We start from the raw sequence: 57,265 nt of genomic DNA on the forward strand, positions 1-57,265 counted from the left end.
GACCATCTGGCGGGCATCAGCGAAGGGCCGGCCCCTGCGGCCGGTCGGAGCAGGCAGCAAGTCAGCGATCAGCGACCATTGAGCATCCGTGAGCAGTTGGAATCTCGACATGCTCCCAGGCTCTCAGCCAGCGAACCACATCATTGTCAGACACGCCCTAGTGGTCGAGACAGGCCGTTCCCGCCTGCGCACCGAGTACACCGTGCTGGTCCCGGCAGATACCGCAGCGGAGCGATTCATCGTCGATGGGGGCAGTGCCGAGATCGGTGTGTCCGAGCCGTTCGTGGTGCTGAGCCGGATTCCCGAGCTGTTGCGGTCGGCGGATGTCGCTCGCAGCATCGCGGCAGCCGATGGCAGCGGTATCCGTATCGTCCGCGTCGACGAACTCAAGCCGCATCAATGGGCGGCGGCCCGACTCAACACCCAGTACGACCACTCGGTGATCTCCCGCTTCCGGGATCGACTCGCCGCGGATCCAGCGGCGTGGGAGACTCTCGTCGCCTACATCGAGGAGGGCGCGCATGTTCCACGGGCCGCGGCTCGGCTCATGGTGCACGAGAACACCGTGCGGTATCGCTTGAACAAGCTCGAGCCGATTCTCGGTACGCCGCTCACCGACCCGCTGACCATCGCCGACATCGTCCTGGCCCTCGGGGCGGGGACGTCACCGACCCGGTGACCATGCCCCGCACGACCCGCCCGGCCTCACCCGTCGAGCAGGTCGCGGACGTCGTCGGCGGTGAGCGCCTCGCTGAAGGCCGAACCGTTGTCCATGAGCGCGGTGAAGAGCTCGGCCTTCTTGCGCTGCAGGGCGAGCACCTTCTCCTCGATGGTGTTCTCCGAGACCATCCGGTACACCATGACGTTCTTCGTTTGTCCGATCCGGTGCGTGCGGTCGATTGCCTGGGCCTCCGCGGCCGGATTCCACCAGGGGTCGAGGAGGAACACGTAGTCGGCCTCGGTGAGGGTGAGCCCGAAGCCGCCGGCCTTGAGACTGATGAGGAACACCGGCGCTGATCCCTCCTTGAAGCCGGAGATCGCTCCGTCGCGGTCCCGGGTCGCGCCGTCGAGGTAGGCGTGGTCGATCCCGGCTTCGTCGAGGCGCGCCGCGACGCGGGCGAGGAACGAGGTGAACTGGCTGAACACGATGACCCGGTGGCCCTCCGCTACGACCTCGCCGAGGCTGTCGAGCAGGCCGTCGAGCTTGCTCGAGGGGATGTCGCCGTACTCCTCGGCATCGACGATCGCCGGGTCGAGCGCGAGCATGCGCAGCAGCGTGAGCGAGCGGAACACGATGAAGCGGTTGCGGTCCATGTCCTTGATGAGGCCGAGGAGCTTCTTGCGCTCGCGCTGGAGCACGGTGTCGTAGAGCTTCCGATGCTTGGGGGCGAGCTCGACGACGGTGGTGTGCTCCTGCTTCTCCGGCAGATCGGAGGCGACGAGCTCCTTGGTCCGGCGCAGCATGAACGGCCGGATCCGCTTGCGCAGCTGCACCATCCGCCCGGGCGCATTGCCGGAATCGATCGGTTTGATGTACTCCGCGTTGAAGCGCGCGAAGGACGGGAACAGACCGGGGGCGGCGATCGCGAGCAGCGACCACAGGTCCGCCAGCGAGTTCTCCATCGGGGTGCCGGTGATCGCGAGCCGGAACGGCGCCGGGACGTTCTTCGCCGCCTGGTGCACCCGCGAGGATCGGTTCTTGACGAACTGCGCCTCGTCGAGGATCAGGCCCGCCCACGGCAGCTCGGCGAACTCCTGTCCGTCGATCCGCAGGATCGCGTACGAAGTGATGACGAGGTCCGCGCCGCCGACCTCCTGCGCGATCGTCGTCTTCCGCTTCTTCGACGTCGCGCGGAGCACCCGGACATCGAGGTCGGGGACGAACCGTTCCGCCTCCGCCTTCCACGTCGACACCACCGAGGTGGGCGCGACGACGAGGAACGGTGCATCGCCGACGAGTTCCCCGCTCAGTGCGGTCTCGCTCAGCGCCGACCCGTCCAGCGCTGTCCCGCCCGACGCGCCTGCCTGCCGCCCGCCGGGGAGGACGATCTCCCCGGAGAGCGCGTCGTCGTCCGGCTCGTGGGATGCGTCAGCGGACCTGGCGAGGAGCTCTGCTCCGTCCGATCCCCCGGCCGAGCCCCCGTCCGATCCTCCGGCCGGCAGGGCGCTCAGGTGCGCGTCGCCGCCGAATCCGCGAGCGTGGGCGATGAAGGCGAGGGTCTGCAGGGTCTTGCCCAGGCCCATGTCGTCGGCGAGGATCCCGCCCAGGCGATGCCGGTGGAGGAACGCGAGCCAGCGGAATCCGGTCACCTGGTAGGCCCGGAGCTCGGCGTGGACGGCGGCGGGGACGGGCACCTCGGGCACGGTGTCCACGTCCATGAGGCCGGTGACGGCATCCCGCCACGCCATCGCCGCATCGACCTCGTCGGCGATGTCCTCGAACTCCGCGTACAGACCCGCCTGGTAGCGGGTGATGCGCGGCTGCTCCGGATCCCATTCCGGCAGGGCGTCGGCCTGGGCGAGCACCTCGCGCAGAGGGTCGAACTCCGGCCGGTCGAGGGAGAAGAAGGAGCCGTCGGGCAGCAGCAGCGTCTTCGCGCCGCTGGCGAGCGCCTCGAACAACCGACCGAAAGGGATCTGCTTGCCGTCGATGGTGACGAGGATGCCGAGGTCGAACCAGTCCGTGCGCGTGGATTCCGCAGTGGTGATCCGCACGTGCGGGGCGCCGGTGAGCTCGGTGTAGTCCGGCCGGTCGCCGGAGACCTCGACGCGGACGGTCTCGAGCTCCTCGATGCGGGGCAGGATCTGCTCGCTGAACTGCGCGGTGTCGATGCCGGTGAGCTCGGTCGAGCTCCAGCGCGCGGCATCCGGCCAGACCTCCCGCACCTGGCGCAGGGTCGCGGCCTCGAACTCCCGGTCGCGGCGACCGGTGCGCGCACCGCGGGAGCTGAACTCGTAGAAGTCGATGAGATCGAGGGTGCGGTCGGGGTCGTGGTACTCCCAGTCCCAGCTGAGGACCACCCGGTCGCCGGCCTCGAACTCGGCGTGGAGGTGGAGCTGGGGCGGCCGGTAGCGGGGCACCTCGATCGAGTCGTCGGCGGCGTCGATGGGGATCACCGAGCGGACGACGGGGACGGTCTGCTCATAGAACTCCGCGATGTCCTCCGGCGGCACGACGAGCGGATCCTGGCGTCCGAACAGCTCCCGGACGGGCGGGGCGAGGGGCTTGTCCGTCGGGGCGAGTGCGATGTCGACGCGCGGCAGGCGGCCCGAGGTGTCGAGGGAGGTGAGCGCGAAGCCGACGTTGCCGACCGGCAGCGGGGGGTGCGTGTCGGTGACCGGGACCGTGCGACCGTCGACGGCGACCGTGGGCACGACGTGGAGGTCGCCTGAGTGCTTAGCGAGGGTGAGCGTCACCGTCGCGCGCTCGCCGATGCGCACCTGGCCGACGATGCCCTGGCCGACGAACTCGATCCCGAGCTCCTGTGCCCGCGAGAACAGGTGCCACAGGAACGTGCTCGAGAAGCTCTTGAGCCGGATGTCCCGACCGCCGGTGTCGAAGCCGATGCTGCGGGCGGTGAATTGCGTGTGGAACTGCGCCATGAGGTCGGCCTGCTGGGCGTCGTAGTTCTTCTGCACCATCGGCTGGCCGAGCGTGCGCCATTGCAGGCTGCCCTTGATCCACGTGCCCCGCTTGCCCTTGGTGAGCGGGCGCATGACGAGCAGCAGGCGGGACCCGTCCTGGTAGTCGGCGAGCGTGGCCTGGCGCAGCTCCCGCGGGGCGTACCAGGACTGGGGCTCGTCGACGAGGAAGTCGAAACCGATCCCGAGCGGCAGGACGGGAGCCTGTTCGACGGCGGAGTAGTGGAACCGCTCGAGGACGGTCTTCCACTCCGGCACCTTCGGGCCGACCGGCACCGAGATCGCCGACGCCGCCATCTGCAGCGCGATCTGCGAGAGCGTGTACAGCAGCGCCGCACCGTGCTTGCAGGCGATGCCGACCGGGCAGGTGCAGCGCGAGGCGACCGGGCGGTAGTGGGTGATGCGGCGGTCGCGGTCGATCTCGCGCAGGTGGATGAGGACCTCGTACGGCAGGTCGGAGTTCCCGTGCACGGACCCGACGACCGTGTCCTCCTCCGGGCCCCAGTCCGCGTCCTCCACCCGATTCTGGAGCGAGTACTCCTTGCCCCGCGCGGCGGTGTCCGTGCCGAAGAGCGCGACGATGTCGGCCGGATGCACGTGGGGAGGGACGGGGGGCGAGTTCACGCTCTCATCGTTGCACGAGCCGCGGACACGGACAGCCGGATTGCATCATCCCTGGTCAGGCCTGTGGATAACCGAGCTGTGCGCATCGGATCCACCGGGCGGCTCAGGTGGGGCGGGGGCCGCCGACGTGCTGCGGGCAGCGAACGAGCCATGGGGATCGGAAGCACCAGATGCGCCGGGGGCACCGGGAGAGGAGGGACGCAGCGGCAGCCCGGTCTCGAATCGCGCGGTGAGCTGCTCCCGCAGGGCGCGGGCCCGGCGCTTCTCCTCCTCGGCTGCGGCCGCCTCGGGCCCGGGTCGCTGCGGCGAATCGGCATCGGTGATGCGCGCGGCGTGGAAGTCGCGGATCGCGGCGAGGGGGATCTCCGGACCCGAGGCGAACGCCGGCACCCCGGCGGCCGCCGCCTCGGCCCACGGGGACTCGGATTTCGCGAGCGCGACGAGCGCGCTGGCCGTCATGTCGCCGTAATGGGCGACGACGGCCTCGATCTCGCGCCGCCGGTCCTCGGCATCCGGCCCGGTGAGCCTGATCCTCCGCGGCAGGGTGGTGGAGAAGGCATGGTGCGCGGCGGGCACGGCGGGACCGTGCTCCCAGGCCTCGACCGGCTCGTCGAACAGGGGTTCCCCGCGCCAGGCCAGAGCCCATGCCTGGGCGTAGTGGACGAGGAGGACCGCTCTCGTCTTGTCGATGCCCGGGTGCACGGACTTGATGTGGGCGAGGACGGCCGGGGCAGTGGTGATGGACACGCCGCCGAGCGTACCGCAGCGCGGAACGGGCCTCAGCGGTCCTCCGGAATTCAGCGGACCCGGTCGCGCGAGACGCCGCGGGTCAGAGCGACACGAGCAGGAGCGCCGCCGTGAGGACCACGCCGGAGCCCAGCAGCGTCACCGTGGTGTAGCCGATGATGTCGCGCATCTTGAGGCCGGCGATCGCGAGGACCGGGAGCGCCCAGAACGGCTGGATCATGTTCGTCCACTGGTCGCCGTAGGACACCGCCATGATCGCGATCGCGGGATCGACCTGGAGCTGGGCCGCGGCGTCGAGCATGATCGGCCCCTGCACGGCGAACTGGCCGCCGCCGGAGGGGACGAAGAAGTTGACGAGGCCGGCGGCGAAGAAGGCGAGCATGCCGAAGGTCGTCGGGTTCGCGATCTGCACGAGCGCGGTGGAGAACACCTCGATGAGACCGGAGGCGGTCATGATGCCGAGGATCCCGGCGTAGAGCGGGAACTGGAGGAGGATCTCGCCGACGTTCGCCGCCGCCTGCTTGGTCAGGTGGATGATCTCGAACGGGTTGCGGACGAGCAGGAGGATGAGGGCGAGGAACGACCAGTTGACGATGTCGAGGGTGAGCGAGCCGCCCTGGGCGAAGTGGACTGCGAGGTAGGCGACGAGCGCCAGGCCCACCACCAGGGTGAGGATCCGGGAGTTGTCGATCCGGTCCGCCGGGGTGACGACCTCCTCCTCGGCGGGGTCGAACTCCTCGGAGCCCACGTGCTCCGGCAGACCGACGACCGGCGCGTCCTTCTTGGGCGCGATGAGTGCGAACAGGGCGCCGCACACCACGATGACGGCGAGAGCGGCGAGCATGTTCCAGGTGGAGAAGATCGTCTCCGAGACCGGGATCAGCTGCCCGCCGAGCGACTCGGCGAGGAAGGAGTCCTCGGTGGCCGCGGTGAGCGGGCCGGACCCCGAGTAGCCCATGTGCCAGACGACCATGCCGGAGTATCCGGCGGCGACGAGGAGCGGGAAGTGCACGCGCAGCCCGCGGGTCCGGGCCTGCACCGCGATCTCGCGGGCGAGCAGCGCGCCGACGACGAGCCCGAGACCCCAGGTGATGAGACTCGCGAGGGACGCGATGACGAACACGAAGACGTAGGCGAAGACCGCTGAGCGCGGCACGCGGGCCAGCGCGACGAGCAGCTTCCGCACCGGTCCGGTGTTCGCGAGCATGTGGCCGAAGAGCAGGATGAGCGACATCTGCGTCATGAACGCGAGCAGCCCGGCCAGCCCCTCGCCCCAGCCGGTGATGACGTCGACGGGTCCGGAATCGGTGAGGAGGAAGGCGAGGAGCGCGACGACGAGGGTGAGGATGATCGCGAAGACGAGCGCGGACGGGACCCAGCGTTCGAGGAAGTTGTTGAACGGGCGCATGAGGCCGCCGCTGCGGTTGCCGCCGCCGGTGTCATCCGGGCCTCGGCGGTTCGGGTCGGCGGTGCCCGCGGTGCCGGCGGGTCGGGCGGAGTCGGGGGAATGCTGCGAGTCGCTCATCGGTGCGTCCTTCGTCCTTGAAGAGTGCAGTCATGCCGGGGTTTCCGGTTTCGGCGTCCACCCTAATGGATGCAGGCATGCCCCGTGTCCGTTCCCCGGCATAGAGTGGGGGCAGATCGAGGACAGTTCGCCACAACGACGTGAGGAGGCATCCGTGAACGGAGCCGAAAGCCTGCTGCAGACGCTCGAGCACAACGGGGTGGAGGTGTGCTTCGCCAACCCTGGGACCTCGGAGATGCACTTCGTCGCAGCGCTCGACCGCAACCCCGGGGTCCGCGGGATCCTGGGCCTGTTCGAGGGCGCCGTCACCGGCGCGGCCGACGGCTACGGCCGGATGACCGACCGGCCCGCCGCCACCCTGCTCCACCTCGGCCCCGGCATGGCCAACGGCCTGTCGAGCATCCACAACGCCCGCCGCGCCCGCACTCCGATGGTCAACATCATCGGCGACCACGCCACCTACCACCGTGAGCTCAACGCGCCGCTGACCTCGGACATCGAGGGCACCGCCCGCCCGTTCAGCGACTGGGTCCGCACCTCGCCGTCGCCGAACACCATCGCCCAGGACGCCGCGGACGCGATCGGCGCGAGCCTGTCCGGCCGCATCGCCTCGCTCATCCTGCCGGCGGACACCGCCTGGAACGAGGCGGACCGCTACACCTCTCCTCCCACCGCCGTGCGCCTGCCGGAGGTCGAGCAGCAGCCCGGCGTCATCGACGCCGCCGCGCGGACGCTCAAGGAGAACGGGAAGCGCACCGCATTCCTGTTCGGCGGTCGCTCCGCCCGGGCAGACCGGTTCGCCGTGGCTGCGCGGATCGCCGAGGCGACCGGGGCCACGCTGCTCGTCGACACCTTCTCCCCGCGCACCGAGCGCGGGGCCGGGCGGCACGCAGCCATCCGCATCCCCTACCCCGTCGAGCCGGCGCAGGCGCTGCTCATGGACTTCGACGCGATCATCCTCATCGACACCCAGCCGCCGGTCGCGTTCTTCGCCTACCCGGACAAGGCGAGCGTCCTCACCGCCCCGGGCACCACCTTCCACCAGGTGGCCAAGCCGGAATCCGACTCCCTCGCCGCGCTCGAGGCGCTCCGCTCCGCGGTCATCGGCGACGCCCCGGCGCCGGCCCCGGCCGTCGAGCTAGATCTGCCCGGGCTGCCGTCGGGCTCCATCACCCTCGAGAAGCTCGCCGCCTGGCTGGGCCAGGCGATCCCGGAGAACGGCATCGTCCTCGACGAGTCGATCACCACCGGCCGGGACTTCTACCGGCAGACCACCGGTTCGCGTCCGCACGACTACTTCTCGCCCACCGGCGGTGCCATCGGCTGGTCCCTGCCGGTGTCGCTGGGCGCGGCCGTCGCCTGCCCGGACCGCAAGGTCATCGCGCTCGAGTCCGACGGCTCGGCGATGTACATGCCGCAGGCCCTGTGGACGATGGCGCGCGAAGGCCTCGACATCGTCACGGTCGTCTTCGCCAACCGGAAGTACCAGATCCTCCGCGACGAGATGCACAACGTCGGCGTCCACGACTTCGGCGTCAAGGCGAGCTCGCTGCTCGACCTCCACGACCCGGTCATCGACTTCGTCGCGCTCTCGCAGAGCATGGGTGTGCCGGCCACGCGCGTGGAGTCGATCGAGGACCTCGCCCGCACCTTCGACGGCGCACTCGCCGCCGACGGACCTCACCTCATCGAGGTCGTCCTCTGACCTGACAGCGGGGCATGACCGAGTCGAGCGGGAGTGCGAGCGGCCGCCCGGCGCGAACTCGGATCAGCTCCGCGCCGTCCACGGCAGTTCGAGGCAGTCGACCTGCCGGCCGGGCTCCACCGCCCGGGTCGGCAGGACGACGAGGCCGTCGGCCTGCGACAGCCCGCGGAGCATGTTCGACCCGGTCCGGTCGCACAGCTTCCACTGCTGCTCCGCACCGTCGGTGCGCGCCTCCGCTGCCCCCGCCCCTGCGGTGATCCGGCGGGCCGGGGTCAGGCGCTCGACCGTCGCCGCCGGTGCCCCTGCGGCCAGCTGCACCTGGGCCACGGGAGCCGGTGGCAGACCGAGGGCAGCACGGAGGAACGGCTCGACGACGACACGCATCGCCACCATCGCGGCGAGCGGATTGCCGGGCAGACCGACGTGCCAGATCGCAGCCCCGGGCAGCCGGGTGCACATCGTCGGGTGGCCCGGACGCATGTCGAGTTCCTCGAACACGACCTCCTGGGCCAGGTCCTCGACGACGCGTCGCACATGATCTGCCGCCGAGCGGCCGGTGCCGCCGGTGGTGAGCACGAGGTCCGCGGCCGGTGCGGCTTCCTCGGCATCTGCGTCGTCGTCGACTCCCGCGCCCGGTCCGCCGAGCGCCGATTCGAGGGCGCGCCGCGTCTCCGCCGGATCGTCGCCGATCCGCACCTGCGAAACGACATCCGCACCGAGCAGGTGGAGGTAGGCCGGCAGCTGGGGGCCGAAGGCATCGCGCACCTCGCCGACCGCCGGCAGCCCGGCGGCGCGCACCTCGTCCCCGGTCTGGATGAGCGCGACCCGCGGACGGCAGCGCACCGGCAGGACGTCGAGGCCGGCGACCGCCGCGTAGGCGATGTGGGCCGGCGAGAGCACGGTGCCGCCGGGCACGAGCACCTCCCCGGCGGCCGATTCCCGGCCCGCGCGGCGGATGTGCCGACCGGGCTCGAGCTCGGAGACCGGGCTGCCGGGCGCGAGGTCGAGGCGGGCACGCACTGTCCCGTCCTCCGCCGCATCGACGCCGTTCACCTGGGCGTACTCCCGGCGGATGATGACCGAGGCGCCCGGGGGCACCGGGGATCCGGTGAACACGCGCCGAGCCCGGCCCGGCAGGAGCGTCGCGCCGGCCGACCCGGCGAGCGCGGGGCACCCGTCCTCGAGGACCCACGGTGGGGGGCCGGCGACAGCGAAGCCGTCCATCGCCGAGGAGTCGAAGTGCGGGATCTGCATCGGGGCATGGACATCATGGGCGAGCACGGCGCCCGCGCAGTCGGCGAGCGGCCGGTCGGCGGCGGGCATGAGCGGAGCGATCCCGGCGGCCAGGCGCATCGCCTCGTCCCAGCGCGGAGCGGCGGTCATCGGCGTTCCTCCCCGGCCGGTTCCCCGACGGCGTCCTGGGGCTCTGCGGAGATTCGCTGCACTGCGGGAGCGCGGTGCCCTGCAGAGGCACAGCTCTCGGCCGACGAGTGGGGAACCGCATCCTCCCCGTGTGCCGGGGGAGCGTCCAGTCCGAACCGCCGGGCATCGTCCCAGGTGTCGACGTCGTCGGCGCTCCCGGCCGGCAGGTCGATACGGGCGATCTCGAGTCCGGAGAGGAGCCGGCGGACGGACATGCCGGCGGTGTCCTGAGCGGCCAGGGCCGCGCGGAGCGGTCCAACGCGATGGAGGGCGAGGAGGTGCTGCACCTGATCGTCGCCGCCGTCCGCGGCGCCACGACTCACCCCCACCCAGGCGTCGGGCGAGTGGGCGTCGTCCCGCGAAGAAAGGGCGCCGGTCGGGGAGGAACGGGTGCCGCCCGGCGAGGACGAGGCCCCGCCCCGCAGGCGGCTGCCCTCGCCGCTGTCAGCGTGCACAGAGCTGTCCTCGCCCGCGCTCGCCGCGTCCATGAGCGCACGGATGCCCGCCCCCACGCCCGGCATGTCGCAGGCGAGAGTGAGCACGAGACCGGCGGGCGCAGCATCCTCGGCCCGCGCCGCGTCCCCGGTGAGCGCCTCGACGCCGGCGGCGATCCCGGCGACCGGCCCTGCGAACGGCGGGTCCTCGCGGACGACGCGGATTCCAGAGTCCTCGCACCCGGAACCGGCGAGCACGTCCGCGGGGCCCACGACGACGATCCGCCGGGCTTCTACCCCGGCGTCGAGCAGAGCCGCGATCGTCACTCCGAGCAGCGTCGTCGATGTCGGCAGCGCCGTCGCCGGTCCGAAGGCGGCCGCAGCCGGACCCCCCACCCGCAGGTGGTATTTCGGTATCCCGCCCAGTCGGCGCGACCGGCCCCCGGCCAGCACCAGCGCGGCCATAGCGGCTCCTCCCACCGCGGCCTCACCCGCCGGAGAACGGCGGGAGCACATCCACGGTGTCGCCGGCGCCCACGGTGTGGCCCGGGCGCATCGCGACCCCGCCGACGAGCAGGCTGCTCTGGGCGAGGACATCGGCGAGCGCCGGCTCACCGTCCGGCGGGGTGGGATGGCGCTCGGCGAGCACGCGGACGAACGAGTCCCGGTCGAGCGGCACGGCAGCGGGCAGCTCCTCGAGAGCGAGCTCCTCCTGCGTGCAGGCGGCGGCCGCACGGGCCGCGGCGAAGTAGCGGACGGTGATCATCTCAGCAGTCATCTCAGCCCCCGATCTCGCTCATCGAGCGCTCGGGCTGGACGTAGTCCTCGCTGTCGAGGCCGGCGTGGTCCATGCCGTGGGCGCGGGGCTTGAGCCACATCGCCTGCCGCCAGGCGCGGCCGATCTCCGCATCCGTCCGGCCTGCGCGCAGCAGGGAGCGCAGATCGAACTCCTCGTGCGAGAACAGGCAGGAGCGGATGGTGCCCTCCGCGGTGATCCGGGTGCGGGTGCACGCCCCGCAGAACGGCTCCGTGACCGAGGCGATGATCCCCACCCGGCCCAGCCGCTCGCCGTCCGGTGCGCGCACGACGAACCGTTCGGCCGGAGCGCCGCCGCGCGGCTCCTCGTCGGGTTCGAGTCGGTACCGGGCGGCCAGGGCGGCGCGCACCTCGGCGGCGGTGACCATCGCCTCCCGCGTCCACCCGTGGTCGCCGTCGAGCGGCATCTGCTCGATGAAGCGGAGCTCGAGGTCGTGGGCGAGCGCGAAGTCGAGGAGGTCGCCGGCCTGGCCGTCGTTGACCCCGCGCATGAGGACGGCGTTGATCTTCACCGGGGTGAGGCCGGCGGCGACGGCCGCGGAGATCCCGTCGAGGACCTGCTGCAGGCGGTCGCGGCGGGCGAGCTGCCGGTAGGTCTCCGCGTCGATCGTGTCGAGCGAGACGTTGATGCGGCGCAGCCCGGCGGCGGCGAGGCCTGCCGCGCGTTCGGCCAGGCCGATCCCGTTCGTCGTGATCGACACCGGGAGCGCGGGGTGGCGGGCGTGGACGAGCCCGATGATGTCCTCGAGATCGCGGCGGATGAGCGGTTCCCCGCCGGTGAGGCGCAGCTCGCGGACGCCGAGGTCGCGGACGCCGATCGTCACGAGCCGGACGATCTCCTCGGGGGAGAGGAGGGCGGACTGCGGCATCCACTGCATGCCCTCGGCCGGCATGCAGTACGTGCAACGCAGATTGCACTTGTCGGTGAGCGAGATCCGCAGGTCCTCGCCCGAGCGCCCGAAGCTGTCGCGCAGCGGACCGGATTCCGGGGCGGCTCCGGCGCGCCGGGCGAGCTCCGCGCTGACCGTGCGCGCGGCCTGCTCGGGGAGGCTGGCCTGCTCGCGCAGGCGCGGGGTTCCCAGTCGTACCGACATGTCAGCGAGTCTACAGAGGGCGAGGCGGAAGCGCAGGGGGCCTCGGGCCTTGGCACCGAGGCGACCGCCGGCATCCGAGCTCCCGCCGGCATCCCCCGCCGCCAGCGTGCGGACCCGGTGTGTCGTCCGAGGACCTCGTCCCGTTCGCCATCACCACTAGTCTGGACGGCATGCAGCAGACGCCCCCGGAGAGTGCACACGATCCGAACGACGCCTGGGACTCCCCGCGCGGTCTCACCGCCCACTGCGAGGCAGTCCGCGCCGCGCTCGCCGCCCGCACCCCGCGCACGGAGACAGTGCCGCTCACGGCCGCCCTGCACCGCAGCCTGGCCCGGGACGCGGTCGCAAGCATCGCCCTGCCGCCCTTCGACAACTCCCAGATGGACGGGTTCGCCGCCGCCTCCGCCCACACCCCGGGCCGCCTCCCGGTCGCCGCGACCATCGCCGCAGGCCACGTCCCCGCGCCGCTGGCCGCCGGCACTGCCGTGCCGATCATGACCGGCGCCCCGGTGCCATCCGGGGCGGACACCGTCGTACCCGTCGAGGACACCGACGACGCCCGCTTCGACGTCACGGAGGTCGGACTGCCCGCCTCGGCTCCCGGCCGGTTCGTCCGCCCGGCCGGCAGCGACGTCGCCGCCGGGGACACCGTGCTCACCGCCGGCACCCGGCTGGGCGCTGCCGCGCTCGGCGTGCTCGCCGCTCTGGGCCGCACCGAGGTCGCTGTCCGCGCCCGGCCGCGGGTCCTCGTGTGCACCGGCGGTGACGAGGTCGTCCCGCCCGGGCAGCCGCTGCCCGCCGGTCGGATCTACGACGCGAACACCGCGCTGCTCCACGCCGTCCTCACCGGGTGCGGCGCGGAGGTCTGCGCCACCCGCCTCGTCGCGGACTCACCGGACGACTTCGCCGACTCCCTGCACGCCGACATCGCCGCCCACGACCCCGATCTCGTCGTCACCTCCGGCGGGATCAGCGCCGGCCGGTTCGAGGTGGTGCGCAGCGCGCTCGCCGCGGAGCCGGCCGTGCGGTTCGGGTCCGTCGCCATGCAGCCGGGCGGGCCGCAGGGCCTCGGCGTGCTGCGCGGCGGCATTCCGATCGTGTGCCTGCCCGGCAACCCGGTGAGCACCTGGGTGAGCGCCGTGCTGCTCCTCGGACCCGCCCTCGCCGAGGTGTGGGGCACCACCGGGTCGACCACCCGGCAGGCCCGGCTGGAGACCGCGGTGACCCCGCTCGCGGCCAAGACGCAGATCCGCCGCGGCATCCGCGTGCCCGCGGCGCCGGACCGCGTCGACGTGCTGCCCGGCACGAGCTCCCACCTGCTCGCCGAGGCCGCCCGCGCCGAGGTGCTCGTCCTCGTCCCGCCCGGTCCCGAGCCGCTGCCCGCCGGCACCGCGGTCGAGGTCGTCGACCTGTGATGGCGCCTACGATGGGGATCATGAGCACATCGAACAGGAGTACGGGTGCACACCTCGACTGATCCGCGCTTCGGGGCGGGACGCTCGGCGGCCGTCGTCGTCGCCTCGACGTCCGCCGCCGCGGGGCAGGCGGAGGACCGGACCGGCCCGCTCCTCGTCGACTGGCTGACCGGACGCGGCTACGACTGCCCGGCACCGCTCGTCGTCGCCGACGGGGAACCCGTGGCCCAAGCGCTCCGCGCCCTCCTCGAAGAGTGCCCGCCGACAGAGCGGCCGCGCATCGTCATCACCAGCGGCGGCACCGGACTCAACCCCGACGACCGGACACCGCAGCTCACCGAACCGTTCTTCGAATACCCCGTGCCGGGCATCATGCACGCCCTGTGGGGTGCGGGGCTCGCTCACACGCCCACAGCCGTCGTCAGTCGCGGAGTCGCAGGTGTACGGGATCGGACATTCATCGTCACCCTGCCCGGGTCCTCCGGCGGCGTGCGCGACGGGATCGCGGTGCTCGACCCGCTCCTGCCCCACATCCAGGCCCAGATCGAGGACATCCGCGATCACGGGAACCGGGCATGACCGAGCATCCGACCCAGCCATGTGCGCACCCTGCCGACCCGTCGGCGTCCGACCCGGCCCCGCCCGAGGCGACCGCGAGGCCCGGTGAGAACACCCCGGCCCCGTACGTCGCCGCCCGCATCACCACCGATCCCCTCGACCCGCGTGCGGCGCAAGCTGCGGTGACGACAGTGGAGACGGGTGCCGCCGTCGTGTTCTCCGGTGTCATCCGCAACCACGACGAGGGCCGCACCGACGTCGTCGCCCTCGACTACACAGCCCATCCGGACGCCGCAGCGATCATCGCCGAGGTCGTCGCCCGTGTCGCTACGGAGCATCCCGGGGTGCGCGTCGACGCCGCACACCGGATTGGTCCGCTGCACGTCGGCGAGGACGCGCTCGTCGTCGCCGTGGCCTCGGCGCACCGGGCGGAGGCCTTCGCGTGCTGCGCCGCCCTCGTCGACGCGATCAAGGCCGAGGTGCCGATCTGGAAGCGCCAGGACTACGCCGGCGGCGACCACTCGTGGGTCGGCCTCGCATGACCGGCCCCGGGTCAGCGGCCGGTCCGCACGAGCACCCGGGCCCCGGCCCAGCAGCCGGCCCCGGGCGCTACGACCGGCAGATCACCGTCCCCGGCGTCGGGCCCGAGGGCCAGGAGCGCCTGAGGGTCGCCCGCGTCCTGTGCATCGGGGCGGGCGGCCTCGGTGCCCCGGCGGCCCTCTACCTCGCCGGCGCGGGGATCGGCACGCTCGGCATCGTCGACGACGACACCGTCGACCTGAGCAACCTCCACCGGCAGATCATCCACCGCACCGCCGACATCGGCCGGCCCAAGGTCGACTCCGCCGCCCGTGCGCTCACCGCTCTCAACCCCGAGATCACCGTCGCCACCCACCGTGAGCGCCTGAGCCGGGACACCGTGCTCGACGTGCTGGACGGCTACGACATCGTGCTCGACGGCTCCGACAACTTCGAGACCCGCTACCTCGTATCCGACGCCTGCACCGTCCTCGGGATCCCGCATGTGTGGGGCGCGGTGCTCGGCGCGGGCGGGCAGCTCAGCGTGTTCGACGCCCGGCGCGGCCCCGTCTACCGGGACCTCTACCCCGACGTCCCCGCGCCGGGCAGCGTGCCGTCCTGCGCGGAGGGCGGCGTGCTCGGCGTGGTGCCCGGCGCTCTCGGCGTCGCGATGGCAGCCGAGGTGATCAAGCTCGTCCTCGGGTACGGCACACCGCTCATCGGCACCGTCCTCGTCCACGACATGCGCACCGGCACCTGGGAGCCCGTGCCGCTCGCCGCGAACCCCGACGTCCACCGGCCCGCCGCCGCGGCCGAGGTCGGCGCCGGGATCCGCTCCCTCGTCACCGTCGAGCAGCTCGCCGCAGCACTCGGGGAGCGGGATGCCGGGGCCCGCGACTTCGCGCTCCTCGACGTGCGCGAACCGGCGGAGCACGCGGCGGCCGCGATCCCCGGCGCGCGCCTCGTGCCGCTCGACCGGATCCTCGCCGGGGAGGACCTGCCGACGCCCAGCGGGGCCGAGGTGTTCGTCCACTGCCGCTCCGGTGCCCGGTCCGCGCGCGCGGCCGCCGCGCTCAGTGCCCGCGGGTACGTCGTTCACGACGTCGCCGGCGGCATCGAGGCCTGGGCGCGCCGAATCGAACCCGGACTGCGGATCGACCCCTGACTGCGGATCGACTCCTGAGTCCGAGGCCACCTCAGTGCGGTCAGCAGGATCCGGGGTCACCTCAGTGCGGTGGCGCGCTTTCCACGGTCGCTCCAGTGCGGATACCGAGAAGTAACCGCACTGGTTCGACGCCCGAACACCGCCCCGGACCTCGCGCGCACCGCACCCCACGGGCCCCGGCGGCTGGATCCGGCGCCGCCCACCGGGCATAGACTCGATCACGCAGCATCACACCCGACACCGCACCGCCCGGCGGTCAGCCGCCTCCGCGGTGCACGGAAGGATCGCATCATGGCCACCGTGTCCGAGAACATCGTCGAAACCCTGTCCGAGAGCGGCGTGGAACGCGTCTACGGCCTCCCCGGGGACTCCCTCAACGCCTTCACCGATGCCCTGCGCACCCACCCCCGCCTCGGCTGGGTCCACGTCAGGCACGAGGAGGCGGCCGCCTTCGCCGCCTCGGCCGAGGCGGCGATGACCGGCGGGCTCGCGGTATGCGCGGGCAGCTGCGGGCCGGGCAACCTCCACCTCATCAACGGCCTGTTCGACGCCCAGCGCTCGCGCGTGCCGGTCCTCGCGATCGCCGCGCACATCCCGAGCTCCGAGATCGGCACCGGGTACTTCCAGGAGACCCACCCGCAGGACCTGTTCCGCGAGTGCAGCGTCTACGTCGAGCACGTCACCCGGGCCGACCAGATGCCCCGGCTGCTGCGCATCGCCATGCGCGAGGCGCTCGAGAAGCGCGGTGTCGCCGTGCTCGTGGTCTCCGGGGACGTCCTGCAGGCGCAGCTCGACGCCGAACCCGAGGAGATCACCGCCCACCCCTCCCGCGTCATCCCTGCCGAGTCGCAGCTCGACTTCGCCGCCGAGGCGCTCAACACGTGCTCGCGCGTGACGATCCTCGCCGGAGCCGGCACCGCCGGGGCGCACGCAGAGCTGCTGGCGATCGCGGAGACCCTGCAGGCGCCGATCGTCCACGCCCTGCGCGGCAAGGAGCACGTCGAGTACGACAACCACTTCGACGTCGGGATGACCGGGCTGCTCGGCTTCGCCTCGGGCTACCGCGCGATGATGGAGGCGGAGACGCTGCTGGTCCTCGGCTCCGACCTGCCCTACCCGCAGTTCTATCCGGGCGACGCCACGGTCGTGCAGGTCGACATCCGCGGGGAGCAGATCGGGCGGCGCACCCCGGTCGACATCCCGCTCGTCGGCGGGGTCTCCGAGACCATCGAGGCCCTGCTGCCCCGGCTCACGGCCAAGACGAGCAGCAAGCACCTCGACACGATGACCAAGCACTACGCGAGGACCCGGAAGAAGCTCGACGAGCTCGCCGGGCCGACCAAGCGCACTATCCACCCGCAGTACCTCACCCGGCTCATCGACGAGGCGGCCGCAGACGATGCGGTGTTCCTCCCCGACGTCGGCTCCCCGGTGATGTGGGCGGCCCGCTACCTCACGATGAACGGGCGCCGCCGGCTCATCGGGTCGTTCACCCACGGGTCGATGGCGAACGCGGTGTCGCAGGCCATCGGCGTCCAGGCCACCGACCGGGACCGGCAGGTCATCGCGCTCGCCGGCGACGGGGGACTCGCGATGCTCCTCGGCGAGCTCATCACCCTGACCCAGAACGAGCTGCCGGTGAAGACCGTGGTGTACAACAACTCCTCGCTCAACTTCGTCGAGCTCGAGATGAAGGCCGCCGGCTACGTCAACTTCGGCACGGACCTGAAGAACCCGGACTTCGCCCGCGTCGCCGAGGCGGTCGGGATCCGAGGGATCCGCGTCGAATCGGCGCAGGACCTGCCGGCAGCCGTGGAGGAGTTCCTCGCCCACGACGGACCCGCCCTGCTCGACGTCGTCACCGAGCAGCAGGAGCTGTCGATGCCGCCGAGCGTGACGGCGGAGCAGGCCAAGGGCTTCGCGCTCTACGCGATCCGCACCGTGATGAGCGGCCGCGGCGACGAGCTCATCGACCTCGCCAAGGCGAACCTCCGCCAGCTGTTCTGAGGGCGCGTGCCCGGCTCTCTGCCGCTGGGGTACTGGAAGCCGGCGCTCCCGGTGCACCCCAGTGCGGTCTGCTGGTTCCCGGTGCACCCCAGTGCGGTCTGCCGGTTCCCGGTGCGATCCTGTGCGGTCTGTTGGTTCCCGGGGCACCCCAGTGCGGATACTCGTCCGTAACCGCACTGGGGTGACTGCGGAACGGGGCTGTCGCACGGAATCGGCCTCGGAAGCACCGGCACCCGAACCGGCCCCGGACCGGCCCCCGGAAGGACCGGCTGCGTTGCCGCGTGCGTCCTCAGCCGTGGATGCGGCGCCAGGCGCGACCGAGGCGGGCGGCGCCCTCCTCGAGCGTGGGGACGTCGAGCTCGGCGAAGGTCAGGCGCACGGCCCCACGAGTGCGCGAGGGGTCGCCGCCGAGGCCCTGGCCGGTCGCGCCCGCAGGACCCGCAGCATTCGCGGCGCCTACAGCGTCGCCCGCCGCGCCCGCCGCGCTGGCGGCACCCGCCGCACTCGCCGCACCTGAAGCGCCGCCCGCGCCACCCGTCGGGGTGACCCCGAACCATTCGCCGCGCTGGTAGACGAGCCCCTCGTCCTGGGCGGCGTCGAACAGGGCCGCGAAGTCGGCCTCCTGGTCGCGGAACCGCGCCCACAGGAAGAACCCGCCCTGCGGCTCGATGATGTCGAGCTCGCCCGGCAGCTCGCGGTGCAGCGCACCGTGGAGTGCCCGGGCCTTCTGCGCGTACACCGCACCCGCGGCGGCATTGGCCTGCGCGTACTCCGGTCGTCCCACGATCCGCTCGACGATGTCCTGGAGCACCCCGCTCGCCTGCCCGTCGAGCCGGTTGCGGAGCTTGACGTACTGCTCCGCGAGCGCCGACGGGACGACGGTGTAGCCCAGCCGCAGCGCCGGCCCCAGGGTCTTCGAGAAGGTGTTGACCCCGATCACGTGCTCGCTGTCTCGGACCCACGCAGCTGCGGGCACCTCGGCCCCGGGGAAGGCGAGCTCACGGTACGGGTCGTCGGCGAACACGGTGAACCCCCAGCGCTCGGCGAGCTCGGTGAGCCGCTGCGCCTTCTGGGCGGACAGCACCGCGCCGCCCGGATTGTGGAAGGTCGGCACCGTGAACACCGCCTGCGGACGCACCCCGGCGGCGAGGTGCGACTCGAGCTCGTCGACGTCGAGACCGTCGGCCTGCACCCCGACGGGCACGACCCGCACGCCCGGCACGAGGTCGAGGACGCGGAGGAACAGCGGGAAGATCGGATCGTCGACGACGATCGTGTCCCCTGGATCGAGGGTGCCGAGCACCGCGAGGGCGAGGCCGTTGATGCCGCCGCTGGTGACGATGATCCGCTCGGGTGAGACGCCTTCGCGCTCGGCGAGGAGCGCGCGGAACGACGGCGTGCCCGCCGCCGGCACGTAGCCCAGCCGCGCGCCGTAGCCGGGGGAGTCCATGAGCTCGTGGACGGCCTCGCGGTAGAGGTCGACCGGGAGGAGGGACCTGTCCGGATTGCCGCCGCCGAGGTCGATGCTGCCGGTGCCGACCCGGATCAGGCTGGCGTCCCCGAACCCCTGCCGACCGGGCAGGCCGGAGAGCAGGGAGCTCCCGCCGGGCAGCCGGGTGCGCGCGGGATCGGTACCGGTGGGTGAGGTGCCGGCGGGTGAGGTGCTGTCGAGGTGGGTCATGGGTCTCCTAGTCGATGAATCTCTTCGCGATCCAGTTCCCGAGGAACTGGACGCACTGCACGAGCACGATGAGCACGATGATGATGAGCGCCATCACCGCCCAGTCGAACCGCTGGTAGCCGTAGGTGAGCGCGAGGTTGCCCAGGCCGCCCCCGCCCACCGCGCCGGCGACCGCGGTGGCGTCGATGAGTGAGATCGAGATGAAGGTCAGCGACAGGAGCAGCGGGCCGAACGCCTCGCGCACGACGAACCCGAAGAGGATGTGGAGCGGTCGGGCGCCCATCGCCTCGGCGGCCTCGACCACGCCGGGGTCGACGGCGACGAGGTTGGACTCCGCGACCCGGGCGATGCCCATCGCGCCTGCGATCGCGAGCGGCGGGATCGCCGCGCTCGGGCCGATGCTCGTGCCGATGATCGCCCGCGTCACCGGGGTGAGCGCGACGAGCAGGATGATGAACGGGATCGGGCGGAAGATGTTGACGACGAAGTTGAGGACGAAGTGGACCGCCCGGTTCCCGAGGATCTGGCCCGGCCGGGTGGCGAACAGGAAGATGCCGAGCGAGAGCCCGACGACGGCGGCGATGAGGAACGCCGCGGTGACCATGTAGAGCGTCTCGAAGAGCGCGTCGGCGACCTTGGGGACGACGGTTCCGAAGTCGATCACCAGCGGATCACCTCCGCCTGCGCACCGAGCTCGGCGACGAACGCCTCGACCGCCCGGTCCTCGCCGTAGAGGGCGAGGCTGAGCTGGCCGTAGGGGTGGTTCTTCACGCGCGCCACCCCGCCCTGGATGATCGAGAAGTCCACCGCGTGCGCGCGGGCGAGCCGCGACAGCACCGGGGTGCCGACGAGGGTGTCGTCGACGGTCACGGAGACCCGGTGGTCGGTGAACTCGCCGCGCAGCTGGGTCTTCTCCGCCTCGGTGAGCGCGGTCCGCGTGTAGGACTCGACGAGCCCGGCGGTCACCGGGTGCGCCGGCCGGGACAGGATCTGCTGGATCTCCCCGGTCTCCACGACCCGCCCGGCCGACAGGATCGCCACCCGGTCCGCGAGCCGGCTGACGACGTCCATCTCATGGGTGACGACGACGATGGTGATGCCGAACTCCTCGTTGACCGAGCGCAGCAGGGCGACGATGTCGCCGGTGGTCTGCGGGTCGAGCGCGCTCGTCGCCTCGTCGGACAGGAGGATCGAGGGCCGGTTGGCGATCGCGCGGGCGATCCCGACCCGCTGCTTCTGCCCGCCGGACAGCTGCCGGGGCTTGACGAACGCCTTGTCGCCGAGGCCCACGAAGTCGAGCAGCTCGCTCACGCGGGCGGAGATCTGCGCCTCCTTCATCCCCGCGAGCTGCAGGGGTACGGCGATGTTGCCGTACACCGTGCGCGAGTTCATGAGGTTGAACTGCTGGAACACCATGCCGATGCCGTGGCGCAGCCGCCGCAGCCGGTCCCCGGTGACCCCGGCGAGGTCGACGCCGTCGACCTCGACCGTGCCCGAGGTGGGCCGCTCGAGCGCGTTGATCATCCGCAGCAGCGTCGACTTGCCCGCGCCCGAACGGCCGATGAGCCCGAAGATCTCCCCGGCCCCGACCGACAGGTTGACGTCGTCGAGCGCGGCGGTGGTGGCACCCTGCTTCGTGGTGAAGGTCTTCGACACCCCCGACAGGACGATCCGGTCGGTGCCCGGGGTGGCCGGGGTGCCCGGCGTCGTGGCGGAGGCGCCGGCCGGCCCGGTCTGCTCGTGAGCGGCCGAGGAGGCGGCCGCGGCCGAGGCGCTGCTCCGGTCGCTCATGATTCGCGGGCCTTGTCGAGCTCCTCGAGCGCATCGAGGAGCTCGCTGCGCGGGCGGTCGACGTAGGAGGCCTGGCCGTTCTTCTCCTCGTTGAAGGCGTCGACGACCCGCTGGTCGCGGTAGGTCTCCTCGAGCTGCTCCCACACCGGGTCCTCGGCGCGGTCGGGCATCGTGGCGACGATGATCGTGTACGGCACGGAGGAGGGCGCCTCGGGATCCTCGGCCTGGAGGGCGTCGTCGACGGTGATGCCGAGCGCCGGGTCGAAGTCGTCGGTGCCGACGACGACGCCGTCGACGGACGGGTCCTCGTAGGCCGTCTGCACGGATTCGTGGGCGAGCCGGGCGAACTCGATGTTCTTCGGGTTCGCGGTGATCTGCTCCTCGGTCGGGTAGAAGCCCTCCTCGTCGCTGATCTCGAGCAGGCCGGCGCTCTGCAGGATGAACAGGGCGCGGGAGAAGTTCGAGGGGTCGTCCGGCATCGCGATGCGGGCGCCGTCGGGCAGCTCGGCGAGGTCGGTGACGGTCGAGGAGTAGAGGCCCCACTGGGAGATGTTCGTCGAGAACAGCGGGGTGATGTCGGAGTCGTTCTCACCGTTGAACGCGCTGAGCCAGGCGATGTGCTGGAAGGAGTTCGCGTCGACCTCGCCCTCGAGCAGCGCGGTGTTCGGCAGGTACGGGTCGTCGAAGTTGACGAACTCGAGGTCGAGGCCGTTCTCCCGGCCCACCTCGATGATCGCGTCCTGGTAGTCGCTCTGCGCGGTGTCGGCGATGCGCAGCGCGGTGAGCTCGCCGGCGGCCCCTCCGGCACCGCCCTCACCGCCGGAGCGCTGGGTGAGCGCGACGATGCCGACGGCGACGAGTGCGAGCACGGCGAGGATCGCGGCGACGATCATCCCCCGCCGGCGGCCGGCCCGACGGCGGTCGAGGTGCTCCTGGACGGAGGCGTGCGTGGAGCCGGAGCCGGGTGCGGAATCAGCGGCGGAGGGATTCGTGGAGTCCGGGCGGTCGGCGGGTGGGCGGGGTGAGGTGGTCATGGCTGGTCCTTGGTGACGAGGGCCCGGTGGGCCGGAAGATGCGGTGGAGTGCCCGGGGGTGGAGATGACGCGGTGAAGTGCCCGGGGGCGGGGAGGCGCGGCTGTGTGCGCACACAGCAGGACGCGGGGCATCACGGTGCGGTCAGTCGGTTCCCGGGGCGAACCAGTGCGGATACTGACGGGTAACCGCACTGCAGCGGCAGTTGAAAGGTGCATTCGCACTGACATGCCTGGGGAACCTGCAGAGTGGTCCCCGGCGTTCGTCGGTGAATGCTGTTCAGCGAGGGTGCAGGGAGGACATCAACCGATGACGGTGGTGACGCGCATGAGGTCGATGTGGAGGCGCCGCCAGCACAGCGGGCTCAGAGGATGCGTGGTCACCCCAGAATTGAACGCCACCGGGAGTCGAACGGTCAAATACCGTCTCGCGATCCGGAGCCCCCGCGGCGACGGTCGTCGTCGTCCTCGTCGTGCGGGGCGCCGTCCCTGCCCGTGGTGCCCGCGTCCTCGTCATCGGCGAGCTCGCCGGTGATCCAGCCGGGCGGGGCGGGATCCTCGGAGCCACGCGCGGAACCGGTCGGCCCGGAGTGCGCCGGCCCGCCGGATCCACCGGGCCCACCGAAACCGGGCCCGCCGAACGCGGGCCCGCCGAACACCACCGGCCCGCCGGCACCGGTCCGCCCACCGAGCCCACCGAGGCCGCCGAGGCCGTTCTGCTCTGCCGCGGCACGTCCGAGCGCGCGCCCCAACCGGACGCCGAGGAGGATTGCGGCGACACCCTGGAGGACGAGGAAGGCGGCGACGAGCCACAGCACCGCACCGATGCCGGCCGCCGGGTCGAGCAGCAGCACGGCGCCGAGCACCAGCCCGAACCCGCCGAGCAGCAGCAGGCCCCACCACAGGGATCCGCCCAGCCGGCGCAGGGCGAGTGCGCCGAGCACCGCCAGCCCGCCGAGCAGGAACGCCCACAGTCCGGCGATGACGGCGATGACCGCCGCGGACTCGCCTGGCAGCAGGAGCACGAGGACACCGAGTCCGATCGCCAGGAGTCCGCGCGCCAGCGGCCAGCCGGAGCGGGAGCCGGAGCGCCGGGAGGCCAGACGCAGCAGCGCGAGGACGCCGTCGGCCAGGAGCCACGCCGCGCACAGGACGACGATGACGAGGAGCGCGAAGTCCGGGAACACCGCCATGAGAAGGCCGGCGAGCACGGACAGCACACCCTGCACGATCACGGTGGTGCGCATCCGAGCGAGGGCGCTGACGGGGTCGAAGGGCGTGAAGGCGGTCATCCGTGAGCCTCGATCCTGCGCAGCCGCAGCCCGGCCGGGTACGCGTCGAGCGTGTCGGGCAGGGCCGAGCGGCGCCCCGACATGTACGTGGCGAGCACCCGCCCGCCGGTGCCCGCACCGTGGCCGGCGGCGAGCGCCGGGTCGTCCGGGTCGAGGCCGAGGCGCCGCGCTGTCTGCCGGGCCACGGCGTGCGGGGAGTCGTGGAGATTGCGGGTGGCCGGTCGGCGGGCGCGGATCCGGTCCTCGACGAGGCCGTAGTGGGTGCAGCCGAGCACGATCGTCTCCACATGCTCGGGGGTGGCGGCGATGGCCGCGTCGATCGCGGTGTCGACGGCGGCGAGCTCGGCGCTGTCGATCGCCTCGGCGAGCCCGGCGCACGCCACCGGGTGCACCTCGGCCTCGGCGGCGAACTCCTCGATGAGTCCGCGCTGGTAGTCGCTGACGGTGGTGGCGCGGGTGGCCCACACGGCGAACGGCTCACCGGCGTCGGCGGCGGTCTTGATCGCCGGCACGGTGCCGATCACCGGGGTGCCCGGCTCGAGCTGCGCGCGCAGCGGGGCCAGCCCGTGGACCGAGCCGGTGTTGCACGCGATGACGACGGCATCGGGCTCCCACGGGGAGAACACCTGGGCGGAGGCGATGATGCGCTCGGCGACCACCCCGGCATCGAGCGCCCCGTAGGGCATCCAGTCGGGATCCATGGAGAGGAGGAGGTCGGCGTGCGGGACGCGGCGGTGGAACGCGTCAGCGAAGTCGACGAGGCCGAGGCCGGAGTCGATGAACCCGACCAGCGGCGTGCGGGGGCGAGACATGTCTCAGTCCTTTCCGTGGACCCGGCGGCCGAGGCCTTCGGGGGCGACGAGTGCGTTCTCGGATCGGTCGGCCGGCGCGGTGCCGGGAGCTGCGGGCGCCTCGGCGGCGGTGCGCCGTCTGCGGCTGAGCAGGCGGGTGGTCGCGGCGGTGGGCTGCGGCCTGGGGTGGGTGAAGGCGCTGATGCGGCGGAAGTGCTCGGCGGTGAGCCCGCGGCTGAACTCGGGGGCGATGAGGAGGAGCCGGCCGGGGTAGGTCTCGGAGAAGTAGGAGTAGGTGGCGGGGGCCGCGAGGTCGTCGTCGATCCAGATCGCGCGCTCGTCGGGGTGGTCGGCGAGCCAGGCCTCGACAGCATGGGCCTTCCACCAGCTCTGCGGATCGCCGGCGAAGCGGTTGTAGGAGTCGTCGGGCATGGGGATGACGGCGTAGGTGCCGCGGAAGCCGAGCGTGGGCTCGAGCTCGGTCGTGCACCGGTCGGACCAGGTCGAGAGCCACACGAGGTCGACCAGGCGCTGCTCGACGAGCCGCTCGAGGCGGCGCACGACCGCCGGGCGGAAGTGGAGCTCGTAGTTCCAGGCGTGGACGCGGCGGCGCCGTTCGCGGTAGAAGCGCATGCCGGTCACCGGGTAGGAGTTGAGCACGCCGTCGACGTCGAGGAACAGGGTCACCTGTCGCGCACGTCGGCGTGCGGAGTCCTCAGATGTCATCGTGTGCGTGTCGGCCGGTTCGTCGTCGCGCCCGCGCACCGCAGGGTCGCCCCCGGTGCGGCGCCGTGCCGCCTCCCTCGTGGTCCCAAGAATATCGGCTCCGCCTGAGCGCGCGACTCAGCGTCCGCGCAGGGCCGCTCACCGCGGGGTGCGCCGGATCGGTCCGTGTGTACGGAGTGCGAGACCGCCCGGGCGGGAGCCGGGGAAGAATGGCACACTGGCCCCATGAGTGAACTGCACCACATGAGCGTCCTCGACGTGATCGCCGCCTTCCGCTCCCGCGAGCTCTCCCCCGTGGAGTATCTGACCCATCTGACCAGCAGGATCGCCGCGCATGACGGGGAGATCAACGCGGTCATGGACGTCATGGACGAGCCGGCCCGGCAGGCCGCGCAGGCCGCCGCCGAGGTGTACGCCCGCGCAGATGCCGACACCCCGCTGCCCGCCCTGCTCGGGGTGCCGCTGCTCGTCAAGGAGCAGCACAACGTCGCCGGCTGCTCCGCGACTCGCGGGTCGCGGGTGCTCGCCGGGCAGACCGCGCCGGCGGACCATCCGGTCGTCGCGCGGCTGCGGGAGGCGGGTGCGGTCCCCTTCGCCCGCACCACCACACCGGAGTTCTCCTGCGCGACCTTCACGCAGACCGCGGCCTGGGGCACCACCCGCAACCCCTTCAACCCGGACTGCACCCCCGGCGGCTCCTCGGGCGGCTCCGGTGCCGCGGTCGCCGCCGGCTACGGGCCGCTCGCCACCGCCTCGGACATCGCCGGATCGACCCGGATCCCCGCCGCGTTCGGCGGACTGCCGGGCTTCAAGACGCCCTACGGTCGGACACCCGGCGTGGTGCCGCTCAACACCGACTGGTACCGCGGCGACCACGTCCTCGCCCGCACCGTCGCCGACACCGCCTACGCGACGAACATCATCGTCGGTCCGCACGCCGGCGACCACGCGACGATCGCCCCCGCACACGTCCTGCCCACCGCGTTCGCCGGTGCGGCCGGCGTGGCCGGGATGCGGATCGCCGTCTCCCGGGACCTCGGCTGCTACGACGTCGACCCCGAGGTGGCCGCCGGCCTCAACACCGTGGTGGCGGCGCTGCGAGGGGCCGGGGCGGAGCTCGTCGAGATCGACCTCGCGCTCTCGCTCGCCGACGTCACCGACGCCTCGAGCGCCCATTACGGTCACCTCATCGCGCAGAACATGACGCGCATGTGCGGCGGCGACCTCGACCTCCTCGAGCCGTACTCCAAGCGGTTCGTCGAGTACACCCGCGACTTCGCCGAGCGGATCAGCCTCCTCGAGGCCGCCGATCTCGAGACGAAGGTGCAGGCGCAGATCGCGGACGCGATGGCCGGATTCGATGCGCTCCTCACCCCGACCTCGGCGATCGGCGCGCTCGAGGCGGACAATGCCTACCTCGAGGCGCTCGAGCGGCCGGCCGGCCCGCTCGACTTCTACTGGCAGGCGCACATGACGATCCCGTTCAACATCGCCAACCGGTGCCCCGTCATGGCGGTGCCGAGCGGCATCGGGCCCACCGGCGTGCCGACGAGCGTGCAGATCGTCGGCCATCCGTTCGCCGACGACTCGGTGTTCACCATCGCCGCCGCGGTCGAGGAGCTCCTCCCCTTCCCCCGCAGCCCGCTCATGTGAGGCGGGCGCCGGGCCGCTCATGTGAGGCGGGCGGGCAGGTCGCGGCGGGTCAGCCGCGGCGGGCGAGCAGCACGATGTCGACGGTGTGCGTGCCCCGGCCCGTCCGGTCGAGGCGCTCCACGGTGATCCCGGGGACGCGCGCGGCTTCCGCTCGCACGGCGTCGACGTCCGGGCGCGGGACGTGCGGCGGCGGGCCGTGCGGCGACTCCGGCGCATGCGTCGTCCACAGCAGCCGGCCGCCGGGGCGCAGCAGACGGAGCGCTCCCTCGAGTGCGCCGTCGACTCCGTGGAGGTACGCGCCGACGACGAGGTCGTAGTGCTCGGCGGTCGACTCCATCCATTCCATGAGGTCGCCGGTGATGCCGAGCAGTCCGCGATCCCACCCCTCGGCGAGCGCCCGCTTCCACAGCGCGGCGATCGCCGTCGGTGAGAAGTCCACGGCGGTGGTGCGCAGACCGGCCTCGACGAGGGCACGGGTGTTGCGTCCGGTACCGGAGCCGAGGTCCACCGCCGTCCGCGCTGCGGCTCCCCGCACGGCGGGCCCGGCGTCGGAAGGGGCGTCCTGCCGGGTGATCTCCGTGAGGAGGGCGAGGAGCTCGCGATCCGGCTCCGCCCCCTCGACCGAGGTCTCCGGGCCTGCGCGTACCGGGCTTCCCAGTTCATCCGTTCATCGGTGTCCATAGGACGTGTATACCGCCCCGCGCGAGATCGCACACATCGTCACATGCACATGCACATTCCGGTCCTGTGGGTCGTCCGCGTGGGCGTGCCGGTCCCCGGGGGCGGGCGTGGGCGCGCCGGTGCCGGCCCCGGAGTGCGGAGCAGCGCTGCCCGGGGACCGGTGATCAGCCCTCGTCGTCCATGTAGGTGCGCAGGTAGGCCTTGTCCTTCTCGCTGATCGGGCGCGGCCGCTTGGTCTCCGGGTCGACGGTGACCATGACGTTGAGCGCCTCGAACACGACCTCGTCCTCCTGGATGCCGGTCGTGCGGATGGTGAACGAGCTGTTCCCCACACGCGCGATCCGCAGCTCGAGGACGAGCTCGGGGCCGTACATCACCGGCTTCCGGTAGTCGAGCTCGAGGCGCACCGCGAGCTTCGGGGCGCTGATCGAATCGCGCCCGCGCATCCCGACGAGCCAATTGATCCGCCCCTCCTCGATGAGGGTGACGATCCGGCCGTTGTTCACGTGCCCGAGGATGTCCTGGTCGGACCAGCGGATCTGCGGACGGTGGATGAAGACTTCGGACACGGAGGTTCCTCTCGGCGGATCGGGTATCGGATCGGGTTCGGGATCGGCAGTGCGATCGCAGGGGTGGACATGCGTTCCCGGACCATCATTGCGGACCGGGCACCGGCCCTCTAATCTTAAGCTAATCAATCATTCGGTAACTGTTTTGAACGCGGGTCGTGCATCGTGGCGCGCCCGGGTTCGCACAGGATGGGCGACCCTCGTCCGACCGCCGCCACCAGCCCCGGAGGACGCACCGTGACCAGCTCAGACCACACCTCGCCCGCCCCGCAGGGATCACCCACCGCCGCCGGCCCCGCCGGGACGTCCGGATCTCCGGCCGCGCTCAAGCCGCTCGAGGGCTTCCGCATCATCGACCTCGGCGGCATCGGTCCCGGTCCCTTCGCCGCGCTCGTGCTCGCTGACCTCGGCGCCGAGGTCATCCGCCTCCAGCGCCCGAGCGAGCAGGGCGTGCCGAACAGCCCGGTGCTCGATCGCGGCAAGAAGTCGATCGTCGTCGACCTCAAGCAGCCCGAGGGCGTCGCGGTGGTCCGCCGCCTCGTCGCCGGGGCCGACGCCTGCCTCGAGGGCTTCCGGCCGGGGGTCGCCGAGCGCCTCGGCCTCGGCCCGGCCGAGCTCATGGCGGAGAACCCGGCACTCGTCTACGGCCGCATCACCGGCTACGGGCAGACCGGGCCGCGCGCGCAGGTCGCCGGGCACGACATGAACTACATCGCCTCGGCCGGCGTCCTCCACCAGCTCGGCCGCGCCGGCGAGGGCCCGCAGTTCCCCGCCAACCTCATCGGCGACTTCGGCGGCGGCGGCATGGTGCTCGCCGTCGGCATGCTCGCCGCGCTCGTGCGCGCGCGGACCAGCGGTCAGGGTGCGGTCATCGACGCGGCGATGATCGACGGCGCCAACCTCCTGTGGGCGATGATGCACGGATTCGCCGCCCAGGGCCTGTGGAGAGAGGGGCGCGGTACGAACATCCTCGACTCCGGTGCGCCGTTCTACGACCGCTACGAGACGAATGACGGGCAGTGGGTGTCCGTCGGCTGCATCGAGCCGCAGTTCTTCAAGGTCGTCATCGACGGCCTCGACATCGAGGACCGGATGCCCGGGAAGTTCGGCACCTTCGACTATCGCAAGCAGGAGACCTGGCCGCAGATCCGTGCCGCCTTCACCGAGGCGATCGCCGCCCGCACCCGGGACGAGCTCGTCGAGATCTTCGACGGCACCGACGGCTGCGTGTTCCCGATCCTCTCCTTCGACGAGGCCGAGGCGGACGTCCACAACTCCGCGCGCGCCGTGTTCTACCGCGACGCCGACGGCGTCCGGCAGCCCGGGCTGGCGCCGCGGTTCGCCCCGGCCGGCGGAGCCACCTGGGCCGGCGGCGACTCCGACGGCGCGCCTTTCGAACACCCCGCACCTGCCCCGCGGACCGGTGCCCACACCGCCGAGGTGCTCCGCGCCGCAGGCTTCGACGCGGCGGAGATCGACCGGCTCACCGCGGCAGGGGTGGTCTCCGGCACGGAGTGATCGGGGCCTGCGGCGGCCGGACTGCGGTGGCCGGCGCGCGGCGGTAGGCTCGGTCCGCGACCCCGACCCGGAGCCGCTGCACCGCCGGATCCGAACGAATGGGCTGTGACCTGATGACCCCTGACGCCTCGCACCCCGCCGCAACCGCGACCGACTCGACCGCCACCGCATCCTCGGCGGCGACAGCCGCCGTGCCCGGTCGCGCCTCGCGCCGGCCCGCGATCCTGTGCTGGATCGTCGTCATGCTCGAGGGCTTCGAGCTCGTCGTGCTCGGCGCGGTCATCCCCACCCTGCTCTCCACCGGGCACCTCGGCTTCACCGCTGAGGCGGCGACCGCGGTGGCGACGCTCAGCCTCGTGGGGGTGGGCCTCGGAGCCGCCGGCGTCGGCTTCCTCGCCGATCGGGTGGGGCGCCGGGCGGCGATCCTGGCCTGCGTCGTCGTCTTCAGCATCTTCACCGTGCTCGTCCCCTTCGCGCCGAGCGTGCTGTGGTTCGCGGTGTTCCGGCTGATCGCCGGGATGGGGCTCGGCGCGGTCCTTCCGACCGCGCTCACCTACGTGGGCGAGTACTCCGGTGCCGGGAGCACGGCGCGGGCGACGACCCTGACGATGACCGGCTACCACACGGGTGCGGTGCTCGCGGCGCTGCTCGCCGTGCTCGCCGGAGCGGACTGGCAGCTCCTTTTCCTCGGCGGCGGGATCGCCGGCTTCCTCCTCCTGCCCGTCCTCTGGCTGCGGCTGCCGGAGTCCCCGGCCTTCCTCGCCGCACGCAGTGCCCGGACCGCGGGGCACGGTGCCGGTGGATCCGCGGCAGGGCCGTCGGCAGGAACGGCGGCGGCCGCGGCAGCAGGAGGCCCGGCGAGCGCCTCGGTGGGTGACCCGGCGGATCCGGCTTCTGCAACCGGGCGCGGGGGCCTGTTCTCCGGCGGGTTCGCGCGGGTGACGATCGGGGTGTGGGTGGCGAGCTTCATGGGCCTGCTCCTCGTCTATGGCCTCAACACCTGGCTGCCGTCGATCATGGAGGAGGCCGGGTACCGGCTGTCCGCCTCGCTCGTCATGCTCCTCGTCCTCAACCTCGGCGCGGTGGTGGGGCTCGTGGTCGCCGGCCGGACCGCGGACCGGTACGGCACCCGGCCGATGGTGCTCCTGTGGTTCGGTGCGGCCGCGGTGCTCCTCGCCCTGCTCAGCGTGCGGATGGAGAACCCGGTGGTGCTCCACCTCGCGGTCTTCGCCACGGGCGCGTTCGTGTTCTCCGCGCAGGTCCTCGTCTATGCGTACGTGTCGTCGGTGTACCCGGCCGCGGTGCGCGGCACGGCGCTCGGGCTCGCCGCCGGGGTGGGGCGGCTCGGGGCGATCGTCGGGCCGTTCCTCACGGGAGCGCTCGTCGCCGCGGGGATCGCCTACCCCTGGGGCTTCTACCTGTTCGCCGTCGTCGCCGTACTCGGCGTGATCGCGATGGCACTCGTCCCGCGGACGGTCCGCGGGTAGTGCGCCGCGAGCGGCCTGCAGTTCGCGCGCTGCCCGGCCCTCGAAGATCCCGCGATTCCTGCAAGCGCCCCCACAACCTGTTCAGGTCGGGTGGGCGCTTGCAGTTTTCGCGGGACAGTCGTGCAGCGGCAGGCCCATGCGCGTGCGGATTTCAGTCGTTGAGGGTCTCGACGCGGTGGACGACCTCGGACAGGGGAGCCCGTTCGGTGCGGTAGGTGTTGCCGGGAGCGGCGTGATCTGGGTGCCCGAGCGCCATCCCGGCGATGACGTCGACGTCATCGGCGAGTCCCAGGTAGCGGTGGATGAGATCGGCGTGCATGCCGATCGAGCCGAGCGCGCACGCGCCCAGGCCCGCCTCCCACGCCGCGTACTGGAGCGTGCCGATGTAGGCGCCGGTGTCCACCCAGCCGTAGGGGCCGACCTCCCGGGTCGAGGTGATGACGAGACCGACCGGCGCTCCGAAGAACTCGAAGTTCGCCAGCGAGGCCTCGAACCGGCCCACCATGTCCTTCCGGTCGATCCCGAGCGACTCGTAGCGCCCGTAGCCGGTCACCCGCTTGCGGTGCATCTGCTCCTCGGTGAACCGGCCGGGCAGCGCGAGGTCGGACACGACCGTCTTCTGCTGGGTCCGGGCCGTCACCTCGGCGCGCAGGCGCCGGCCGATCTCGCGGAGCACCTCGTCGGTGAGCACGTGCACCTGCCAGGCCTGGGTGTTCGACCACGACGGGGTGCGCTGCGCGGTCTCGAGGACGGCGGTGAGCTGCTCCTCGGTGACCGGCTCCCCGGTGAAGTGGCGGACGCTGTAGCGCTCCGCGAGAAGGGTGCGGAAGGACCCGCCCCGGCCGTCCGCGCCCGGGCGAGCGGGCGCCTCGGGCACGGCGGAGGAGGCGTCGGCCGGGGCGGCTGCCGAAGCGCCGCCGCCGGTCGAGCAGTCGGTGCTCGTCACTTCCGGCGCTTCCTCTCGTTGATCTGCGTGAGGAGCTCGTGCTCGGCGTCGGGGCCGGGCTTGATGCCCCCGGGCAGGCGGAACATCAGCAGGACGCCGGCGAGCATCCACAGCCCGAACATCAGGTACGACTGCCATGCGAGGGTGACCGAGATCGGGGTGAGCTCCGGGATGTACATGATGAACAGGATGGCGCAGAGCACCGCGGCGATGATGCCGATGGCGATGCCGGCGCCGCCCTTGCCGCCCACGCGCAGCGGGCGATCCATGCCCGGCTCCTTCTTGCGCAGGATGACGAACGCGACCGCGACGAGGCCGTAGGCGAAGACGATCATCGGCGAGCCGGAGTCGACGACCCAGCCGAGCATCGCGGTGCCGGCGAACGGGGCGAAGGCCGACAGGATGCCGATGAACAGGAGGGCGTTGACCGGGGTGCGGTACTTGGGGTGGAGCTTGCCGAACCAGGCCGGGATCATCCCGGAGTTCGCCATCGCCCACATGAGGCGCGAGGCGCCCATGAGGAAGGCGATCCACGATGTGATGATGCCGGCGAGACCGCCGGCGATGACGACGTCGCCCCAGACCGGGTGGCCCATGAGGTCGGCGAGCGCATCCGCGGTGACGAGGTCGAAGGAGGCGAGCTGGGACGCGGGCAGCGCGAGCGAGGTCGAGAAGATGATGACGAGGTAGAACACCACCGCCATGACCACCGACATGACGACGAGGCGGCCGATCTGCTTCGGCGGGACCTTGATCTCCTCCGCCGACTGCGGGATGACGTCGAAGCCGACGAAGAGGAACGGCACCGCGCCGAGCACCGCGACGAAGCCGATCGCCCCGCCGTTGAACAGCGGCTGGGTGTTCGACAGCTCGCCGCCGACGACTCCGCCTGCGAGCAGGAGGAACGCCATGATGACGAGGAAGCTCACGACGAAGGTCTGGACGAGACCGGCGACCTTGACCCCCCGGATGTTGATCCACATGACGATGAGCGAACCGATCGTCCCGGCGAGCGCCCAGGTCAGGTGCACGTCGAAGTCGGCGATCGTCCACAGGTGGATCTGCTGGAAGTTCGGGAAGAGGTATTCGATCGTCCGCGGGAACGCCACCGCCTCGAACATCACCACGCTGATGTACCCGCCGGTGATCGCCCACGAGCCGAGCAGCGACAGACGCGGGCCCATGCCGCGGATGAGGTAGTTGTGCTCACCGCCGGCGTGGGGCATCGCGGCGACGAGCTCGGAGTAGACGACGCCGACGAAGCCCATGATGATGCCGCCGACGACGAAGGCGAGGAGCGCGCCGAGGGTGCCGGCGCTCTCGAGCCAGCCGCCGGTGAGAGTGATCCAGCCGAAGCCGATCATCGCGCCGAAGCCGATGAAGAGCGCATCGACGTTGCCGAGGACCCGGACGAAGCCGTGACCGCGATCGACGTGGCCGAGCTCGTCCACGGACGCGCTGGAGGTGGATCGGGCCCCGCTGGAATCGGGCGTCGGCGGATGAGTGCTCATAGCAGCCCCTTCAGCAGATCGGTGAGGATGGTCACACTATAGGAGATCGCGGGACCCGTGATGCGCACGACATCGACCGCAGTCGAATCGTGATCCGAACGGTTCCGGAGCCGGGTCCGTGCGGTGCTACGGTGTAGCCGTGCCCCGCGTACGCATTCTGCGCCCGGTGGCCGTGATCCTGGCCGGGTTCTCGGCCGCGCTCGCCACCGGCACCGGACTCCTCATGCTCCCCTTCGCCACCGTCGGCGACGGGTCGATCGGGGTGCTCCCCGCACTCTTCACCGCGACGTCGGCGCTCAGCGTGACCGGGCTCGTCGTCCTCGACACGGGCGGGGACTTCACACTGTTCGGGCAGCTCGTCATCCTCGGCCTCATCCAGGTGGGCGGCCTCGGCATCATGGTCTTCACGATGCTGCTCGGCATGCTCGTCGCGCGGCGCGCCGGTCTGCGGTTCCGGAGAGCGGTGGCCCACGAGACGCGCTCGTCCGGATTCGGTGGGATCCGCCCGGTGATCGTGCGGATCATCGGGTTAACCCTCGTGGTCGAGGCGGTGACCGCCGCGATCCTGGTGCCGCGCTTCCGGTTCGGCTACGACATGGACTGGGCGCAGGCCATCCTGTTCGGGGTCTTCCACGCGATCTCCGCGTTCAACAACGCCGGTTTCGGCCTCCACGCGGACAGCGTCGTGCGGTACGCGACCGACCCCCTCGTCATCCTGCCGCTCGCGCTCGCGGTGATCATCGGCGGGATGGGGTTCCCCGTCCTCGTCGAGCTCGTCCGCCGCTACCGCTTCCCGCTCTCCTGGTCGCTCACCACGCGGATCGTCGTCGTCCTCACCCCTCTGCTCCTGCTGGCGGGGACGGTGTTCATCGCGGTGCAGGAATGGCGCAATCCCGGCACCCTGGGTGCCCACGGGACCGGCGGCCGGATCCTCGCCGCCTTCTTCCAGTCGACCATCGCCCGCACCGCGGGGTTCAATTCCATCGACATCGCCCAGATGCACCCGGTGAGCTGGTTCGGGCTCGACATCCTCATGTTCATCGGCGGCGGACCGGCCGGGACCGCAGGCGGCGTCAAGGTCACCACCGTCGCCGTGCTCGCAGCGATGACCGTGTCCGAGGTGACCGGCGGTCGCGCGGTGAATCTCCTCGGGCGCCGGATCGACACCGCGGTCCATCGGCAGGCGTCGACGGTGATCGTCCTCGCGCTCGCTCTCGTCCTCGGCGCCACGATGCTCATCATGCTCGACGAGCCGCAGTGGGGCCTCGATCGGATCCTGTTCGAGGCGATCTCCGCATTCGCGACCGTGGGCCTGTCGACCGGCATCACCGCGGAGCTGCCCGCCTTCTCGCAGGTCGTCCTCATCGTCCTCATGGCGGTCGGACGGATCGGGCCGGTGACCCTCGCCTCGGCCCTCGCGCTGCGACGCAGGCACGCGAGCTACGCACTGCCCGAGGAGCGGCCGCTCATCGGCTGAGACCGGGTCTTCCGCGCGGCGCGGACGCGATCGATCCCGGCACCACCCCGCGCCGCAGGCACATCGGACCAGCGCAGAAGCACAGGAGGAGACGCAGTGAACACATCGAGATGGCTGGCGAAGCCGGCCGCATTCCTCACCGGCGACCCGGGCCGGCTCGCCGGCGCCGGGGCGATCGCAGTGATCGGCCTCGGCAGATTCGGTGCAGCGGTGGCCACCGAGCTCACCGCACTCGGCGCGGAGGTCATCGGCATCGACATCCGCCGCGACGTCGTCGACGACCTCCGTGACCGCCTCGCCTTCGTCGCGACCGCTGATTCCACCGATGAGCAGGCGCTGCGGCAGCTCGGGATCGCCGAGGTGCCAGCGGTCGTCGTGGGGATCGGCTCGGACATCGAGGCGAGCATCCTCACCACCTCCCGCCTCCTCAAGCTCGGGGTCCCTGCGATCTGGGCGAAGGCGATCGGCGAGCCGCACGCCGAGATCCTCGGGCAGCTCGGGGTCGAGCACGTCATCCGGCCCGAGAACGACATGGGCCGTCGCCTCGCGCACCTCATCAGCTCCCGGCTCCACGATTTCGCGGCCATCGACGAGGACTTCGCCGTGGTGCGGATCTCCCCGCCGGGGTCGATCGTCGACCGTCCGCTGGGGCCTCAGCACCTCGAGCGGCACCACGGCGTGGCGGTGGTGGGCGTCAAGCGCGGCGGCGGGTGGCACTTCGTCGAACCCGAGACCGTGGTCTACCCGGAGGACGAGATCCTCGTCGCAGGGCATCCGCGGGCACTCGAATCCTTCAGCACTCTGACCTCGGACTGAGCCCGGGGCTGCTCGCGACCGCCGATCGTCGACGGCCGCCCGGGCGCGCGACCACGACGGATCCGCCCGGGGCGGATCGAGGAGCGATCGGTGCGCGCGGCTAGACTCCGGAGCATGGCAGACATCAAGGACGCACTCGACGTGCAGACCGCCCCGATCGTCGCGCTCGGCCTCCTCGGAGGCTATGTCACCGCGCGGGAATCCGGCATCCGGCCCCTCGGCGGAGCCGTGCTCGCCGCCGCCGGGATCTACGCCGGCCGGACCTGGCTGGCCAAGCGCGGCCCGGCCACGGCCGCGGCCCTCGGCGCCGCCTACGTGCTCGGCTTCGGGCTCTCGCACCCGCTGGCCAAGAAGATCGGCGGCTGGCCCTCGGTGCTCACCGTCACCGCCGCCGTCGCCGGGGCATCGGCCGTCGCGGTCGACCTCCAGGACTGACACCGCCCGTGCCGCCGAAGCTCCCCGGCCTCACCCGGTACGCCCCGGCGATCGCCTCGTGCGCAGCGCTCGTCCTCTACGCGACGCTGGCGATCATCATGTGGCGGATCTTCTACTCGCCGTCCTGGGACCTCGGGATCTTCACCCAGCTCCTCACCCGGTACGCCGCCCTCGAGGCGCCGGTCGTCGACATCAAGGGACCGGGATTCAACCTCTGGGGCGACCACTTCCACCCGATCCTCATCCTGCTCACCCCGCTGTTCTGGCTCTTCCCCTCCGGGCTCACGCTCATGCTCGCGCAGGCCGTGCTGTTCGCGGCCTCGGTGTGGCCGGTCGTGTCGCTCGCCGTCGAGCGCCTCACGCCCCGCGGCGCCTGGCTCCTCGCGGCCTCCTACGTCGGCTCATGGGGTCTGCTCAACGCCGTCACCGCGCAGTTCCACGAGATCGCCTTCGCCGTCCCGCTGCTGGCATTCGGACTCGTCGGGTGGATGCGCGGGCAGAAGCTCGGCGCGGCGGTGGCGATCGCGCTGCTCGTGTTCGTCAAGGAGGACCTCGGGCTCACGGTCGCGGTGTTCGGCCTCGCCGTGTGGCTGCGCAGCCGCGCCGACCTCAAGTACGGGCTGTTCCTCGCCGGCTGGGGCATCGCCTGGACGATCTACGCGGTGCTGATCTTCATCCCCGCCTTCAACGTCAGCGGCGGCTACGACTACTCCGACAATGTCACGCTGGCCGAGACGCTCACCGCGGGGCTCACGACGAAGATCGGCACTGTCGGGTTCCTCGCGCTCGCCGCCGGGGTGATCGGCCTGCGCTCGCCGTTCATCCTCCTCATGCTCCCCACGCTCGGCTGGCGGTTCCTCGGCAACGTCGAGGGCTACTGGGACACGAGCTTCCACTACTCCGCCGTCCTCATCCCGATCGCCGCCATCAGCCTGCTCGACGGGGCCGGCCGGCCGCACCGGACGCTCGCCCCGGCGGTGGCGGCCGTCGCCTCCTTCGCGCTGCTGAGCCAGACGAGCATCCACCTGCTGTGGGAGGCGGACCGGTACCGCGTCGACGGCAGCGGCGCTCTCGAGGCCGCCGTCGAGTACGACTCCGTGGTCACCGACGTCCGGCTGCTCGCCTACCTCGCCCCGCACACCGACGTCTACTGGTACGGCAGCTCCGAGGAGTTCGTGCCCGAGGCGATCGCACTGCGGCCCGACGACCACGAGGGCTCGATCGAGGCCTGGGCCGAGGAGCGCTACGGCGGCGACTGGACCCTCGTCCACGAGAGCGGCGGCTACCAGGTGGTGACGAACGCCGGGTAGTTGCGGCGGAGGCGATCGGCGGCGGCGGGCGGAGGTGCAGTCGGGTCGGTCCGACCGCGCGGTATCCGGAACCGAGCGCGCAATTTTGCGGCTGGAATCGGATACCGCGCAGTAGGACGGCGCGGCAGCGCCTCAGTCGGGCGGATCGGGCAGGCGGATGTCGAGGAAATCGACGTCGAGGCCCGGGGACTGCTCGAGCAGTGCCGCCCCCGCCCGGCGCAGACGCTCGCGCATGAGGGCGCTGATCGTCGTGAGCGGCTCGGCGGGCTCCCTGACCGGGCCCGCGGCGTCCCCTGCCCCAGCGGCGGGCTCCCTGCCCGGGCCCGTGCCTGCCGCGGCACCGACGACGGACCGTGCCCCGGAGGCCCCCGCCTCGGCCCCGGTGCGGGCCCCGGCCACGGGCCGCAGCGCCTCGGGCTGCTGCACGAGGACGAATCGACGCGAACCGCCGTCGGCGGCGTTGAGCTCGAGCACCGCCTGTCCGGTGGTGCCGGAGCCGGCGAAGAAGTCGAGGACGATCGCCTCGCGGTCGAACATCGTCTGCGAGCGCACGAGCGTGCGGATGAGCTCGAGCGGCTTCGGATAGCCGAACAGCCCGCCGAGCCCGAGCGCCTCGAGATCGGCCCGCCCGCCCTCGTTGAGCGCCTTGATGATCGAGTACATCTTCGAGCTCGCGCGGTCAGCCGGGGTCAGCCGGAGCACCGCGTGCTTGCGCACACCCCGCTCGTCCGGCTCGCCCCATGCGCGCAGCCGCAGGGTCCCGGCGGCCAGCCCGGCGTCGACCTCGGCCTTCTTCGCCTCCCCACGGACGGCGGCGATGTCCTCGTACATGAGCCGGCGCTCCGCACCGCGGGTGTACTTGCCGAAGCTCACCCGTAACCAGTCGTCGTCCACGAGGTACCGGGTGCCGTCGATCGTCTCGTAGCGGGCCGGCGGGCGCTTCTCGGTGAGGAACGGGCCCACTGCCCGGGCGTCCTTCGCCCAGACGAGGACGAAATCGTGGCCGCGCACGAACGACCGCGCGTTCCCGCCGCCCTTGGCCCGCTGCTGGATGAAGGAGCCCAGGTAGTTCTCCTCGCCGAACACCTCGTGCCCGAGGAGCTGGAGGTGCGCGTTCTCCCGGTCGTCGATGGAGACGAACACGACGCCGTCCGCGCGCAGGAGCGCGCGGGTGAGCAGCAGGCGGGGGAGCATCATCGACAGCCAGCCGCGGTGCCCGGCCGCCCCGAAGGTGTCGCGGTAAGGCAGGGCGTTGCCGGTGTTGTACGGCGGGTCGATGCAGACGACCTTGACCTGTGCGGCGTGGGAGCGGCGGAGCAGTCGGAGGGCGGCGAGGTTCTCGCCCTCGATCGCGAGGTGCCGGTCGAGCGGGAGGAGCGGTCCGTCGGGGAGGAGCGGTCCGGTGCCGCCGGGGCCGGAGGGATCCTCGGCGGCGAGGGCGGCAGCGGCGGCCTTGCCGGGCCAGTCCAGGGTCAGCGGCGACTCCATGCGGGCCCCTCTCCTGTCGACGGCGCCCACCGGGCCGGGCGGGCGTCTCGGGTCCCGGCCCGCGCCTCGGACGCGGCCGAGCCCTGTCGGCGGGTGGGCGGTTCTGCCAAGATAGCACCATGACAATCTCACGCATCGCCGTCGTCGGCGGAGGCATCATCGGCACCGCCGTCGCCCGCGAGCTCGCCCTCCGCGAACCCGAGGCCACCGTCACCGTCTTCGAGAAGGAATCGCATCTGGCCGCCCACCAGACCGGCCACAACTCCGGCGTCGTGCACGCCGGCCTCTACTACGAGCCGGGCAGCCTCAAGGCGCAGCTGTGCCGGCGGGGTGTGGAGATGCTCGTCCAGTACGCCGCCGTCAACGGCATCCCCTACGACGAGTGCGGCAAGCTCGTCGTCGCCCACACCACGCTCGAGGTCGACCGGCTCGAGAAGATCCACGAGCGGGCGCGCGCCAACGGCGTGCCGCACGTCGCACTCCTCGACCGGCACGAGATGCGCGAGATCGAGCCCAACGTCCGCGGCGTCCTCGCCCTCCACTCCCCGCACACCGCGATCATCGACTTCGTCGCCCTGACCGAGGCGTTCGGCAACGACGTGCTCGCCGCCGGCGGACGCATCGAGTACAACTCCGAGGTCGCCCGGCTCGACACCATGGGCAACGAAGTGCGGGTCGCGCTCGCGATGCCCGGGGTCGAGTCGAAGATGACCCAGGACGCCGGCTCCTTCGACCTCGTCGTCACCTGCGCCGGCCTGCAGGCGGACCGCCTGGCACGCGCCTCGGGCCTCGAGGCGGAGCCGCGGATCGTGCCGTTCTCCGGCGACTACTTCCTCATCGAGCAGCCCGCCGCGGACGTGGTCAAGGGCCTGATCTACCCGGTCCCGGATCCGGCGTACCCGTTCCTCGGCGTCCACCTCACCCGCCGGATCGACGGCGCGCTCATGCTCGGCCCCAACGCCTTCCTGTCGATGGGGCGGGAGAAGTACACGCGCGGGTACTCGAAGGGCGGGTTCGACCTCGGCGACATCGGCTCCACCCTGGGGTACAAGGGGTTCTGGAAGTTCGCCAAGGACAACGTCAAGGCCGCCGCCCGCGAGGCCCGCACCGCGGTGTCGCCCAAGGCGTTCATCGCCGAGGCGCAGCGCTTCGTCCCCGACCTCGACCCGCTGACCGTCAAGCCCGGTCCGCGCGGCGTGCGGGCGCAGGCGATGAACGCCGACGGCTCGCTCGTCGACGACTTCGTCATCACCACCCGCGGCCGACTCACCCAGGTGCGCAACGCGCCGTCCCCGGGGGCGACGAGCTCGATGGCGATCGCCGAGCACATCGTCGACAAGGCGCTCGGCTCGCTGCGGTGAGGTGAGCCCGGATGCGCTTAATTGCGTATCTGTGATAAAGGCGTGATGATGGGCCTCGACCCTGCAGCCCAGTGACGGGAACCGCCGTGGAACGAACCCCGCTCGTCGAGATGACCGGCATCGAGATCGTCGACGACGCCCAGCGCACCGCGAAGCCCTCCGACCTGTTCTGGCCGTGGTTCGCCGCGAACGTCTCCGTGTTCGGCATGAGCTACGGCTCGTGGGTGCTCGGCTTCGGGATCTCATTCCTCCAGGCGACCGTCGTCACGGTGATCGGCGTCGTCGTCTCGTTCTTCCTGTGCGGGCTCATCGCGATCGCCGGCAAGCGCGGCAGCGCCCCGACGATGGTGCTCTCCCGCGCGGCCTTCGGCGTGCACGGGCAGAAGGTGCCGGGCATCGTGTCCTGGCTGACCTCGATCGGCTGGGAGACCTTCCTCGCGATCACCGCCGTCCTCGCCACCGCCACGGTGTTCGAGGCGCTCGGCTGGGCGAGCGGCACCGGGGTGCGGGTGATCGCCGCGCTCGTCGTCGCCGGCGTCATCGTCACCGCCTCGGTGCTCGGCTACCACATGATCATGCGGCTCCAGTCGATCCTCACCTGGCTCACCGGGGCGATCACCGTCCTCTACGTCGTCCTCGTCATCCCGCACATCGACTTCGCCGCCGTGATGGCGCTCCCGCACGGCAGCCCGCAGCAGATGATCGGGGCGCTCGTCATGGTGATGACCGGGTTCGGCCTCGGCTGGATCAACATCGCCGCCGACTGGTCGCGCTACCAGAGGCGCTCCGCCTCGGACTCCTCGATCGTCGTGTGGAACACGATCGGCGGCTCGGCCGCGCCGGTCATCCTCGTCACCGTCGGCCTGCTGCTCGCCGGCTCCGACCCCGCCCTCATGGACGCCGTCGCCGTCGACCCGGTGGGCGCGCTCGCCACCCTGCTGCCGGTGTGGGCGCTCATCCCGTTCTGGATCACCGCGCTGCTCGCGCTCGTGTCCGGCGCGGTGCTCGGCATCTACTCCTCCGGCCTCACCCTGCTCAGCCTGGGGATCCGGATCCCGCGCCCGGTCGCGACCGGCATCGACGGGCTCATCCTCACGATCGGCACGATCTGGGTGGTGTTCTTCGCACAGGACTTCCTGGGGCCGTTCCAGAGCTTCCTCATCACGCTCGGCGTGCCGCTCGCTGCATGGGCCGGCATCCTCATCGCCGACATCCTCACCCGCCGCGCCGACTACCACGAGCCCTCGCTGTTCGACGCCCGTGGCGTCTACGGGGCGTTCGACTGGACGAGCCTGGTGACGATGGCCGTGGCCTCCGTGCTCGGCTGGGGCCTCGTCATCAACCAGTTCGCCGCCGAGGCGGCCTGGAACAACTGGCAGGGGTACCTGCTCGGCCCGCTCGGCGGGAAGGAGGGCACCTGGGCGTACGCGAACCTCGGGGTGCTCCTCGCCCTCGTGCTGTCGTTCCTCGTCACCCTGCTGCTGCGCCGCCGGACGATCCGCCGGCAGGAGGCAGCGGCAGCCGAGCTCGCCGTGGCGGGGCTCGAGCACGCGCCCGGCCCGCTCGACGGGGGCCGGGGATGACGGCGGAACCGGTGGGTGCCTCGGGAGCGGTGGGTGCCGCGGAGCCGGCGGGCTCCTCGGATCCGGCGGCTGCCGGGGTCGAGGGGCGGGCCGAGGGGCAGCCTGCGTTCCGGGCCGGCCGCACCCGGGTGCTCCACCTCGTCGTCATCGACCCGCAGGCGATCTTCGCCGACCCGGGCTCGGACTGGTCATCGCCGGATTTCGCTAAGGCGTTCGCGCGGATCCGGGAGATCGCGCCGCTGTTCGAGGGCCGGGTGAGCGTGACCCGCTGGCTGCCGACCGCGGACCGGTCGACGGCCTGGGGCGACTACTTCCGGCAGTGGCCGTTCGCCGATGTCAGTGCCGCGGACCCGCTGTACGCCCTCGTCGACGGGGCCGCGGAGCTGTCCGCGCGGCCGCCGGTCGACGCGCCGACCTTCGGCAAATGGGGCGCGGAGCTCGCGGCACGGGCGGGAGCGGATGCGCACCTCGTGCTCACCGGGGTGTCGACGGACTGCTGCGTGATCTCCACCGCGCTCGCCGCCGCCGACGCCGGTATGCAGGTGAGCATCGTCACCGATGCGTGCGCGGCTTCGAGCGCGGAGAACGGCCGGGCGGCGCTCCATGTCATGGGCCTCTACGCCCCGCAGATCGAGCTCGTGAGCGCGGCCGACGTGCGGGAGATGATCGCCGGCTGAGCCGGCGTGCGCCGAGCCGCAGGGTGCCTCGGACCGGGTGGGTTCCCGGGTGCGCGGCACCTCGGGCACGGCCTGCCCGCGCTGCCTGCGCACGCGACGGTGGGGCGAACGGGGGAGTGCGGGGCCGTTGATGGCCCTGCTCCCACTCGTTCGCCCCACAGTTCACGGTGCTCCGGAGTTGCGGTGCCGCGGAGCTGCGGCTCGGTTCAGAAGTGGCTCGGATCAGAAGTGGACGCCGGGGAACTCGAGCTTGTACTCGACGTTCCCGCCGGAGATCGAGGTGACCTTGACGAGCGGGAAGTACTTGTCCCCGTTCGGCATCTCCATGTCGCAGGTGGTCGAGGCGCCGACGGCGTAGGCGTTGAGGTCGCGGCAGGTGACGTCGATGCCGGTGACGCCGGACTCCTCCTCCGCGGCCTCCTTGACCGATACCGCGAGCTCGCTGCCCGGGATCGTGACGTCGGAGCCGTCGCCGGAACCGGAGGTGTACTCGTCCTCGGACGACCTGCCGCTGCCCGAACCGGAGTCGCTGCCGGAACCGGTGCCGGTGTCCTCGGTGGGGTCCTGGTCGGGGATGTCGCGCTCCTCGGTGCCCGAGTCGTCGCGAGAGCCGCCGCCGTTCGTGTCCTCGGCGCCGGTCCCCTCGTCGCCGTTGCGGTCGCGCTCGGTGGTCTCCTCCGTCTGCTCCTCGTCGTTGCCTTCGCTGCCGGGGCCGACGGAGAACTCGAAGCTGCAGGCGGACAGGGTGAGGGCAGTGGCGAGCCCGGCGACGACCGTCGCGGACTTGGTGATGAGTGCTCGTCGCATGGTGTCTCTCCTGGGGATCGCGGTTCCCGCTCCTGCGGCGAACCTCTTGATCCCAACCTATGAACGGTGCGTGTGGCACCTGTTGCGACGGCAGTGGCCTTCCGGCCATTCGTGTTCCGGCCTCGACACATCGTGCGCGGGTGGGGGCTGGGCGGCGGCTCGGGACCGCGGGTCCGCAGCCCGCCGGTCACAGCCACCGAGGTGCGCTGATCTCGCCGTAGGCTGACAGGTGTTCGCGCACGCCGCCGGAGCACTGCTGCACGTGCAGCGTGAGGAGCTCGGCGAGCGAGACCGCATAATGCCGAGCGCAGTAGGTGGAGGCGTGCGGCCCGGAGGCATCCTCGTCATGGTCCGGGACGACGATCGTGTGGGTCGGGGTGTCGGTGCAGACCGACTCGTTCCAGTCGCAGCCGCGCGGCCGCTGCCCCTCGGCCGGGAGGTCGATGTCGATGTCGCCGTGGTCGAGCGTGATCTTCGTGCTCATCATGCGTCGCTGTCCTCACTGTCGTCGGTCGTCTCCTCGGCAAGGAGTTCGAGCACCATCTCCTCGGCGCGAGCGATGCCACGCCGGATCTGATCGGGGCCGAGTGCTGCGTCCGGGTCGAGCCACGGGCCCCACCGGCGGGCGAAGCGATCCCGCTGCTTGTCGCGTTCGGCTTTCGCTCGGCGGGGTTCGACATGGATGTGCACCGTGGCGCCGTCATCGTCGGTCTCGACGGTGACGAGATGGTGCTCCCGGGAGACGAGCAGACCGGTTCTCGTGTTGGGATCCTCGATGACCCACCACGGGGAATCCTCGTCCTCCGCTGCTCGAGTGAAGTGTTCGAGCTGCTCGGTGTCGAGAGCATGATCGACCCGGGCACTGCTGACGGTCCCTCCTTCTGAACGCAGGACGAGGGTGGGTTGCAGAGGGGCGAGACCGTCGTCGCCGTCGACCCATGACCGGATGCTGTCAGTCGACTCGTCGTGCGCCGACCACGGCTTGACGGGGTATTCGACGGATCGATCCGTCGAATCGATCCTCACTCGCCGCAGGATGAAGGCCTTTTCTTGTGGAAGATCGACCGGGAGAAGAGCGGACTTCACCACCGGTGCTGCGACGTGGATCCCCTGCAGAGCTGAGGTTGATGTCGAGGACCTCCTGCCACACCCGCTCGAACTCCTCGTCCTCCTGGGCGACGGAGTTCCGCCGCGACACCCCGGCGTTGTTGACGAGCAGGTCGATCCCGCCGAACTGCTCGACCGCGGTGTCGACGAGCGTGCTGAGGTCCTCCGGGCGACTCACATCGCAGGGGACGGCGAGCGCCGGGCCGGCCGCGTCGAGATGGATCCCTACCCCGAGTGCCGTTCGAGGAACTGGTACACCTCGGTCGTGTCGACGCCGGGGAACACGCCGGGCGGCACCGCGGCGAGCAGCGAGGCGTGGGTGCGGGCGGCCGGCCAGGAGGTCTCGGCCCACTTGTCCTCGAGCTGCTCCGGCGCCCGCCGGCAGCACGTGGGGTCCGGGCAGCGCGACTCGGAGCGCTTGGCCGTCTCCCGGCCATCGAACCACTTGACGTGCGCGAACGGCACGCCGACGCTCACCGAGAAGTCGCCGGCGCCGGGCAGCACGCGGGCCGTGCACCAGAACGTGCCGGAGGGGGTGTCGGTGTACTGGAAGTAGGGGCTGAACCGGTCGGACACCCGGTAGACCGTGCGCGAGGTGAAGCGCTTGCACGCGTACTGGCCCTCGATCGCGCCGAGCGGATCGGTGGGGAACGGCAGGCCGTCGTTCGAGTACGCTTTGTGCACCGTGCCGGAGATGTGGACCTTCATGAAGTGCACGGGCAGCCCGAAATGCTCGGTCGCGAGATTGGTGAACCGGTGGGCGGCGGTCTCGTAGCTCACTCCGAAGAAATCGCGCAGCTCCTCGATGGAGATCCGGCGGTCCTTCTTCGCCTCCGCCAGGAACGGCACCGCGGCCTTCTCCGGCAGGAGCAGCGCGGCGGCCAGATAGTTCGCCTCGACGCGCTGGGACAGGAACTCGCCGTAGTCCGAGGGCGGCGTGTGCCCGAGCAGGTGCGCCGCCAGCGCGGTGAGCAAGTGCGAGCGGGGGTCGTGGCCGGAGGCGTCCTCGTTCGACAGGTAGAGGCGCCGGTTGCGGGTGTCGGAGACCGAGCGGGTGGACTTCGGCAGATCGGATACGTAGTGGAGCGAGAACCCCAGCCGCTCGGCGATCCGCGCGGCCTGCCGCTGGCTCAGCGGGCCGTCCTCGTAACCGATCGCTTCGAGCACCTCGGCGGCCTGCGCCTCGAGCTCGGCGAAGTGGTTGTTGCGCGCACGCATGGTCTCGCGCAGGCGCTTGTTGGCCCGCCTGGCCTCCTCCGGGGTCGCGGCGCGGTTGCGCACGACCTGCCTCAGCTGCCGCTGGAGGCCGACGATCGCCTCGAGCGCGTCCTGCGGCAGCGACTTCACCCGCACCTGCGGGAGATCGAGCGAGGAATAGAGCGGGGAATTCTGTGCGCGCTCCGCCTCGAGCTCGAGCGCCTGCCGGGCGTCGAGCGGGTGCGGGTCGAGCAGCTCCTCGGTCGAGGTGCCGAGCGCCTCGGCGAGGGCGGAGAGTATGGTGAGCGAGGGCTCGCGCTTGCCGTTCTCGATCGAGGAGATCTGGGAGGCCGCCCGGCCCACCGCCTCGCCGAGCTGCCCCAGGGTGAGATCGCACCGCGTGCGGAAGTGGCGCACCTTGCGACCGATGCTCAGCGCATCGGTGACGGGTGCCTCGTCCGCGGTGCGGCGCTCGGTGAGCCGCTCCGAGGTGCGCTGAGCCGGGTGCTCCGAGGCGTGGACGGGGGTGCTCGCGGCGGTGCGAGCAGGGGTGCGGGATCCGGTGGCCATGCCTCCAGTGTCCCATCCTGTGCGATTTCCCGCCACAGAACCCGCTGAATTCTATACAGCGGAAATATCGCCAGATTTCTAACGAGAAACCTCTGTGCACGCCTCGCAGATCCGCCCAGACTGGTGAACACCACCAAAGAACCGGAACGATTCGATCGGATCGGGACGGAGGCGGCTTGACCAGCACCACCGCACGACCCGCACAGCAACGCCAAACCCTTGACTCAGGAGTGATCTTCATGACGCAGAACGATCTGCACAACGCCGCAGCCATCCAGCAGGACTGGGACACCAACCCCCGCTGGGCCGGCATCACCCGCGACTACAGCGCCGAGGACGTCGTCAAGCTGCGCGGCTCGCTCATCGAGGAGCACACGCTCGCCCGCCACGGCGCGGAGACCCTGTGGAACCTCATCCACACCGAGGACTTCGTCAACGCGCTCGGCGCGCTCACCGGCAACCAGGCCGTGCAGCAGGTCAAGGCCGGCCTCAAGGCGATCTACCTCTCCGGCTGGCAGGTCGCCGCCGACGCCAACCTCGCCTCGCAGACCTACCCGGACCAGTCGATCTACCCCGCGAACTCCGTGCCGGCCGTCGTCCGCCGCATCAACAACGCCCTCATGCGCGCCGACCAGATCGAGATGTCCGAGGGCCAGAAGCAGATCGAGAACTGGCTGGCCCCGATCGTGGCCGACGCCGAGGCCGGCTTCGGCGGCGTCCTCAACGTCTACGAGCTCATGCGCGGCATGATCAACGCCGGCGCGGCGGGCGTCCACTTCGAGGACCAGCTCGGCTCCGAGAAGAAGTGCGGCCACCTCGGCGGCAAGGTCCTCGTGCCCACCGCCCAGCACATCCGCACCCTGAGCGCGGCCCGTCTGGCCGCCGACGTCGAGAACGTCCCGACCCTCGTCATCGCCCGTACCGACGCCGAGGCTGCGACCCTCATGACCTCCGACATCGACGAGCGCGATCAGAAGTACGTCACCGGTGAGCGCACCGCCGAGGGCTACTACAAGATCACCAACGGCATCGAGCCCTGCATCGACCGCGGTCTGGCCTTCGCCCCGTACTCCGATCTGCTGTGGATGGAGACCTCCACCCCGGACCTCGAGGTCGCCAAGCGCTTCGCCGAAGCCATCAAGTCGGAGTACCCGGACCAGCTGCTGAGCTACAACTGCTCGCCGTCGTTCAACTGGAAGAAGCACCTCGACGACTCGACGATCGCGAAGTTCCAGCGCGAGCTCGGGGCGATGGGCTACAAGTTCCAGTTCATCACCCTGGCCGGATTCCACGCGCTCAACTACTCGATGTTCGACCTCGCCCACGGCTACGCCCGCGAGCAGATGAAGGCCTACGTCGAGCTGCAGGAGCGCGAGTTCGGTGCCGAGGACCGCGGCTACACCGCGACCAAGCACCAGCGCGAGGCCGGCACCGGGTACTTCGATCTCGTGTCGACCGCGATCAACCCGGAGTCGTCGACCACCGCGCTCGCCGACTCGACCGAGGCCGCCCAGTTCTGAGCGACCGGGGCCTCACCCATAGCGTGCCATCCGGGGCCGAGGGCTTTTCAGGGGTTTAGCCCCCGGCCCCGGTTGGCCACGACACGCGGTGCCCGGTACCTGAGCCGGTACCGGGCACCGCACCCCTTCTTCACCAGGAGATGACACCGATGTCCCGCATGATCATCACCGGCCCCATGACGACCGGTTACGAGCAGATCCTCACCGCCGAGGCCCTCGACTTCGTTGCCGCGCTGCACGAGGAGTTCGTCGGCCGCCGCCGCGAGATCCTCTCCGCGCGCGAGGTGCGCCGGGCGAACATCGACCACGGCCGGTTCCCCACCTTCAAGGCCGAGACCCGCAGCATCCGTGAGGACGCTGACTGGCAGGTCGCCGGCCACCGCGGCGCCCCCGGTCTCGAGGACCGCCGAGTCGAGATCACCGGGCCGGTGTCGGCCCGCATGGCGGTCAACGCCCTCAACTCCGCCGCCCGCGTCTGGCTCGCCGACCTCGAAGACGCCACGTCCCCCACCTGGGACAACATCGTGACCGGGATCGGGAACCTCACCCGCGCGGTGCGCGGGGAGCTCGAGTTCACTGCGGCGGACACCGGGAAGCAGTACCGTGTGACCAACCCGACGCCGCCCACCATCGTCGTCCGCCCGCGCGGCTGGCACCTGCCGGAGAAGCACCTGCGTTTCGTCGACGACAACGGCTCGGAGTTCGCCGCCTCGGCCTCCCTCGTCGACTTCGGCCTCTACCTCTTCCACAACGCCGCCGAGCTCATCGCCCGCGGCCGCGGACCGTACTTCTACATCGCGAAGCTCGAGGCCGCCCGCGAGGCGAAGCTGTGGAACGACGTGTTCGTGTTCGCGCAGGATCGGCTCGGCATCCCGCAGGGCACCATCCGTGCGACCGTGCTCATCGAGACGATCACCGCGGCCTTCCAGATGGAGGAGATCCTGTGGGAGATGCGCGAGCACATCGCCGGGCTCAACGCCGGCCGCTGGGACTACATCTTCTCCCTCATCAAGAACTTCCGGAACCACCGCGACTTCCTGCTGCCGGACCGCTCCGAGGTCACCATGACGGTGCCCTTCATGCGGGCCTACACCGAGCTGCTCGTGCAGACCTGCCACAAGCGTGGGGCGCACGCGATCGGCGGGATGAGCGCCTTCATCCCCAACCGCCGCGAGCCGGAGACCACCGCGCACGCCTTCGAGCAGGTGCGGGCCGACAAGCAGCGTGAGGCCGGCGACGGCTTCGACGGCTCGTGGGTCGCCCACCCGGACCTCATCCCGGTGGCGCAGGAGGCCTTCGACGCGGTGCTCGGCGACCGCCCGCACCAGCTGGACCGGCTGCGCGAGGACGTGGCGGTGTCCGCCGAGGACCTCATCGACATGTCCGGGATGGACGGCACCCCGACCGAGGCGGGTGTACGCGCGAACATCCGCGTGGGCCTCGGCTACCTCAACGCCTGGCTCGGCGGCACCGGGGCGGTGGCGCTGAACAACCTCATGGAGGACGCCGCGACCGCGGAGATCTCCCGCGGCCAGATCTGGCAGTGGGTGCAGCACGGCGCGCAGCTCGTGGACGGGCGCACCGTCACCCGCTCGCTCGTCGACCGGTTCCTCGCCGAGGAGCTCGCGACGATCCCGCGGCACCCGGCCGACCACTACTGCGATGCGGTGGAGATCTTCCGCCAGACCGCACTGCGCGAGGAGTTCCCCGACTTCCTCACGACCCCGGCGTACACGCAATACCTCGTCGACCGCCGGGCCCGCGAGCTCTCCTTCGTCGCCTGATCCCACCCACCCCTGAGGGTGCAATTTCTGAAGGTTCCTGAGAACGGAATCGCCGGATTTTGCACCCTCAGTCGTGTCCCGGGCCGGTGGAAGGATGGTGGCTGACCTGCGGTGATGCTGCGGTGCGGGTGAGGTGCCGGAGCGACTGCGCCTCGGTTGCGGGCTTTCTGTGGTCGGCGCCGGGCCGGCGGGCGCCTCGGCGGGGGACCCCCCCGTGGTCGGCGCCTGGCCGGTGGGTGCCTCCGCGGCGGACTGGCGCGGATCGCGTCGGGTGCCATACTGATGCCATGACGGTTCTCATCGGTTACCTCCCGGCGCCCGAGGGTGAGGCGGCGCTCGAACTCGGATTCACCGAGGCGAAGCTGCGCGGCGCTCGAGCCGTCGTGGTGAACTCGCCTCGCAAGGGCGCGGTCGACAGCGTGACCACGATCCAGCAGCAGGACGCTGCGCGCATCGTCGAGCTCGGCACGGAGGCCGGGGTCGAGGTCGAGGTCATCCAGCCGACCCACGAGGACGACCTCGTCGGCACGCTCAACGATCTCGCCGAGGAGCACAACGCGCAGATCATCGTCATCGGCTTGCGCAAGCGCAGCGCGATCGGGAAGTTCATCCTCGGATCGCAGGCCCAGCGCATCCTCCTCGACGCAGCCGTCCCGGTCCTCACTGCCAAGGCCTGATCGGCCGGGCCTGGTGGAACCAGGCGCGATGCGCGCGACCCGGGGCACTGACTCCGTGAGCCCTGCGGCACCGAACTGCGCGGTATCCGGAAAGAGCTGCGCAATTGCGCGCCGGGAACGGGATACTCCGCAGTTCGCGGACCGGTGCCCCTGTCCGACGGCGCCCGTCCGTGTCCATCCGCGTCCGTCCGCGGCTACTCGGTCAGCTGCCGACCGCAGACCGCGCAGGCGCAGACGTGGTCCGCAGACGCATCGGCATCTGCACCCCGACCTGCATCCGGACCCGCGCTCATATCCCTGCCCGCTCCGGCACGCGCCTCGACACCGGCACGCGCCTCGGCGGCTGCGTCCGCCTCGGCCTCGGCCCGGCGGGTGCGGTCCTGCTCGACCGCGGCCACGAGCCACGCCGCCATGCTCGCCGTCACGGCACCGAGGAGCGCGATCCCGAGGATCATGAGCCCGACGGCCACCGCCCGCCCGGCCGCGGTGACGGGGTACAGGTCGCCGTAACCCACCGTCGTCGAGGTGACCACCGCCCACCAGAGCGCGTCGCCGAAGCTCGTGATCTGCGAATCCGGGGCCTCCTGCTCGACGTCGAGCACCGCGAGGCTGCCGAAGAAGATGCAGAAGAACGAGGCGAGGACGACGTAGGCACCCGTGCGGCCGATGAGCCGCTGCTGGAACACGCGGTTGAGGATGCGCAGGGTGCCGAGGATCCTGAGCAGCCGGAGCGCGCGGAACATCGGCAGGGCGACGAGGAACACGTCGTACCAGTGCTGGAGGATGTAGCGCAGGCGGTGCTCGGCGAGCGCGATCCTGATCGCGAAGTCGACCGCGAACGCGAACCATGTGGTCCAGGAGACCGCGACGAGGAAGCTCTCGAGCGTCGGCGACAGAGTCGGATCGATGACCGTCCACGCGTAGGCCGCGACGAACGCGAACGACAGGAGGAGCATCGGGACCTCGGCCCGGCGCTCCCATCGCTCCACGCGTGTCGGCTCGGCGGTCGATTCGGTGTGCGGAGCGCGGGTCGTCGGCTCGGCCATGCGGCACCTCGATTCCTGGGGTCGATCACTGGGGTCTGCACGTGAGGTGCAGCGCGCGAACGGCAGTAGGAGAAGCGTACCGGGGGCTGTGATCGACCTTGCGATGGATCGCGGATCCGCTCTCAGGAACCTTCGGAAATCGAGTTCTCAGGGGAGGGGGCTGGGAGGCGCCAGGCGAGGAGCTCGGCGAGGTGGACGCCCTTCCGGTCGCTGAGGTCGGCGAGCTGCGTGCGGCACGAGTAGCCGTCGGCGAGCACGATCGCCTCCGCCGGTGCCTCCCGGACAGCCGGCAGCAGCGCGAGCTCCCCGACCGCCTCCGAGGTCTCGTAGTGGCCCTCGACCACCCCGAAGTTCCCCGCCAGGCCGCAGCAGCCGCCGAGCACCCGGGTGGTGATCCCGGTCCGGGCGAGCAGCTCCCGGTCCGCGGCGAACCCCATGACCGCCGAGTGGTGGCAGTGCGGCTGCACGACCGCGGTGAGGTCGGACAGGTCGGGCGCCGGGTACCCGATGTCGAGCAGGTATTCCGCGAGCGTGCGGGTGCGGGCGGCCACGCGCGCTGCCGCCGAGGTGCCGAGCAGCTTCCCCGTCTCGTCCCGCAGGGTCGCCGTGCACGACGGCTCGACGCCGATGATCGGCACGTCGCCGGTGGCGTCGAGCGCCTCGACCGCGGACCCCATGACCTGCTTGGCCAGGTCGAGCTGGCCGGTCGAGATCCACGTCAGGCCGCAGCACTCGGTGCTCGGGATGACGCGGACGTCGACGCCGGCATCGAGGAGCACCCGGACCGCGGCGGCGAGCACCCGCGGGGCGAAGAAGTTCGACCAGGTGTCGGCGAACAGGACGACCTCGCGGGTCCGCTGCGTGACCCCGGTCGCCCCGCTGCCGTCCGTCGCCCTGGTGGCGGCTCCGGTGCCGGCGGCGGCCGCCCCGGCGCCCTCCTCTTGCCGGCCACCGGCGACCAGCCGCCCCGCACCGTCCGAGCGCCTGCCGAACCAGCGGGTGAAGGTCGTGCGCGTGAAGGCCGGGATGCGGCGGCGGGCATCGATCCCCGCGACCTTCTTCGCCAGCCGGCCGAGCACCGGCAGCCGCTCGGTCAGGTTGGCGAGCGGCGCGAGCGGCGCACCCACCCGTGAGAGCCACGGCAGCCAGCCGAGCACGTAGTGGTCCATCGGCCGCAGCCGGCCCTTGTACGCCTGGTGGAGCACCTCGGCCTTGTACGCGGCCATGTCGGTACCGGTCGGGCACTCGGAGTCGCACGCTTTGCAGCTCAGGCACAGGTCGAGCGCCTCGTGCACCTCGGGCGCCCGCCAGTCGGTGTCGACGAGGTCCCCGGACACCATCTCCTGGAGCACCCGGGCGCGGCCGCGCGTCGAATGGAGCTCGTCACGAGTGGCCTGGTAGGACGGGCACATCACCCCGCCCGTCGCCGCGGAGTCCGCCCGGCACTTGCCCACCCCGGTGCAGCGGTGGACCGCGGTGGTGAAGTCGCCCTGGTCGTGGGCGAAGCCGTAGCCGAGCCCGGCCGGGCGCACCGGCAGCAGATCGCCGGGGCGGGCGAGCGCCACCCGGATCCCGGCATCGAGCGGGTCCGGGTCGACCATGATCCCGGGGTTGAGGAGGTTCCGCGGGTCGAACAGGTGCTTGACCGCGGCGAACAGGGCGATCGCGGCGGGGGAGTACATGCGCGGCAGGAGCTCGCCGCGGGCCCGGCCGTCCCCGTGCTCGCCGGACACCGAGCCGCCGTAGCGGGCGACGAGGTCCGCCGCGGCGAACATGAAGTCGCGCATGGCCTGTCGGCCGCCGTCCTCGTCGAGCGGGAAGTCGACCCGCATGTGGAGACAGCCGTCGCCGAAGTGCCCGTAGGGCAGCGCCCACAGCCCGTGCTCCTCGAGGAGCGCCATGAGCTCGCGCAGGTAGTCGCCGAGGCGCTCCGGCGGGACCGCGGAGTCCTCCCACCCGGCATGGGCGTCCCGGCCATCGGGGGTGCGGGAGACGAGGCCGGCACCATCGGCCCGGATCTTCCAGATCGGTTCCGCGTCCCCGAGTCCGAGGATCATCGAGTCACCGGCCGCGGCGGCCGCGACGAGCTCCTCGGCCTGCGCTGCGAGCGCGGCGGCGTCGTCGGAGGCGAGCTCGACGATCATCCAGCCGTCCCCCGCGGGCATGGGCGGCACCGCATCGGGACCCTTCGTGTCGATGAGCCGGTCGACCATCCGCCGGTCCATGCCCTCGCAGGCGGTGACGGGGAAGCGGCGGAGCACCGGCACGTCGTCGGCCGCGCTCGGCATGTCCGGGTAGCCCAGCACCACCGTGGTGACGTGGGCGGGGTCGGCGACGAGGCGCATCTTCGCGGCGAGGATCACGCCCCAGGTGCCCTCGGAGCCGACGAACGCCTTCCGCAGGTCGAAGCCGTGCTCGGGCAGGAGGTTCTCCAGCGCGTACCCCGACACCTGCCGGGAGAAATGGCCGAGCTCGGTCCGGATGGTGCCCAGGTTCTCGCCAACGAGCGCGTGGAGGCGGGGGAAGAGATCCGCATCGGCGGCCCCATCGAGGTCGACGATCGTGCCGTCGAGGAGCATGACCCGCAGTGCGAGCACGTTGTCGACGGTCCGGCCGTAGCCCATGGCCCGCGGTCCGCACGCGTTGTTGCCGATCATCCCACCGATCGTGCAGCGGGTGTGCGTCGAGGGGTCCGGGCCGAACCGCAGGCCGTGGGCGCGGGCCCGGGCCTGCAGCTCGGCGTGGACGACGCCGGGCTCCACCCACGCGGCACGCTCCTCCGGGAGGATCTCGCGGACGGCTGTCATGTGCCGGGAGAAGTCGAGGACGATGCCCGGCCCGATGGCGTTGCCGGCGAGCGTGGTGCCGGCCCCGCGCGAGGTGATCGGCACCTCGAGTACGCGGGCCACGGACAGGGCGGCGGCGACCTCGGCCTCGTCGGCGGGGAACACGACGGCGGTGGGGACGATTCGGAAGAGCGAGCCGTCGGAGGAGTAGGCGGCGCGCTGGGCGGCGTCGGTCGTGAAGTCCCGGAGCCCGGCCGCTGCGAGGGCCCCAGCGACCTGCGCCACACGGTCCGGTGCGGGAGCCGGATAGTCGGGCGCGGGATGAGCGGTGGGGCGAGCGACGGTATCCGAAGTCATGGACCCATTGTGTCCCGCGGGCCGAGCGACCGCCACGGCTGTTCGCGGAGCGGTCGAGATGTGGCGGCGCAGCGGTATCGGTGCGGCCGGCCTACACGGACGGGAGGAATGGGCGGGAGGAACGGGCGGGGGCGTCGGCACGAGTGGGACAGCGCGCCGTGCCGTGCGGGGCCGCGCGACCGCCGACAGCCCGGACCGTGCGCCCAGCCTGCAAGCTCCCTTGGCGGCTCCGTGCGGCGGATGATACTATAGGGTGACAAGACAACTTGACAAAATGAAAACCGGATCAAGTCACGATAGAATAACATCTATCCTGGCGGTGCGGGTTGTTGCCGCCTGGTCTTTGAGTTTGGTTAGAGAATCCTGCTGTAATGCACTCGGTGGCATGCAGTCGGTCTTGACCGTGGCACCTGTGCACGTCTTTCAGTTGTGTGACTCGATGACCACACACCGAATCGAGTGGGTCTGAGGTAGAAGTACATGTCACGTCGCGCACGACAGCTGACTGCAGAGCAGAAGGTGCTCGTCAACGCTGTCCGACGCATCGCCCGGCAGCGGAGCCGGGTGAATGCGAACTATGTCGCCGCCATCCTTCGTGCGCGTGAGGAAGAGGTCACGTATTCCGCGATCGCCGACGCCGCGGGGACCTCCTCGCAGGCAGTGCAGGAGATCGTCCGCCGCCACCGCGAGTCCAACGAGAACCGCTCCGGCAGCTTCGGGGTGGCCGGGGACATCGCCGCCATCAGCTCCCAGTCCGCGCCCTCGGCCTCCGCCCCCGAACAGGGCCCCTCCGGCGCCGTCACCTGACCCCGGCCGCTAGGCTCGAAGGGTGAATACGGAGACGTTCCTCGCCGACCCGCTCCTCGTTGCCGCGCGCGATGCCGCGCTCATCGCGACGAGCCGCATGACGCACTGGCGGCAGCGGCTCGACACCGCCCTCGTCGAGGCGAAGGGTGATCCCAACGACCTCGTCACCGTCACCGACGCGGAGATCGAATCCCTCGTCGCAGGTCATCTGCGCGCCGCCCGCCCGCAGGACACCATGGTGGGCGAGGAGGGCGCTGCCGCCCGCACCCTCGCCGAGGTGCCCGGCGGCGACCGCATCGCCGCCCGCCTCCTCGCCGGGCCGGGTGCGCTCGAGTGCCCATCCGTGGAATCCGGGAACCGTGCCGAATCCGCAGTCGGTTCCGAGCCCGCGTCCGGCGTCCGTGACGCGTCTCCCGGCGAAGCCGCGCCTGCCGTCGTAGCCGACCGGCCGATCGAATGGCACGTCGACCCGATCGACGGCACGGTGAACTACGTCCGCGGGATCGAGCAGCACTGCTTCTCGATCGGCGGACGCGATCCCGAGTCGGGCCGCTGGGTCATCGGCCTCGTCGCCGCTCCCGCCCTGCGCACGGTGTGGTTCGCCCGCGCCGGCGGCGGGGCTTGGAAGGTCCCGGGCCTGCCGGGGCCGGTGGAGGCGCGCGCGACGTCGGCGAATCCGCTCCTCGTGCCCGGCGAGCTCGCGTACACGCGCCTGTCGGGCACCCCGGACGGGCGCCGGGGCCGTGTGCTCGCGACCGGTTTCAGCTACTCGCCGGAGAGGCGGACCCTCCAGCTCGCCGCACTCGGGCGGATCATGGAGGAGTTCGACGACATCCGCCGCGCCGGTTCCGCCGCCGTCGACCTCTGCTACGCCGCGGAGGGTCGGGTCAACGCCTACTGCGAGTACGGCATCAACGTCTACGACTGGGCCGGAGGCGCGGTCGTCGCCGAGGAGGCGGGCCTCACCGTGCAGCGGCCCGACGGCGAGGAGAGGCTCTGCATCGCCGCGGACACCCCGGAGCGCTTCGCCTTCCTCCGCGAACGCTTCTACGCCTGAAGCCCTCCATCCTGACTGGTGAGAGCGCATGCCTGAGCACTCGATCAATTAGGCCACACTTCGCTTGGCATATTGCCGGGGGTAAGGGTAGGCTTACCTCGGTAAGCACAGAGGAATCTTGCGTAATTCCCGATCGCCGCACTCGGCGCGGCGCCCCGGGAACCGTCGAGACGCGGATCGTCGGTGCTGACCATTCGGGCCCGAGGCCGCGATCCCGCCCGGGACGCCCTGCGTGCCCGTCAGCATTCTTCCGTGTACCGACCGATTCAAAGGACATCATGCTCTCCACTCGATACGGCGTGCTCGGCGCCCTCGCCGCCGCTTCCCTCGTCATGGCCGGCTGCGGCTCCCCGCAGACGGCCTCCGCCGGCGGGTCCGAAGGAGGCTCCGCGGGAGCCGAGATCACCGTCACCCACCCGGCGGGCGAGACCACCGTGACCCAGGACCCGCAGAAGGTCGTCGTCCTCGACATGGCCGCGCTCGACGCGATCGACGCCCTCGACGAGGGCGACGCCGTCGCCGGTGTCGCCAAGGGCAAGGTGCCCGAGGACCTCGCCGACTACCAGGACGGCGACATCCCGCAGGTCGGCTCCCTCAAGGAGCCCGACTTCGACGCGATCAGCGAGATCGGCCCCGACCTCATCGTCGCCGGCGGCCGCACCGCCGAGGTTATCCCCGAGCTCGAGAAGATCGCCCCGACCATCCAGGTCATGGCAGACCCGACCGAGGACCCCGTCGAGGAGCTCGACCGCAACCTCAGCATGCTCGGTGAGATCTTCCAGGCCGAGGACGCCGCGACCGAGGAGGTCGAGGAGGTCAAGGCCGACATCGAGGACGCGAAGAGCGCAGCCGGTGATGCCGGCTCCACCCTCGTCCTGTCCTCCGGCGGCGGCAAGATCAGCGCCTTCGGGCCGGGCTCGCGGTTCGGCATCATCCACACGACCTTCGGGTTCACCCCGGCGGACGAGAACATCGAGGAGTCCACCCACGGCCAGACCGTGAGCTTCGAGTTCGTGTCCGAGGCCGACCCGGAGACGATCTTCGTCGTCGACA

The 57,265-nt window shown here is 71.5% G+C and carries 49 protein-coding genes and 1 pseudogene (1 of these 50 cut by a window edge); 23 read left to right on the plus strand and 27 right to left on the minus strand.

Features of this window, described 5'->3' with window-relative positions; all coding sequences use genetic code 11:
- A pseudogene (locus MTQ12_RS09260) lies at positions 1-111 on the minus strand (IS5/IS1182 family transposase); the annotation flags it as partial.
- Between MTQ12_RS09260 and MTQ12_RS09265 the strand changes: the two are divergent.
- Positions 89-679, plus strand: a complete 591-nt coding sequence (locus MTQ12_RS09265; RefSeq protein WP_137318384.1) for a PucR family transcriptional regulator — start codon at positions 89-91, stop codon at positions 677-679. The pseudogene MTQ12_RS09260 and the gene MTQ12_RS09265 overlap by 23 nt on opposite strands.
- Positions 680-705: 26 nt before the next feature.
- On the opposite strand, the gene MTQ12_RS09270 is transcribed toward MTQ12_RS09265, so the two are convergent.
- The 3 genes from MTQ12_RS09270 to MTQ12_RS09280 form a co-directional block, all read right to left on the minus strand.
- Positions 706-4,266 (minus strand): DEAD/DEAH box helicase, encoded by a 3,561-nt coding sequence (locus tag MTQ12_RS09270; RefSeq protein WP_247618367.1) that lies wholly within the window; start codon positions 4,264-4,266, stop codon positions 706-708.
- Between the two features lie 45 nt (positions 4,267-4,311).
- Complete coding sequence (locus MTQ12_RS09275) at positions 4,312-5,013, minus strand: type II toxin-antitoxin system antitoxin SocA domain-containing protein (RefSeq protein ID WP_247618368.1); 702 nt, start codon at positions 5,011-5,013, stop codon at positions 4,312-4,314.
- Between the two features lie 82 nt (positions 5,014-5,095).
- Positions 5,096-6,421 (minus strand): TIGR00366 family protein, encoded by a 1,326-nt coding sequence (locus tag MTQ12_RS09280; protein ID WP_247618498.1) that lies wholly within the window; start codon positions 6,419-6,421, stop codon positions 5,096-5,098.
- A gap of 271 nt (positions 6,422-6,692) precedes the next feature.
- On the opposite strand from MTQ12_RS09280, the gene MTQ12_RS09285 reads away from it, so the two are divergent.
- Entirely contained in the window at positions 6,693-8,243 is a 1,551-nt protein-coding gene (locus MTQ12_RS09285; protein ID WP_247618369.1) for an acetolactate synthase large subunit, read from the plus strand.
- Between the two features lie 63 nt (positions 8,244-8,306).
- Here MTQ12_RS09285 and MTQ12_RS09290 read toward each other — a convergent pair whose 3' ends face one another.
- Genes MTQ12_RS09290 through moaA form a run of 4 tightly spaced genes read right to left on the minus strand, consistent with a single transcriptional unit; the run spans position 8,307 to position 12,009 of the window.
- Entirely contained in the window at positions 8,307-9,626 is a 1,320-nt protein-coding gene (locus tag MTQ12_RS09290) for a molybdopterin molybdotransferase MoeA (RefSeq protein ID WP_247618370.1), read from the minus strand.
- Entirely contained in the window at positions 9,623-10,564 is a 942-nt protein-coding gene (locus tag MTQ12_RS09295) for an NTP transferase domain-containing protein (RefSeq protein ID WP_247618371.1), read from the minus strand. Before MTQ12_RS09295 ends, MTQ12_RS09290 begins: the two co-directional genes overlap by 4 nt.
- A 22-nt stretch (positions 10,565-10,586) precedes the next feature.
- Entirely contained in the window at positions 10,587-10,877 is a 291-nt protein-coding gene (locus MTQ12_RS09300; protein WP_247618372.1) for a MoaD/ThiS family protein, read from the minus strand.
- Between the two features lies 1 nt (position 10,878).
- A complete protein-coding gene (gene moaA / locus MTQ12_RS09305; RefSeq protein ID WP_247618373.1) occupies positions 10,879-12,009 on the minus strand; it encodes a GTP 3',8-cyclase MoaA in 1,131 nt (376 codons plus the stop codon).
- Positions 12,010-12,179: 170 nt separating this feature from the next.
- Here moaA and glp point away from each other — a divergent pair, with 170 nt between their 5' ends.
- The 5 genes from glp (at position 12,180) to poxB (ending at position 17,673) form a co-directional block, all read left to right on the plus strand.
- Positions 12,180-13,424, plus strand: coding sequence for a gephyrin-like molybdotransferase Glp (gene glp, locus MTQ12_RS09310; RefSeq protein WP_247618374.1), 1,245 nt, complete (start codon positions 12,180-12,182; stop codon positions 13,422-13,424).
- A gap of 45 nt (positions 13,425-13,469) precedes the next feature.
- Positions 13,470-14,003 carry a MogA/MoaB family molybdenum cofactor biosynthesis protein gene (locus tag MTQ12_RS09315; protein ID WP_247618375.1) on the plus strand — a complete coding sequence of 178 codons (534 nt, stop codon included), beginning with the start codon at positions 13,470-13,472 and terminating at the stop codon, positions 14,001-14,003.
- A complete protein-coding gene (locus tag MTQ12_RS09320) occupies positions 14,000-14,524 on the plus strand; it encodes a molybdenum cofactor biosynthesis protein MoaE (RefSeq protein ID WP_247618376.1) in 525 nt (174 codons plus the stop codon). The genes MTQ12_RS09315 and MTQ12_RS09320 overlap by 4 nt, the downstream gene beginning before the upstream one ends.
- Complete coding sequence (locus MTQ12_RS09325; protein ID WP_247618377.1) at positions 14,521-15,666, plus strand: ThiF family adenylyltransferase; 1,146 nt, start codon at positions 14,521-14,523, stop codon at positions 15,664-15,666. Before MTQ12_RS09320 ends, MTQ12_RS09325 begins: the two co-directional genes overlap by 4 nt.
- A gap of 291 nt (positions 15,667-15,957) precedes the next feature.
- Entirely contained in the window at positions 15,958-17,673 is a 1,716-nt protein-coding gene (gene poxB, locus MTQ12_RS09330) for a ubiquinone-dependent pyruvate dehydrogenase (RefSeq protein WP_247618378.1), read from the plus strand.
- A 289-nt stretch (positions 17,674-17,962) separates the two neighbouring features.
- Here poxB and MTQ12_RS09335 read toward each other — a convergent pair whose 3' ends face one another.
- From MTQ12_RS09335 to MTQ12_RS09365, 7 genes are all read right to left on the minus strand, one after another.
- Positions 17,963-19,354 (minus strand): PLP-dependent aminotransferase family protein, encoded by a 1,392-nt coding sequence (locus MTQ12_RS09335; RefSeq protein ID WP_247618379.1) that lies wholly within the window; start codon positions 19,352-19,354, stop codon positions 17,963-17,965.
- Between the two features lie 7 nt (positions 19,355-19,361).
- Positions 19,362-20,018, minus strand: coding sequence for a methionine ABC transporter permease (locus tag MTQ12_RS09340; protein ID WP_247618380.1), 657 nt, complete (start codon positions 20,016-20,018; stop codon positions 19,362-19,364).
- On the minus strand, positions 20,015-21,145 hold the full coding sequence (locus tag MTQ12_RS09345) for a methionine ABC transporter ATP-binding protein (RefSeq protein ID WP_137318369.1): 1,131 nt from the start codon (positions 21,143-21,145) through the stop codon (positions 20,015-20,017). The genes MTQ12_RS09340 and MTQ12_RS09345 overlap by 4 nt, the downstream gene beginning before the upstream one ends.
- Positions 21,142-22,179, minus strand: coding sequence for a MetQ/NlpA family ABC transporter substrate-binding protein (locus MTQ12_RS09350; protein ID WP_247618381.1), 1,038 nt, complete (start codon positions 22,177-22,179; stop codon positions 21,142-21,144). The genes MTQ12_RS09345 and MTQ12_RS09350 overlap by 4 nt, the downstream gene beginning before the upstream one ends.
- Positions 22,180-22,592: 413 nt before the next feature.
- Entirely contained in the window at positions 22,593-23,468 is an 876-nt protein-coding gene (locus MTQ12_RS09355; RefSeq protein ID WP_247618382.1) for a DUF308 domain-containing protein, read from the minus strand.
- Entirely contained in the window at positions 23,465-24,280 is an 816-nt protein-coding gene (locus MTQ12_RS09360; RefSeq protein ID WP_247618383.1) for an aspartate/glutamate racemase family protein, read from the minus strand. The genes MTQ12_RS09355 and MTQ12_RS09360 overlap by 4 nt, the downstream gene beginning before the upstream one ends.
- Positions 24,281-24,283: 3 nt before the next feature.
- Positions 24,284-24,985: an HAD domain-containing protein gene (locus MTQ12_RS09365; protein ID WP_247618384.1), complete on the minus strand. Its 702-nt coding sequence runs from the start codon at positions 24,983-24,985 to the stop codon at positions 24,284-24,286.
- Positions 24,986-25,210: 225 nt separating this feature from the next.
- On the opposite strand from MTQ12_RS09365, the gene MTQ12_RS09370 reads away from it, so the two are divergent.
- Positions 25,211-26,638, plus strand: coding sequence for an amidase (locus MTQ12_RS09370; RefSeq protein ID WP_247618385.1), 1,428 nt, complete (start codon positions 25,211-25,213; stop codon positions 26,636-26,638).
- A 49-nt stretch (positions 26,639-26,687) separates the two neighbouring features.
- Here MTQ12_RS09370 and MTQ12_RS09375 read toward each other — a convergent pair whose 3' ends face one another.
- Together MTQ12_RS09375 and MTQ12_RS09380 are read right to left on the minus strand one after the other, a co-directional pair.
- Positions 26,688-27,146, minus strand: coding sequence for a class I SAM-dependent methyltransferase (locus tag MTQ12_RS09375; RefSeq protein ID WP_247618386.1), 459 nt, complete (start codon positions 27,144-27,146; stop codon positions 26,688-26,690).
- A 337-nt stretch (positions 27,147-27,483) separates the two neighbouring features.
- On the minus strand, positions 27,484-27,888 hold the full coding sequence (locus tag MTQ12_RS09380; protein WP_175406823.1) for a thioesterase family protein: 405 nt from the start codon (positions 27,886-27,888) through the stop codon (positions 27,484-27,486).
- A gap of 237 nt (positions 27,889-28,125) precedes the next feature.
- Between MTQ12_RS09380 and MTQ12_RS09385 the strand changes: the two genes are divergently transcribed.
- On the plus strand, positions 28,126-29,406 hold the full coding sequence (locus tag MTQ12_RS09385) for a CaiB/BaiF CoA-transferase family protein (protein WP_247618387.1): 1,281 nt from the start codon (positions 28,126-28,128) through the stop codon (positions 29,404-29,406).
- 113 nt (positions 29,407-29,519) lie between these two features.
- Positions 29,520-30,893, plus strand: a complete 1,374-nt coding sequence (locus tag MTQ12_RS09390; protein WP_247618388.1) for an MFS transporter — start codon at positions 29,520-29,522, stop codon at positions 30,891-30,893.
- Between the two features lie 151 nt (positions 30,894-31,044).
- Here the strand turns inward: MTQ12_RS09390 and MTQ12_RS09395 are convergent, their stop codons facing one another.
- Together MTQ12_RS09395 and MTQ12_RS09400 are read right to left on the minus strand one after the other, a co-directional pair.
- A complete protein-coding gene (locus tag MTQ12_RS09395) occupies positions 31,045-31,839 on the minus strand; it encodes a nitroreductase (protein ID WP_247618389.1) in 795 nt (264 codons plus the stop codon).
- Positions 31,836-33,290 (minus strand): APC family permease, encoded by a 1,455-nt coding sequence (locus MTQ12_RS09400; RefSeq protein ID WP_348983869.1) that lies wholly within the window; start codon positions 33,288-33,290, stop codon positions 31,836-31,838. The genes MTQ12_RS09395 and MTQ12_RS09400 overlap by 4 nt, the downstream gene beginning before the upstream one ends.
- 199 nt (positions 33,291-33,489) lie before the next feature.
- On the opposite strand from MTQ12_RS09400, the gene MTQ12_RS09405 reads away from it, so the two are divergent.
- The 4 genes from MTQ12_RS09405 to MTQ12_RS09420 all read left to right on the plus strand — a co-directional run bounded on the left by MTQ12_RS09405 (position 33,490) and on the right by MTQ12_RS09420 (position 37,388).
- On the plus strand, positions 33,490-34,827 hold the full coding sequence (locus MTQ12_RS09405; protein ID WP_247618390.1) for a potassium transporter TrkG: 1,338 nt from the start codon (positions 33,490-33,492) through the stop codon (positions 34,825-34,827).
- A 96-nt stretch (positions 34,828-34,923) separates the two neighbouring features.
- Entirely contained in the window at positions 34,924-35,643 is a 720-nt protein-coding gene (locus MTQ12_RS09410) for a TrkA family potassium uptake protein (protein WP_137318358.1), read from the plus strand.
- Positions 35,644-35,757: 114 nt separating this feature from the next.
- Complete coding sequence (locus MTQ12_RS09415) at positions 35,758-36,078, plus strand: hypothetical protein (protein ID WP_247618391.1); 321 nt, start codon at positions 35,758-35,760, stop codon at positions 36,076-36,078.
- Positions 36,079-36,086: 8 nt separating this feature from the next.
- Positions 36,087-37,388: a DUF2079 domain-containing protein gene (locus MTQ12_RS09420; protein ID WP_247618392.1), complete on the plus strand. Its 1,302-nt coding sequence runs from the start codon at positions 36,087-36,089 to the stop codon at positions 37,386-37,388.
- 132 nt (positions 37,389-37,520) lie between these two features.
- Here MTQ12_RS09420 and MTQ12_RS09425 read toward each other — a convergent pair whose 3' ends face one another.
- Positions 37,521-38,876 carry a site-specific DNA-methyltransferase gene (locus tag MTQ12_RS09425; RefSeq protein ID WP_247618393.1) on the minus strand — a complete coding sequence of 452 codons (1,356 nt, stop codon included), beginning with the start codon at positions 38,874-38,876 and terminating at the stop codon, positions 37,521-37,523.
- Positions 38,877-38,995: 119 nt separating this feature from the next.
- Between MTQ12_RS09425 and lhgO the strand changes: the two genes are divergently transcribed.
- From lhgO to MTQ12_RS09440, 3 genes are all read left to right on the plus strand, one after another.
- Positions 38,996-40,237 (plus strand): L-2-hydroxyglutarate oxidase, encoded by a 1,242-nt coding sequence (gene lhgO, locus MTQ12_RS09430; RefSeq protein ID WP_247618394.1) that lies wholly within the window; start codon positions 38,996-38,998, stop codon positions 40,235-40,237.
- Positions 40,238-40,347: 110 nt separating this feature from the next.
- Positions 40,348-41,820: a cytosine permease gene (locus MTQ12_RS09435; protein WP_247618500.1), complete on the plus strand. Its 1,473-nt coding sequence runs from the start codon at positions 40,348-40,350 to the stop codon at positions 41,818-41,820.
- A complete protein-coding gene (locus MTQ12_RS09440; protein ID WP_282599285.1) occupies positions 41,817-42,497 on the plus strand; it encodes an isochorismatase family protein in 681 nt (226 codons plus the stop codon). Before MTQ12_RS09435 ends, MTQ12_RS09440 begins: the two co-directional genes overlap by 4 nt.
- A gap of 222 nt (positions 42,498-42,719) precedes the next feature.
- Here MTQ12_RS09440 and MTQ12_RS09445 read toward each other — a convergent pair whose 3' ends face one another.
- From MTQ12_RS09445 to MTQ12_RS09465, 5 genes are all read right to left on the minus strand, one after another.
- Complete coding sequence (locus tag MTQ12_RS09445) at positions 42,720-43,304, minus strand: hypothetical protein (protein ID WP_137318354.1); 585 nt, start codon at positions 43,302-43,304, stop codon at positions 42,720-42,722.
- 187 nt (positions 43,305-43,491) lie between these two features.
- On the minus strand, positions 43,492-43,788 hold the full coding sequence (locus MTQ12_RS09450) for a hypothetical protein (RefSeq protein ID WP_247618395.1): 297 nt from the start codon (positions 43,786-43,788) through the stop codon (positions 43,492-43,494).
- On the minus strand, positions 43,788-44,330 hold the full coding sequence (locus tag MTQ12_RS09455) for a hypothetical protein (protein ID WP_247618396.1): 543 nt from the start codon (positions 44,328-44,330) through the stop codon (positions 43,788-43,790). Before MTQ12_RS09455 ends, MTQ12_RS09450 begins: the two co-directional genes overlap by 1 nt.
- A complete protein-coding gene (locus tag MTQ12_RS09460) occupies positions 44,257-44,748 on the minus strand; it encodes an SDR family NAD(P)-dependent oxidoreductase (protein WP_282599295.1) in 492 nt (163 codons plus the stop codon). Before MTQ12_RS09460 ends, MTQ12_RS09455 begins: the two co-directional genes overlap by 74 nt.
- Positions 44,637-46,178, minus strand: a complete 1,542-nt coding sequence (locus MTQ12_RS09465; protein ID WP_137318350.1) for an XRE family transcriptional regulator — start codon at positions 46,176-46,178, stop codon at positions 44,637-44,639. Before MTQ12_RS09465 ends, MTQ12_RS09460 begins: the two co-directional genes overlap by 112 nt.
- A gap of 239 nt (positions 46,179-46,417) precedes the next feature.
- Here MTQ12_RS09465 and aceA point away from each other — a divergent pair, with 239 nt between their 5' ends.
- From aceA to MTQ12_RS09480, 3 genes are all read left to right on the plus strand, one after another.
- On the plus strand, positions 46,418-47,698 hold the full coding sequence (gene aceA / locus MTQ12_RS09470; RefSeq protein ID WP_137318349.1) for an isocitrate lyase: 1,281 nt from the start codon (positions 46,418-46,420) through the stop codon (positions 47,696-47,698).
- A gap of 149 nt (positions 47,699-47,847) precedes the next feature.
- Complete coding sequence (aceB, locus tag MTQ12_RS09475) at positions 47,848-49,482, plus strand: malate synthase A (RefSeq protein WP_348983870.1); 1,635 nt, start codon at positions 47,848-47,850, stop codon at positions 49,480-49,482.
- A 287-nt stretch (positions 49,483-49,769) separates the two neighbouring features.
- On the plus strand, positions 49,770-50,159 hold the full coding sequence (locus tag MTQ12_RS09480; protein WP_137318347.1) for a universal stress protein: 390 nt from the start codon (positions 49,770-49,772) through the stop codon (positions 50,157-50,159).
- A 194-nt stretch (positions 50,160-50,353) separates the two neighbouring features.
- On the opposite strand, the gene MTQ12_RS09485 is transcribed toward MTQ12_RS09480, so the two are convergent.
- Together MTQ12_RS09485 and MTQ12_RS09490 are read right to left on the minus strand one after the other, a co-directional pair.
- Positions 50,354-51,205 carry a potassium channel family protein gene (locus MTQ12_RS09485; protein ID WP_247618399.1) on the minus strand — a complete coding sequence of 284 codons (852 nt, stop codon included), beginning with the start codon at positions 51,203-51,205 and terminating at the stop codon, positions 50,354-50,356.
- A 122-nt stretch (positions 51,206-51,327) separates the two neighbouring features.
- Complete coding sequence (locus MTQ12_RS09490) at positions 51,328-54,348, minus strand: FAD-binding and (Fe-S)-binding domain-containing protein (protein ID WP_247618400.1); 3,021 nt, start codon at positions 54,346-54,348, stop codon at positions 51,328-51,330.
- A gap of 480 nt (positions 54,349-54,828) precedes the next feature.
- On the opposite strand from MTQ12_RS09490, the gene MTQ12_RS09495 reads away from it, so the two are divergent.
- From MTQ12_RS09495 to MTQ12_RS09505, 3 genes are all read left to right on the plus strand, one after another.
- Positions 54,829-55,155 carry a hypothetical protein gene (locus tag MTQ12_RS09495; RefSeq protein WP_137318344.1) on the plus strand — a complete coding sequence of 109 codons (327 nt, stop codon included), beginning with the start codon at positions 54,829-54,831 and terminating at the stop codon, positions 55,153-55,155.
- 22 nt (positions 55,156-55,177) lie between these two features.
- Entirely contained in the window at positions 55,178-56,212 is a 1,035-nt protein-coding gene (locus tag MTQ12_RS09500) for an inositol monophosphatase family protein (RefSeq protein WP_247618401.1), read from the plus strand.
- 278 nt (positions 56,213-56,490) lie between these two features.
- On the plus strand, positions 56,491-57,265 hold the 5' portion of the coding sequence (locus MTQ12_RS09505) for an ABC transporter substrate-binding protein (RefSeq protein WP_247618402.1). It continues 188 nt past the right edge of the window; 775 of the gene's 963 nt are visible here — the first part of the coding sequence; its start codon is at positions 56,491-56,493; the stop codon falls past the right edge of the window.

The sequence above is a fragment of the Brevibacterium sp. R8603A2 genome (genome assembly GCF_023072605.1).
In the GTDB taxonomy this organism is placed as follows: domain Bacteria; phylum Actinomycetota; class Actinomycetes; order Actinomycetales; family Brevibacteriaceae; genus Brevibacterium; species Brevibacterium pityocampae.

What these genes read in the sequence shown, in the direction of transcription:
- MTQ12_RS09280 (WP_247618498.1), bottom strand. Translation starts at nt 6,421, where the DNA reads ATGCGCCCGTTCAACAACTTCCTCGAACGCTGGGTCCCGTCCGCGCTC.
- MTQ12_RS09290 (WP_247618370.1), bottom strand. Translation starts at nt 9,626, where the DNA reads ATGACCGCCGCTCCGCGCTGGGACGAGGCGATGCGCCTGGCCGCCGGG.
- MTQ12_RS09295 (WP_247618371.1), bottom strand. Translation starts at nt 10,564, where the DNA reads ATGGCCGCGCTGGTGCTGGCCGGGGGCCGGTCGCGCCGACTGGGCGGG.
- MTQ12_RS09300 (WP_247618372.1), bottom strand. Translation starts at nt 10,877, where the DNA reads ATGACTGCTGAGATGATCACCGTCCGCTACTTCGCCGCGGCCCGTGCG.
- moaA (WP_247618373.1), bottom strand. Translation starts at nt 12,009, where the DNA reads ATGTCGGTACGACTGGGAACCCCGCGCCTGCGCGAGCAGGCCAGCCTC.
- glp (WP_247618374.1), top strand. Translation starts at nt 12,180, where the DNA reads ATGCAGCAGACGCCCCCGGAGAGTGCACACGATCCGAACGACGCCTGG.
- MTQ12_RS09320 (WP_247618376.1), top strand. Translation starts at nt 14,000, where the DNA reads ATGACCGAGCATCCGACCCAGCCATGTGCGCACCCTGCCGACCCGTCG.
- MTQ12_RS09325 (WP_247618377.1), top strand. Translation starts at nt 14,521, where the DNA reads ATGACCGGCCCCGGGTCAGCGGCCGGTCCGCACGAGCACCCGGGCCCC.
- poxB (WP_247618378.1), top strand. Translation starts at nt 15,958, where the DNA reads ATGGCCACCGTGTCCGAGAACATCGTCGAAACCCTGTCCGAGAGCGGC.
- MTQ12_RS09335 (WP_247618379.1), bottom strand. Translation starts at nt 19,354, where the DNA reads ATGACCCACCTCGACAGCACCTCACCCGCCGGCACCTCACCCACCGGT.
- MTQ12_RS09345 (WP_137318369.1), bottom strand. Translation starts at nt 21,145, where the DNA reads ATGAGCGACCGGAGCAGCGCCTCGGCCGCGGCCGCCTCCTCGGCCGCT.
- MTQ12_RS09350 (WP_247618381.1), bottom strand. Translation starts at nt 22,179, where the DNA reads ATGACCACCTCACCCCGCCCACCCGCCGACCGCCCGGACTCCACGAAT.
- MTQ12_RS09355 (WP_247618382.1), bottom strand. Translation starts at nt 23,468, where the DNA reads ATGACCGCCTTCACGCCCTTCGACCCCGTCAGCGCCCTCGCTCGGATG.
- MTQ12_RS09360 (WP_247618383.1), bottom strand. Translation starts at nt 24,280, where the DNA reads ATGTCTCGCCCCCGCACGCCGCTGGTCGGGTTCATCGACTCCGGCCTC.
- MTQ12_RS09365 (WP_247618384.1), bottom strand. Translation starts at nt 24,985, where the DNA reads ATGACATCTGAGGACTCCGCACGCCGACGTGCGCGACAGGTGACCCTG.
- MTQ12_RS09370 (WP_247618385.1), top strand. Translation starts at nt 25,211, where the DNA reads ATGAGTGAACTGCACCACATGAGCGTCCTCGACGTGATCGCCGCCTTC.
- MTQ12_RS09390 (WP_247618388.1), top strand. Translation starts at nt 29,520, where the DNA reads ATGACCCCTGACGCCTCGCACCCCGCCGCAACCGCGACCGACTCGACC.
- MTQ12_RS09415 (WP_247618391.1), top strand. Translation starts at nt 35,758, where the DNA reads ATGGCAGACATCAAGGACGCACTCGACGTGCAGACCGCCCCGATCGTC.
- MTQ12_RS09425 (WP_247618393.1), bottom strand. Translation starts at nt 38,876, where the DNA reads ATGGAGTCGCCGCTGACCCTGGACTGGCCCGGCAAGGCCGCCGCTGCC.
- lhgO (WP_247618394.1), top strand. Translation starts at nt 38,996, where the DNA reads ATGACAATCTCACGCATCGCCGTCGTCGGCGGAGGCATCATCGGCACC.
- MTQ12_RS09435 (WP_247618500.1), top strand. Translation starts at nt 40,348, where the DNA reads ATGACCGGCATCGAGATCGTCGACGACGCCCAGCGCACCGCGAAGCCC.
- MTQ12_RS09440 (WP_282599285.1), top strand. Translation starts at nt 41,817, where the DNA reads ATGACGGCGGAACCGGTGGGTGCCTCGGGAGCGGTGGGTGCCGCGGAG.
- MTQ12_RS09445 (WP_137318354.1), bottom strand. Translation starts at nt 43,304, where the DNA reads ATGCGACGAGCACTCATCACCAAGTCCGCGACGGTCGTCGCCGGGCTC.
- MTQ12_RS09450 (WP_247618395.1), bottom strand. Translation starts at nt 43,788, where the DNA reads ATGAGCACGAAGATCACGCTCGACCACGGCGACATCGACATCGACCTC.
- MTQ12_RS09465 (WP_137318350.1), bottom strand. Translation starts at nt 46,178, where the DNA reads ATGGCCACCGGATCCCGCACCCCTGCTCGCACCGCCGCGAGCACCCCC.
- aceA (WP_137318349.1), top strand. Translation starts at nt 46,418, where the DNA reads ATGACGCAGAACGATCTGCACAACGCCGCAGCCATCCAGCAGGACTGG.
- aceB (WP_348983870.1), top strand. Translation starts at nt 47,848, where the DNA reads ATGTCCCGCATGATCATCACCGGCCCCATGACGACCGGTTACGAGCAG.
- MTQ12_RS09480 (WP_137318347.1), top strand. Translation starts at nt 49,770, where the DNA reads ATGACGGTTCTCATCGGTTACCTCCCGGCGCCCGAGGGTGAGGCGGCG.
- MTQ12_RS09485 (WP_247618399.1), bottom strand. Translation starts at nt 51,205, where the DNA reads ATGGCCGAGCCGACGACCCGCGCTCCGCACACCGAATCGACCGCCGAG.
- MTQ12_RS09490 (WP_247618400.1), bottom strand. Translation starts at nt 54,348, where the DNA reads ATGACTTCGGATACCGTCGCTCGCCCCACCGCTCATCCCGCGCCCGAC.
- MTQ12_RS09495 (WP_137318344.1), top strand. Translation starts at nt 54,829, where the DNA reads ATGTCACGTCGCGCACGACAGCTGACTGCAGAGCAGAAGGTGCTCGTC.